This is a genomic window from Ensifer sp. ENS06 (assembly GCF_014852205.1).
Taxonomy (GTDB): domain Bacteria; phylum Pseudomonadota; class Alphaproteobacteria; order Rhizobiales; family Rhizobiaceae; genus Ensifer; species Ensifer adhaerens.
In genome coordinates this window covers 56,059-113,729 of the sequence record NZ_JACVBC010000007.1, presented here as the reverse complement: position 1 = coordinate 113,729, position 57,671 = coordinate 56,059, and the positions used below count along the sequence as shown (strand labels likewise).

Below are 57,671 nucleotides of genomic sequence, written 5' to 3'. Positions count from 1 at the left end.
CCGAAGGCGTTTGCCGCCATCATCCAGTTCCATCGCGCCTTGCGGCTGTTGCGGGATCACCATCTCAGTCCTGCGGATGCCGCGTTCGAAGCCGGTTTCGCCGACCAATCCCACATGACCCGGGTCTTCCGGCGGCTGGGCGGGTTCTCGCCGGCGCGCTTGCCCGAAGTCACACTGGTGACGATCTCGGACTGATGTCCGAATTGTTCAAGATCAGAGCCTGGCAATGAATGATGATCGCCCGTAACCGTTCGCGCTGCTTCGGGTAGCGCGCTTAGCGCGTTGCCGACTTCGGCGGCGAGCAACCCTTGGAGACGAACCATGGCCGTCCGTTTCGGATACACAATCCTCTATGTTCCCGATGTGCCGGCAACGGTCTCGTTTTATGAGGCTGCCTTTGGTCTGAAGCGCAGGTTCGTACACGAAAGCAGCCTCTATGCGGAGATGGAGACGGGTGAGACGGCTCTGGCCTTTGCCAGCGAAACCATGGCGGAGCTGAATGGTTTTGCTGTTCGCGCGAACCGCAGGAGCGATCTTGCCGCCGGGTTCGAAATCGCGCTGGTCTGCTCGGCGCCGCACCAGGCCTATGAAAAGGCTGTTTCGGCCGGAGCATCGCCGGTGAAGCCGCCGGAAGAAAAGCCGTGGGGGCAAGTGGTGGGCTATGTTCGCGATCTCAACGGCTGCCTTGTCGAACTCTGTTCCGCCACGCCCGCTTAGCCGCCCGGCCCGACCACGCAACCCACGAACGCCATGACTCAGGAGGAGCCCGCCTGTGCGCCCGACCACTGCCTCGCCCTGCATCACGACCAACCAGATCGGCGCGTCGCGAGACTTCTATCAGACATATTTCGCCGCACGGCTGACGTTTGACTGCAGCTGGTACATCAGCCTGGAACTCGGCCAAGGCCTGTCCCTCCAGTTCATGGAACCGCAACAGGGGCAGCCTGTGTGCAACACCGAAGGCCTCACCTACAATTTCTGCGTCGCAGACGTCGACGGCGAGTATAGCCGGATCAGGGCAGCAGGCCTTGCCCCGGCGTTGCCGATCGAGGATCACCCATGGGGAGATCGTGGCTTCGCCGTAAAGGATCCGAACGGTGTCCTGCTCTATATTTACTCGAATCGCGAACCCGCGCCGGAGTTCAAGCCGTTTGTCATCGCTTCGGGTGCGGCATGATGGATGACCGGATCCAGACCCTTCTGCGGGAGATCGAGCTTCATCGCGGCGATCAGTTCGTGATCGTCACCCGACTACGGGAGATCGCGCTCGCCTCGGGCCCCGCAGTCACCGAAGAGGTGAAGTATGGCGGCATCCTGTTTTCGTCCAAGGACAGCTTCTGCGGCGTCTTTTCCTACGCCCAACACGTGACGCTGGAGTTTAGCCGGGGCGCCGCTTTGCCCGATCCACATGCCGTCCTGGAGGGTTCAGGCAAGCTTCGCCGCCACATCAAGCTCCTGGGCCCGGCGGATATAGATGAGAAACAAGTCGCGCTATACATCAAGATGGCTCGCGAGGCTGCCGATCGCTGAAGGGTCGGTTGCGCCCGGCGACGGTGCCGCAAACCTCAGGCCGCGCCCTTCTCGGTTCCGTGCGGGTTGTCGACCTTCGGCCAGATGTTCTTCGGCGCGCGCTTGTAGTCGGTCTTGGCGGGATTGTTCGGGTAAGGCGTGCCGGCCGAACAATAGAGGATTTCGGACGCGATCTTGGAGAACGAGGCGTAGAAGTGGTTGGTCGACTTGATGACCAGGATCTTCTTGCTTGTCGGGTCGATGCCCATCACCGAAAACAGGCTTGGATCGAAGCTCTGCGCGCGGGTCGAGTTGAGGATGATGTCGATGCCTTTGAAGCGAATGTGGGCCGCATCGCCGAAGGGGGCGAAGCTCTCGCCGAAGCGCATCTCGGCGTCGCGCACCAGCTTGACCACCTTGACCGTGCCATCGACCGGATTGCCGGTTCCCGGTGCCGACTTGGCGCCGAAGCGCAAGGGGATGTCGGCGCCTTCGCCGGCCGCCATGCAGATCTGCACCGCCATCGGGTCCCAGATCGTGCCGACCGCAACGTCGGTTGCGCCGCGAGCCAGCAGTTCTTCGAGCAGAACTGTCGCGTCGCCGGCCGTACCACCGCCCGGGTTGTCCCAGACATCGGCGATGACGACGGGACCTTTGGTTGCTGCGAGTGCCTCATCCACCGCCTGCCTCTCGTCGATCTGCGGCATGATGAAGGTGCCGCGGTGGGAGAAGAGTTCCAGACCCAATTCCCGTGCGAGGCTCGCGCCTTTCTCCGGCTTGCCGTCGGTGACGGCGAGCAGCTTCGTTCCCATTTCCGGGACGTCGCCGGCCATGAAGCCGTGGATCACGGAGAGCGAAAGCACGTCTGCGTCTTCCTTCTCGATCCGCATCAGCTTGTCGACGAAGGAGCGCATCGGATCGCGAGATGTCGGGTAGACGTCGATCATCCGACAGTCGAAGATCGACATGACGGGCGTGATGCGGCCTTCGAGCGTGTCGACAGCGATCTTCCAGAGGTCCTCCGCGCGGTCGACGAAGTCGGTGTGCGGGAATTCCTTGAAGTAGACGAAGAAGTTCGATGCGGCGGCGCGGTTGGCCGTCAGGTGGCTGTGGGGATCAAGCTCGGCGCAGACGAGGATATCGGGACCGACGATCGCACGGACGCGCGTCAGCAGGTCGCCTTCGGGGTCTTCGTAGCCGTCGGCGACCATGGCGCCGTGCAGGCCGAGCACCACGGCATCGACGGGCATGGCGGCGCGCAACTGGCCGAGGATCTCGTCGCGCAGGCCCTCATAGGTCTCGCGGTTGACGAGGCCAGCCGGGTCCGCCCAGGTCGCGGTTCCCTCAATCAGTTCCCAGCCCTTCTCAACGCAGACGCGCCGGCCGACGGTGATCGGCGCCGTGCAAAGCGTCGGTGTTTCCGGGTGTTCTCCCGGCGGGGCGTAGAGCGAGGCTTCGAAGGCCCGGCGGTCGATGCAGATCGGGGAGAAGGTATTGGTCTCGGTCGCAAGCGCCGCTGTGAAGATCCGCAATGCCGTTGCCTTTTCTATTGCGTCACGCCTGCAGCGCCGCTCATCCGGCCGGATGTGCTAAGGTCGCTGCGGGCTCTAAGTCTGGCGCATGATTTTTCCCGGATGCATGGCGATCCAGGAAACTACGCGGAAGCCGCGCCCATCGGGTTCGGCAGGTAGCCGGTAAAGCCGGCAATCTTCCAGCGTCCTTCGTGCAGACGGCAGTAATAGACCGTCTGCCATTTCAGGATGTCGACGCTGCCGTCCCTCTTCTTCAGGCTGCCATCGAACTTCTTGCGCGCCAACGCCTGGTCACCGTTGATCTCGATGTCCTCGAGCGTCGTCGTGGTGAAGATCGCCGTGCGCGGGTCTTCGGCGAAGCTCTGTGTCGCGAAATCCTGCGCCTGGCGCAGCCACTCTTCGCGATAGGCGGCCAGCGACGGGAAGGTCAGCCGCCAATTGTCCGGATTGGTTTCGCGGCGGCCGTCGATGCCGATGAAGCTCTCCCCGACGAAATCGTCTGCAACCATCGACCAGTCGGCTGCCAGAAAGGCAGTGATGTCGCGGGAGACCAGCATCTCCCAGATCGAGTGGCGTGCAGCATCGGAAGAGGGGAATGGATTGAGAAAAGGATCCCGCATATTCGCGCCCTGGATTGAAATTCTTTTCATGAATGGCGTTTTTCGCTAGCCAAATTCGGCTTTCTATGGTCACTTGTCAACGATCAAAGAAAATAATTTGCAAGAAGGCTCATGATGACGATCAAGCGCTATGGTGCGGAACAGGTCGGCGCTGGCGGCAAACCTTTGCCCTTCGCGCGCGCTGTCGAGGCGGACGGCTGGCTCTATGTCTCTGGTCAGGTTGCCATGGAAAACGGCGAGATCATCGAGGGCGGGATCATCCCCCAGACCCACAAGACGATCGCCAATGTGATGGCCATCCTGACGGAAGCCGGCTACGGTCCGGAGCATGTGGTTCGTTGCGGCGTCTGGCTCGACGATCCCAGGGATTTCTGGACATTCAACAAGATCTACCAGGAGTATTTCGGTGCTCATCCGCCGGCGCGGGCCTGCGTCCAGTCGTCGATGATGGTCGATTGCAAGGTCGAGATCGACTGCGTCGCCTATAAGCCGAAAGAAGGCTGATCCTGGAGCGGGAGCGGTTTTCTGCCCGCATCCCGCTCTCACTCGTGATCCGAAGCAAGGCATAAGCGGGCGATGGACATCTTCGCGACATTGCAGGAAGAAAAGGGGCGGCTTTCCCAGTCGGAAAACCGCATCGCCGATATTCTCCTGAACGATTTCGAGTTCGCGGTAAACGCCTCCATCATCGAGCTCGCGAGCAAGGCGGACGTTTCGCCGCCGACCGTCACCCGCTTCTGTCGGCGGTTGGGTTGTGACAGCTTCTCCGACTTCAAGGTGCAGCTCGCGCGGACCGCCTATATCGGCATGCGCTACCTGAAGCCCGAGCCGAAGAGCCGGGAGACCGGCGATGTCGCCCAGGACATCATCACCAAGTCGCAGAACGCGCTGTTTCTTCTGCATCGCTCGCTCGATCTCGCCGCGATCGAGCAGGCGGTCGAGCGGATTGCCTCAGCGGAAATGATCTACGCCTTTGGTTCCGGCGGCAATTCGTCGATGATCGCCGGCGAGCTTCAAAACCGGCTCTTTCGTTTCGGCCTGCGCATCACATCGAGCTCGGATCACAGCATGCAGTTGATGATGACGGCGGCGGCCCGGCCGACGGACGTGCTGATCGGCTCCTCCTTTTCCGGCCGCAACGCCGAACTCGTGCGCGCCTTCACGCTTGCGCGCGAACTGAAAGTGCCGACCATCGCGCTGACGCAGAGCGGCAGCCCGGTGGCCACCGCTGCCAGCATCACCGTTCCGGTCGATCTGCCGGAGGGCAACAATATCTACCGCCCCACCTCCACCCGCATCGCCTATCTGGCGCTGCTCGACATCCTCTCCAGTCTCGTCGCTTATCGGGTTCAGCCGCAGGCGACAGCCACACTTCGGCGCATCAAACAGCAGCTGGTGACCCACCGCGACGGTGACGACCGCCAGTTGCTCGGAGACTGACGTGCCGCGAAAGGTCAACGCATGACGCAATCTCTCGCGATCGTCACCGGCGCCGCCGGCGATATCGGCCGTGCTATCGCCCGCAAGCTTGCCGACGACCATGACGTGGTTCTGCTCGTCGACATCGATGCGGAGGCCGCCGAAAAGGCAGCGCGGGCGCTTGGCGACGGCAAGCGCTTCGTCGCAGTCGCCTGTGACGTCACCAATGCCGAAAGCGTGGCGGCGATGGCAGCGAAGGCCGCAGAGAAGGGCGCTGTCCGCACCCTCGTCAACAATGCTGGTGCTGCCCGTGCCGTCAGCCTGCACGACACGACGCCGGAGATCTGGCGCATGGACAATGCGCTGAACCTCGAGGCGGCCTTCCTCACTTTTCGCGCCGTCGAGGACATGCTGAAAGAGACCCACGGCTCGGTCGTCAACATCGCCTCGGTCAACGGCATGAACGTCTTCGGCCATCCGGCCTATAGCGCCGCCAAGGCCGGGCTCCTGCACCTGACCCGGCTGATTGCGGTCGAATACGGCAAGTTCGGCATCCGCTCGAATGCGGTGGCACCCGGCACGGTTCGCACCCAGGCCTGGGAGGCGAGGGCGGCATCGAACCCGGATGTCTTCGAAGAGGCGCGCCGCTGGTATCCGCTGCAGCGCATCGTCAATCCGGATGACGTCGCCAATGCCGTGCATTTTCTCGCAGGCCCGCTCGCGGCCGCCATTTCGGGCGTCTGCCTGCCTGTCGATTGCGGCCTGACCGCCGGACAGGCTGAGTTGGCCCGCACGTTCTCGCAATCAAACCACTACTGACATAGAGCATTCTGGAGGAAGAGCATGCACCCGGTTTCCTACCGTCTCGAGGCGTCCTGGCAGCCGGATGGCGGGCCGTTCGGGCGGTTTACCTTCACGCTGTTCAATTTCTCCGGCGCGCCACTTTCCGGCTTCAGGATCGTCTACACCTCGCTCACCCGGGTGATCGATCCCAAGGCCTGCGACAATGCCGTGTTCCTGCGCCGTAACGCCAATTTTCACGAATTCGCGCCGCCTGCGGGGCTGACGATCGAAAACGGCGGGAGCTGGACCTTCACCGTCAGCGGCCTGCACCGCAACGCGCGCCACTGCACCGACGGTGCCAAGTCCGCCTATCTGACGCTTGCCGATGGTGGTCACGTGCCGGTCGCTGTCTCCGATCTGTTGCTTGAAAATGCCGTCAGTGAACCGCCGCCGGTGCGGCTACCGGACGGCAAGCTCGATCAGCCCTATGCGTTGCAGCCCTGGCCAGCGAAGCTTGAGCTTCGTCCTGGAGACGGTTTTCCAGTGGTGCTCTATCCGGCGGTCGGCTCGACGGGCGAGGATGTCGCTGCCATCGATACGGTTCTGGCGATGTACCATCGGCTGTTCCCTGCGGGCCACGCCCCCTTCAGCCTGGCAGCCTCGAAGCAGGGGCGGGCGATTGTCTTTACCGCCGACGCTGGTCTTAAGGCTGAGGCCTATCGGCTCGACCTCTCTGAGACCGAAATCCGGCTTAGCTTTGGCGGCAGCGCCGGCCGGCAATATGGTTTGACCAGTCTGGCCCAGCTTCTGGATGGGGCACGCAACCATCCGGAAAAGTTCCGCTTTCCGGCGAGCGGCAAAATTTCGGATGCGCCGCGTTACAGCTGGCGCGGTTGCCATCTCGACGTCTCCCGCCAGTTCTACCCGACGGCGGATGTGGCGCGGCTGATTGACATTCTCGCCTGGTTCAAGCTCAACGTTTTCCACTGGCACCTGACCGACGACGAGGCCTGGCGCCTGGAGATCAAGGCCTACCCGCAGCTGACGACGCTTGGCGTCCTGCGCGGGCCGGATGAGCCGCTTCTGCCGCAGCTTGGTAATGGCGCTGAGCCTGTCGGCGGCTTCTACAGCCAAGCGGACGTGAGGGCGATCGTCGCGCAGGCGACGGCGCTGCATGTCGATGTCGTGCCGGAGATCGATATCCCTGGCCATAGCACGGCGACCTTGGTGGCGCTGCCGGATCTGACAGACGGTCAGGAGGCCCCGGAGAGCTACCATTCGGTTCAGGGCTATCCCAATAACGCGCTCAACCCGGCCGTTGCCTTTACCTACGAGTTTCTGGAGAAGGTCCTCGACGAAATGGTCGAGCTTTTCCCGAGCGCCTACATCCATATCGGCGGCGACGAAGTGGCGAACGGTTCTTGGCTCGCTTCGCCGCTGGCCAAGAAGCTGATGGAGCAGGAGGGCATCTCCGGCACCTTCGCGCTGCAGTCCTATTTCCTGAAGCGGGTGAAGCAGATGTTGACGGCGCGTGGCCGCAAGCTCGCCGGCTGGAACGAAGTGGCGCATGGCGGCGGTGTCTCGACCGAAGATACGCTGCTGATGGCCTGGGAGCGGCCGGAGGTCGGCATCGAGCTCGCCCGCGAAGGCTATGACGTGGTGATGACCCCCGGCCAGGCCTATTACCTCGACATGGCGCAGGCCGATGCCTGGCAGGAGCCAGGTGCAAGCTGGGCCGGCACGGCGACACCCGCCCACACCTACGGCTACGAGGCCGAGGGCGAATTCCCGGACGAGCTGAAGGCCCGCCTCAGAGGCGTGCAGGCGTGCATCTGGTCCGAGCATTATCTTTCGCGCGGCTACTTCAACCGGCTCGTCTTCCCGCGGCTTCCGGCGATCGCCGAGGCGGCATGGACACCGAAGTCGGCGAAGGACTGGCTGCGCTTTGCGGCCATCGCGCCGCTCAGCCCGAACCTCTGAGAGGAACGCTCATGCGCATCGCCGTTGGTGGCATCCATACCGAATGCAGCACCTATTCGCCTGTTCTGATGACAGAGGAAGATTTTCGCGTTCTGCGCGGCCAAACGCTGCTGGACGCCGAGTACTTCAGTTTCATGAAGGCCGAGGGTGTCGAGCATCTGCCGCTTTTGCATGCCCGCGCCGTGCCCGGCGGCCCCGTGTCGCGCCCAACCTACGACGCCTTCAAGGCCGAGTTCCTCGAAATGCTGCGTGACGCGCTGCCGATCGACGGGCTTTATCTCGCCATGCATGGCGCCATCAAGGTCGACGGGATGGACGACGCCGAAGGCGACTGGATCTCCGCCGCCCGCGCTGTCGTCGGTCCCAATTGCCCGGTGGCGGCGAGCTACGACCTGCATGGCAATGTCAGCCAGGAGATCATCGACCAGCTCGATATTTTTGCCGCCTACCGCACCGCGCCGCATATCGATACGCCGGAGACCATGACCCGTGCCTGGTCGATGCTGGTATCTGCGCTGAGAGACGGGACGCGCCCGGGCATCGCCTGGGCACCGGTCCCGGTCCTGCTTCCCGGCGAATGCACCTCGACCGAGGACGAGCCGGCAAAGTCGCTCTACGTGCAACTGCCCGAGATCGATAAGCGGCCGGGCGTTCTCGATGCCAACCTGATGGTGGGCTACGTCTGGGCCGACGAGCCGCGGGCGACCGCCTGTGCGGTCGTAACGGCCACCGACAGGGCGGCGGCCAAACGGGCAGCGGAAGAGATTGCCGCGGGCTACTGGTCGGAACGTCGAAACTTCCGCTTCGGTCCGGTCACCGGACCGCTCAACGAAATGCTGGATATCGCCGAGCGGGCGACGACGACGCCGATCATTCTTGCGGACTCCGGCGACAACCCGACCGGCGGCGGCGTTGGTGATCGCGCAGACGTGCTGAAGGCGCTGCTCGCCCGCGGCTGGCGGGGCGCGTTGATCGCCGGCATCACGGACCTGCCGGCGGTCGAAGCCTGCTTTGCCGCTGGGGTCGGCGAAACGTTGATGCTCAAGATCGGCGGCAGCCTCGATCCGGCAAGCCCCCGTGCGGAGATGCTGGCCGAGGTCGTCACGCTGGATGATCCCGGGCCTGCGAAAGAGCGGCAGGCGGTGGTGCGGGTCGGCGCGATCGATGTCGTTATCGCGGCACGGCGCAGGCCCTACCACAACATCGAGGACTTCCGGCGGCTGGGCCTCGACCCTGAGGCGGTGCGGCTGCTCGTCGTCAAATCGGGCTACCTGTCGCCCGAACTGGCGCCGATCGCCAACCCCAACCTGATGGCCCTGACTGAAGGGGTCGTCAATCAGGACATCCAAGGGCTCGCGAGCCTCCGCCGTCAGCGGCCGGCCTACCCCTTCGATCAGGACTTTTCCTTTGAACCCGTCGCCCGCTTTTCGGCGCGTTGGTCGAGCGGCGCCTGAGACATGCTTCGCACATTTCCTACCCGAGTTTCGGGTAGGGGCTTCCCTCAAAGCACCGCGCGTCGTTCGACGCGCATGGGCGCTGAAACGCCTTAGCCTTCCGCATAACACCGTCCTTAAATCGATCACAATTTAAGCGATTGTGCGATATCCTCCACCCGCTTCGCGGACACATTCTAGCATGACCTCCACCATTCTCAGCGCCATGCGCAACCCGGCCATGCGGATCAGCATGCTGGCAATCTTCCTGTTCGGGTTTGCCGGTGCGGCCACCTCGCCCTACCAGTCCGTCGTCGGCATCAACGAGCTGGGGCTCAGCGATGCCGTCTATTCGCTGCTGATCCTGCTTGCCTCGACGGTGAACGTCATCGTCAGTGTTTCGATCGGCATTCTGGCCGATCGCGTCGGCAACTACCGGCTGCTGATGTCGACGGCGATCTTTTTCGGCGTTGTCGGCTACGGCATCGTCTATGTGCTCCCGCATCAGATGAGCTTCGTCGTTAGCGTCTTGTTGCTGTTGCCGATCTACGGCGCGGTCTACACGCTGCTCTTTGCCAATGTGCGCAGCATCGCCCGGCGGATGAGCGGCCATGACGCCGCCTCGCTCACGACGGGCGCCCGCGCGGCCATATCAGTGTCCTGGGTTCTGGTGCCAGGACTGGTCGGCTTTGCACTCGCCGGCGGCGACAGCATGCTGCCGGCCTATCTGCTCGCCTGTCTCGGCTGCCTCGCCAATCTGCTGATCGTCTATTTTAAACTGCCCAACGAAAGCGGGGCCGACGCATCGCTCGGCAAGCGGCTTTCTTACTGGACGTCTTTTCGGGAGATCCTGGCGCCAGGGATTTTCCTGCGCGTCATCGCCGTTGCGATCATCACCTCGTCGCTGCACGTCAACGCCGCCGTGCTGCCCCTGATCATGACTGACGAGATCGGCGGCAGCGTCACCGATATCGGCATCATCGTTGGGATCGTCGCTTTCCTCGAAGTCGTGTTCATCTTCGTCTGGGCGCGCATCCAGCTGAGCCTTGTTCCATTCAAGGCGCTGGCGCTCGGAACCGCGATCTACATCGGCTACATGGTGCTGCTCGGCTTCTCGACGGCGACCTGGCAGATCTACGCGCTCACCTTGATCAGTGCCTTTGGTGCCGCCGCGTTGATCACGATCCCGATCAGCTACCTCCAGGACCTGATTGCCGACCGCCCGGGCCTCGGAAGCTCATTGCTCGCCGTGAACCTCTTCCTGAGCGGCGGCCTTTGCGCCGGGCTTTTTGCGCTCGGCACGCGGATCAGCGACTATTCGGGCACGGCGCTGCTTGGCGGCGCCGCAGGCCTTGCCGGGCTGGTGCTGCTGCTCGCGCTCGACGGCGATAAAACAGGGAAGAAAACATTCCGCCGCTCGTGAATTAGTCCCAGGGCTCATCGACAAAACTGCAGGTGAACTTTGTCTGGTTGTCCTGGAGACATCTCTTCTTTTGATCGGCGAGGATCATGATCCTCGCGAAGAAGCGCGAAAAGTCGGCCTTGCTGGAGGTAAACGTGGCTATCCCCAAAGCGTGCGCCTGGGCCTGCGCCACGCAGGTCGCCAATTCCTGATCGGGGACATCGCTGTTTGCAACGATGACAGCGCGGTCAAATCGCCCTTCCGCGGAATAGTTCACGGCGGAAGCGCAATTTGGTACGCCAGTTGCTGCAGTATCGTTCAGCAGCCGCTCGTAGTAGGGGTCGAAGCCGAAATCTTCAATTTTGCTGACGTCGACCCGGCCATTCTTGACGACATCCTTTCTGAAGATCACGCCGATGGTGTTTCTTCCGAGGCCCGGTTGGGCCTTGGTCTCAATTCCGGCGGCCATGGCGATCATTTGAATTGTCGAGAAGACCACGTCCCTCTTCTTGGTCTCCCCTTGGCTCATTCCGACGCCAATAAATTCCGGGAAGGCGGTAAAGTGCCGTTCTCCGTTGCGAACAGGGCCGAAGAAACTCACGTTTTGAGCGACCGCAGACGAGGCAACAAAGACGCTCGCAAGAAGCCCGGTGGCAAACATAAGATGTCTAATGGTTCTTCTCCCGTACCCGCCCCAGCGCATGAAGCCTTCTCATAAAAAACCAGCGCTCGCGTGAGCGAACAGAGATGTTCTGCAACGCGTCGCCAGCAATGCGATGGCATCTCGATTTTTCTAGCATTGCTATCAACAGCTGCAAGGCGCCGGAGCGAGGAAGACGCAGTCCTGACGCTAGTCTCATCAAAAAGTGATTGGGGCGCCTTTCGGCGCCCCAATCAGTATGTCCGTGAGTATGTCGGTCGAGAGCGGATCAGTTGCCGAGAATGCCCGGCAGGCGCAGGCCCTTTTCCTTGGCGCAATCGAGCGCAATGTCGTAGCCCGCATCGGCATGGCGCATGACGCCGGTTGCCGGGTCGTTCCAGAGCACGCGTTCGAGGCGCTTGGCCGCATCGTCGGTACCATCGGCGCAGATGACGACGCCCGAATGCTGCGAGAAGCCCATGCCGACGCCGCCGCCGTGGTGCAGCGACACCCAGGTGGCGCCCGATGCGGTGTTGAGCAGGGCGTTGAGCAGCGGCCAGTCCGAAACAGCGTCCGAGCCGTCCTTCATCGCTTCGGTCTCGCGGTTCGGCGAGGCGACCGAGCCGGAATCGAGGTGGTCGCGGCCGATGACGACCGGCGCCTTCAGTTCGCCGTTCTTGACCATTTCGTTGAAGGCGAGGCCGAGGCGGTGGCGATCGCCGAGGCCGACCCAGCAGATGCGCGCCGGCAGGCCCTGGAAGGCGATGCGCTCACGTGCCATGTCCAGCCAGTTGTGCAGGTGCTTGTTGTCGGGAAGCAGTTCCTTGACCTTGGCGTCGGTCTTATAGATGTCTTCGGGATCGCCGGACAGGGCCGCCCAGCGGAACGGGCCGACGCCGCGGCAAAAGAGCGGGCGGATATAGGCCGGAACGAAGCCCGGGAAGGCAAAGGCGTTTTCGAGGCCTTCTTCCTTGGCCATCTGGCGGATGTTGTTGCCGTAGTCGAAGGTCGGGATGCCCATGTCCTGAAAGGCGATCATCGCTTCGACGTGGTCGCGCATCGAGGCGCGCGCGGCCTTTTCGACGGCCTTCGGATCGCTGACGCGCTTCTCCTTCCACTGGCCCATGGTCCAGCCCTTCGGCAGGTAACCGTTGACCGGGTCGTGCGCCGAGGTCTGGTCGGTGACCATGTCGGGACGGATGCCGCGGCGGACCATCTCCGGCAGGATTTCAGCGGTGTTGCCGAGCAGGCCGACGGACTTGGCTTCGCCGTTCTTCGTCCAGCGGGCGATCATCTCCATCGCTTCGTCCAGCGTCTCGGCCTTTTCGTCGAGGTAGCGGGTGCGCAGGCGGAAATCGATCGAGTCCGGGTTGCATTCGACGGCCAGGCACGAAGCGCCTGCCATGACGGCGGCGAGCGGCTGGGCGCCACCCATGCCGCCGAGGCCGCCGGTCAGCACCCACTTGCCCTTAAGGTTGTCGCCATAGTGCTGACGGCCGGCTTCAACGAAGGTTTCGTAAGTGCCCTGAACGATGCCTTGCGTGCCGATATAGATCCACGAGCCGGCCGTCATCTGGCCGTACATGGCGAGACCCTTCTTATCCAGCTCGTTGAAGTGATCCCAGGTCGCCCAGTGCGGCACGAGGTTGGAGTTGGCGATGAGAACGCGGGGCGCATCCTTGTGGGTGCGGAACACGCCGACCGGCTTGCCCGACTGCACCATCAAGGTTTCGTCGTCGTTGAGGTCCTTTAGCGTCTCTACGATCTTGTCGAAATCGGCCCACGTGCGGGCGGCACGACCGATGCCGCCGTAGACGACCAGCTCGTGCGGGTTTTCCGCGACGTTCGGGTCCAGATTGTTCATCAGCATGCGAAGCGGCGCTTCGGTCAGCCAGCTCTTGGCATTGAGCGTGGTGCCCTGAGGGGCGCGCACGTCGCGAATATTGTGGCGCGGATTGTTGATGGTCATGCCTCGCTCCCTGTCAGTGTCTTGAGGTCAAATGCGATGGTTTCGATGCGGTTCAGGATCGCACCCAGCGGCTTTCGCAACAGGGCGGATCGTGTGGCGTCGAGCGCGAAAGGCGGCTCTTCAGCGGCGAGATGGGTCGATTGCGCGAGCTCCATCTGGATGGCATGCACGCCGGTTTCCGGGCGGCCATAGTGGCGGGTGGTCCAGCCGCCCTTGAAGCGGCCGTTGAGAATGCTGCTGTAACCTTCCGCAGCGGCAGCGATTGCGGCCGTCGCCTTCTCGATGTCAGGCGCGCAGGTCTTGCCCATGTCGGTGCCGATGTTGAGATCCGGCAGCTTGCCTTCGAACAGGAACGGAATGCGCGAGCGGATCGAGTGGCAGTCATAAAGCACGACCACGCCATGGATCGCCTTGACCCGCTCGATCTCGGCGGCAAGGGCCGCGTGATAGGGCGCATGGAATGACCGGAGCCGTTCGGCGATATCCGCTTCAGTCGGTGCCTCTCCGTCCTTCCAGATCGGCTTGCCGTCGAAGTCCGTTTCCGGGATCAATCCGGTCGTGTTCTGGCCGGGATAGAGGCTGACGCCCTCGGGATCGCGGTTGGCGTCGATCACGTAGCGGTGGAAGGTGGCGCGAACGACGGTCACCTCCGGCAGCAGGCCATCATAAAGTTGATGGATATGCCAGTCGGTATCGGCGAGGATCCGACCGTTATCGTTCAGCCGATCCCAGATCGCAGCCGGCACGTCGGTGCCGGTATGCGGAAAGCCGAGAATGACCGGCGAGTTGCCTTGTCTGACTTCGACGACCGCCATTTCAGGCCTCCAGGCTTGGCAGGATGCCGGCGGAGACGGCGGCGTTCAGACGGCCCGAGGCGATGAGGTCGCCGGCGGCCTTGAGGTCGTTGGCCATGTAGCGGTCCTCTTCGATCGTCGGCGAGACGGCGCGAAGGGCGGCAGCGGCCTTCTGTAATTCAGGGCTCGTGGCGAGCGGCGCGCGGAATTCGACGCCTTGGACGGCGGTCAGTGCTTCGATGCCGACGATTGAGAACAGGTTCTCGGTCATCTGCAGCAGGCGGCGCGCGCCGTGGCAGGCCATGGAAACGTGGTCTTCCTGGTTCGCCGACGTCGGCGTCGAGTCGACAGACGCCGGATGCGAGAGCTGCTTGTTCTCCGACATCAGCGCCGCCGAGGTGACTTCCGCGATCATCAGACCAGAGTTCAGGCCCGGCTTCTTGGCGAGGAAGGCCGGCAGGCCGTAGGAGAGAGCCGGGTCTACGAGCAGCGCGATGCGGCGCTGCGAGATCGCGCCGATCTCGCAGACGGCAAGGGCGATCTGGTCGGCGGCAAAGGCAACCGGCTCGGCGTGGAAGTTGCCGCCGGAGACGACCGAGTTGTCTGAAAGAACGAGCGGGTTGTCGGTGACGGCGTTGGCTTCGGTTTCAAGCACGCGGGCGACCGAGCGCAGCAGATCGAGGCAGGCGCCGTCGACCTGCGGCTGGCAGCGGATGCAATAGGGATCCTGCACGCGCTCATCGCCTTCGATGTGGCTTTCGCGGATTGCCGAGCCGGCAAGCAGCGCGCGGAGAGCCGCGGCCGTATCGATCTGGCCGCGATGACCGCGCAACGTATGGATATCCGGATGGAAGGGCGCTGACGAGCCCATGGCCGCATCGGTCGACATGGCGCCGGTGATGAGTGCCGCCTGTGCGGCACGATGGGCGCGGAAGAGACCGGCGAGTGCCAGCGCCGTCGACGTCTGGGTGCCGTTGATCAGCGCAAGGCCTTCCTTGGCGGCCAGCACCACCGGTTTGAGGCCGGCGGCGGACAGCGCTTCGCCGCCGGACATGCGACGGCCTTCGAAATAAGCTTCGCCGTGGCCCATCATGACTGCGGCCATATGGGCGAGCGGGGCGAGGTCGCCGGAGGCGCCGACCGAGCCCTTTTCGGGAATGACAGGGATGACGCCCTTTTCGAGCATGGCTTCGATCAGCCGCACGAGTTCGAGGCGGACGCCGGAGGCGCCGCGACCGAGGGAGACGAGCTTCAGCGACAGGATGAGGCGAACGACGTTCTCGGCGAGCGGCTCGCCGACTCCGCAGCAATGTGACAGGATTAGGTTGCGCTGCAGCGTTGCAACGTCGGCGCTGTCGATCTTGATCGAGGCGAGTTTGCCGAAGCCGGTGTTGATGCCGTAGACCGGCGCGTTACCGGCGACGATCTCGGCAATGCGGGCGGCAGCCTTGTTGATGCCGGCGTCAAAGGACGTATCGAGGCGGGCCGGCTCGCCGGACCAGTAAATGGTTTCGAGATCGCGGAGGGGCACGGAGCCCGGGTGTAGAGTGATGGTCATTGACCGATCCTTTGCCCTCTAAAGATGCGTTCATGAAGCGGATTGAAGCCGATGCGGTAGACGAGCTCGGCCGGATCCTCGATGTTCCAGATTGCCAGATCGGCGGATTTTCCGACTTCGATCGTGCCGGTTTCGGCCAGTAGGCCAAGCGCGCGGGCGGCTTCGCGCGTCGCACCGGCAAGGCATTCGGCAACCGTCAGCCGGAAGAACGTCGCCGACATGTTCATGGTGAGAAGCAGCGAGGTCAGCGGCGAGGTGCCGGGATTGCAGTCGGTGGCGATCGCGATACGCGCGCCGGCATCACGCAAAGCCTGGACCGGCGGCAGGCGCTCTTCGCGCAGCGCATAGAAGGCGCCGGGCAAAAGCACGGCGACCGTACCTGATTTGGCCAGGGCCGCAGCCCCTTCGGCGTCGAGATATTCGAGGTGGTCGGCCGAAAGCGCGCCGTAGGAGGCCGCGAGCTTTGCGCCGCCAAGGTTGGAGAGCTGTTCTGCGTGCAGCTTGACCGGCAGGCCGAGTGCCTTGGCGCGGTCAAAGACGCGGGCGATCTCGGCAGTCGAAAACGCGATGCCCTCGCAGAAACCGTCGACCGCATCGACCAGGCCTTCGGCATGGGCGGCGTCGAGGCCGGGCAGCACGACATCGGTGACGTAGTCATCGTTGCGGCCCTTGTAGTCCACAGGCGTTGCGTGTGCGGCGAGATAGCTCGTCATAACGCGCACCGGCCGCAGCGTTTCGAGTTTGCGGGCGGCACGCAGCATGTTGAGCTCGGCCGTGACGTTCAGTCCGTAGCCGGATTTGATTTCGACGGTCGAGACGCCTTCGGCAAGAAGCGTGTCGAGCCGCGGCAGGGTGCTTTCGACAAGCTGGTCGACGGTCAGCGCATTGGTCGCCTTGACCGAGGAAACGATGCCGCCACCGGCACGCGCAATCTCTTCATAGGTGGCGCCTTCGAGGCGCATCTGGAATTCGCGGGCGCGGTTGCCGCCATGAACGAGATGGGTGTGGCAGTCGATGAGAGCGGGCGTCACTACGCGGCCCTCGTAGTCCGTCGCTTCAAGGCTGCGTGCGAGGTCGGCGGGCAGTCCGCTCTCCGGCCCGGCATAGGCGATACGCCCATCGACGACCGCAACGGCCGCATTCTCGACGAGGCCAAGACCGTCAACGGTTTCGCCAAGCGTCACGAGACGCACATTGCGCCAGATGCCGGATGTCTGCCTGCGGGTCGAGAGTTCGTTCATCAGGTCGCCTCCACTGAATATAATGTATATACATATTAATTCGCTCCACAAGGGGAAATTTATGGAGCCTGCGGAAAAGGAAAGGGTGATCGGCCGAGTGAAACAGAACGGGGGCTTTGAGGAGATGACCGTAGAACTCTGATTTCTCGGGAATTTCTCACCCCGGGTTCGTCATCACCGCAGGCAAAAAGAAAAGGCCCCGAGCCATGAGGTTCGGAACCTTTGTCTGTGTCCTTGGAATGGGGATCGCGACGCGTGCCCGCGAGCCGAAATCCTGCCGGGCCGCGAAAACAGATCACGCTAAACCGCGTGATCCGCCTTAGTGCGCAGCCGTTCAACCACCTCGACGAAGCGATTTCCGGCAATGTCGAGGCGACCGCTGTTGTCGATCACGCTGACATCCGGGCCTGAGGTCACGTCTGGAGCCTGGCGGCTGAGGCGTCGCAAAACTTCCTCTTCACTTTCGCGGCCGCGTTCGGCAAGCCGCTTTGCAAGCACAGGCGTCTCGGCTGTAACAACGACGACGGCGATCTCGCCGAAGGCTTCGCGGAACGCCGGCAGGGCACCACGGCTGCCATTGACGATCGCCGTCATGCCGTCCCTGACATTCCTGAGCACGACGACGGGGATGCCGTATTTCAGCCCATGCGCATCCCAGAAAACGGCGAAGGCGCCGTCCTTCTGCATCTCGACGAACTCGTCTTCCGAGACGCTTTCATGTACCTCACTGCCGGCATCCGACGGACGGGTAATGACGCGGCGGACGAAATGCACGTCGTGACAATCCGCGAAATGCCGGGCGGCAAAGCCCATGACGCTGTCCTTGCCGGCGCCGCTCGGTCCAACAACGACGACAAGCGCGCCGCCCTGGTTGTTCGCGCTCATGCGACACGCCGTCCTTCGCGCCAGACGGAGCGCACGACCGGGATGCCTTCCTTGCGATGGACGCGAGCGATATCGGCGCGAAGGCCGACGCCGATGCGGCCGCGGTCATCGAGACCGACGGTACGCGCCGGCGTCGACGTCACCATGGCGATTGCCTTTGGCAGGTCGACGGCGTCGAGTTCGTCGGAGAGCACGAAGGGGGCGTGGATCAGACTGAAGGGCACATAGTCCGACGACAGCACGTCGAGCACGCCGCGCTCGGCGAGATCGCGGGCGGCGATGTTGCCGGAGTGCGACTTGCCGCGCACGATGTTCGGCGCGCCCATCAGAACGCTGAGGCCCGCGCGGTGCGACGCCTCGGCGGCCTCGAAGCTCGTCGGGAACTCCGCAAGCTTGATGCCGAAGCCGATCGATTCCTCGACGTGGTCGATGGTCGCGTCGTCATGGCTGGCGATCGTGATGCCACGGGCCGCACAGGCCTCGGCGAGCGCGGTGCGGTGCGGACCGGCATACTTGGCCGACAACGCCTGCTGCCGCTCGACGAAGCGCGCGAATTCTTCGTCCGAGAAGCCGCGCTTGGCTTTATAGTAGAGCGTGTACTGGTCCATCGTCTGGAACTGGCGCTGGCCCGGCGCATGGTCCATCAGCGAGACGAGCTTGACCTGCGGATCGTTCTGGAAGTCCTCGTAGTGTTCGAGCACGTCGGACGTTGAAACTTCGCAGCGCAGGTGGATCAGGTGATCGGCGCGAAGGCGACCCTCTTCCTTGGCCTGGGCCAGCGCGTCGGCCATGCTGCGCATCTCGCCCTTCTGGAAGCCGCCATCCTCGTCGGAGCCGAGACGCAGGCAGTCGAAGACCGTGGTGATGCCGGAGGTGACCACCTGTGCGTCATGGGCCTGGATTGCCGCGATCTTCAGCCAGCGCACGCCCGGGCGCGGCGAGTAGTGGGCTTCGAGGTGGTCGGTGTGCAGCTCGATGAGGCCGGGGATCAGATAGTCGCCTTCAAAGTCCTCGCCGCTGGCAACCGTGCCCTCGGAAATGTCGGCAATCTTGCCGTCGCGGATCAGCACCGAACCGTCGAGGATACTATCCTCGAGGACGATGCGGGCGTTGGTCAAAACCTGTTCTTTGCTCATCTCATGCGATCTTTCGTTGGGTGTCGCTGCCGAGCGGCAGCAGGGAGCGGACAGTAAAGGGTGCGCCGCGCTCCGGTTCGACGAAGAGCGCGACTGACGTGACGTGAAGTGGCTTGCCGATATGCTCGGCAAAGGTGGTTTCGAGCGCGGTACGCATCACGCCGCTGGTTTCCGTGGGCACCGGGCCAGTCAAGGTCAGGTGGAACTGGAACTCTTCGAAAACATAGGGATAGCCCCATTCTTTGAGGTAGCGCCTCTGGCGCTCAGGCAGGCTGTTTGGCTTGCGGCGGGCAAAGTCGGCGTCCGACAGCGGCGCGCGGAACGGGTCGAAGCGGTGAACGGCGTCTTCGGCCAAATCCAGCAGGTCGACGCAAGGCGCGGACGGCACGAGTCCGAAGAACGGGCCCAACTGGTGCAGCACGATTTCGGGGATCTCGAACGGGTCGAGGTCGGCGGCAAAGCACTCGAAAATACTTAGGAGCTCGTCTTCGTCCCGGCCTTCGGCAAGCTCGAAGGGAGCCTTCAGCGTACCGTGGAAACCGTAGCGCCGCGGGTCAGCCGTCAATGTGCGTTGCGTCTCTTCGTCAATCCCGGCGATCGTCGGAAGCGTGAGGTCCTCACCGGTAAAGGCGTCGCGCCCCAGCCAACGGGACGCGACCTGCGACAGCCGGTCGTCCGCCGGCGGCGCGAAATAGATGGCATAACGCACGGTCTTCACTTTCTTGTAGCGACCGGCCCGCCAGGGCGGCGGGTCGATTGTTTGCGGGATGCGATGCGCAGCTAGCCGATTTCCATGACAACATCATGATGGCGGACACGCAAATGCTTGGCTGTCGTCAATGTGCCTTGCTGCCCATCAGGCGCGAACGGCACGCGTTCGAGATGCTGTCGAAAATAAAGACAACCAGCAAGATCAGAAGCACCATATAGGCGACATTTTCCCAATCGGAATTGGTACGCATCGCTTCCCAGAGTTTGAGGCCGATACCGCCGGCGCCGACGGCGCCGATGATCGTCGCCGAGCGAGTGTTCGATTCCCAGAAGTAGAGCGCCTGGCTGGCAAAAACCGGCAGCACCTGCGGAAGCACGCCGAAGCGCTGCACGGCAAGCGGCGTCGCTCCGACCGACTTCACGCCCTCGCGCTGCTTGTCATCGATGTTTTCCAGCGCCTCGGAATAGAGTTTGCCGAGCGTACCGGTGTCGGTGAAGAAGATCGCGGAGATGCCGGCAAGCGGTCCGGGGCCGAAGGCGCGGGTGAAGAACAGTGCCCAGATGAACATGTCCACCGACCGCAGGAAGTCGAAGAAGCGCTTGACCACCTGGTTGGTCAGGAAGCTCGGCGTGATGTTTCTGGCGGCAAGGAAGCAGAGCGGGAAGGCGATCAGCGACGCAAAGAGCGTGCCGACGAAAGCCATGACAACCGTCTGCAACAGCTTCGTCCAGACGTCCAGATGCTGCCATTCGGCGTTATAGAGGATGTTGTTCCAGGCGAGCGAAAGGTTCGAACGCGTCGGGTCGATCTGTTCGCCGGATGTGATGAGCGCGACGACCTCGCCATAGCTTTTGCCGAAGAAGGGCGAGTTGGTGTCGAACAGGAAGTTCGCCCAACCGAAGAAGCGGTTGCGGACGGAAACCTCGTCGCCTTCCACTTCGGCCCACCCGGTGGCGCCAAAGGCAAGCACGATCTTTTCGCCTGGCCGCTTCTGTGTCGCCCAGGCGGGCAGTTGGCCCTGCGGCCTCACCGTGTCGGCGCCGTCGACGGTCATCACAAACGTGTCGCCGCCGTGGGTAGCCTTCACCAGACCATCGGCGATCTCGATCCTGGTCGAGCGGTCGTAGGTTACGACGACGCGCGTCAGCACGTCTTCCGTCCGGGTTTCGACACGGTTCTGCGTTTCGGCAGCGGCTGTGCCACCGAGCGCGGAGCCGGGCGCCATGAAGCTGAACGACGAGCTTGCCTTCGGCTTGACCGCCTGCGCGGTGGAGGCCGGTATCTCGACCTGGCGCGTCACCGTCTGCCTGTCGAGCTCCACCCAATCCGGATTGGGATTGGGCCCGAGCGGCGAATTGCGCTGATAGTTGAGACGCATCGTCCGGTCGGGGGCGACGTGGATTTCCGGGCGTACCTCATAGGAAACCCAGTCGGCGAGGTAGGTGCCAGCGATGCCCCAGTTGGCATTGCCGAGCACGTGGCCGATCGAGAAGAACCACCAGCTGAAGATGAGGTAGGCGACGACGCCGCCGGCGATGGCTGCGGTGCGCACGCGGCTGGAGGTCGAGGATTTGAGGAGGTCGGGATGGCGGCTCGCGATCGCGTCCATTTCCATCGGGTTCAATCGTGTGGTCGTGGTCATGGTACGCACCTACTGGGCAAGCTGGAAGGCCTGCTCGCCAACGAGGCGGCGGCGAAGCCAGGCGGAAAACTGGTCGACGGCAAAAATGGTCGCAAACAGCAGGAGGACGATTGCAAGGGTCTTGGCTTGGTGTCCCTGGCCGATCGAAAGGCGCAGCAATTCGCCGATGCCGCCGCCACCGACGGCGCCGATGATCGTCGAGGCGCGCACGTTGATCTCGAGGCGCAGCAGGAAATAGCTGGTGAAATTGGGCAGCACCTGCGGCACCATGCCAAACCAGACGCGCTCGATCCAGTTGCCGCCGGCAGCCCGCAGGCCCTCGTCCGGCTTCATGTCGGCGTTTTCGACCACTTCATAAAAGAGCTTGCCGAGCGCGCCGATCGTGTGGATCGAGACAGCGGCGATCGCCGGAATGGGGCCGAGCGAGAGGATCGCGAGGAAGAAGCCGGCTATCACCACCTCCGGAAAGGCCCGGAGAACTTCCATGATGCGGCGAACGATGCCGCGGATCCACGGATTGGGCATCAGGTTGCGCGCGGCAAGGAAGCAGAGCACGAAGCCGAAGGCCGTACCGATCACCGTCGAAAAGATCGCGATGTTCACGGTCTCCAGCATCTTGTGCACGTATTCGGGGATGTAGATGCTTTCGGTCAGGTACAGCCGGCCCTCGGGGTAGTTGTACTTGAAGCTGCCATCGTCATAGGGCGAGGGCAGGTCGAACATGGCGCGGAAAATTTCTAGCCCGTCGCGCGGCGCGAGATCGCCGACGAAATCGAAGAAATGCGGCAAACGGTCGAAGAACTTGCCGGCATTGGAATCGTTGGCGAACCAGAGCGAGCCCGATAGCGCCAGGAGGAGAACGCCGGAGCCAAGCCAGGAATAGAGCCGGCGGCGGGAACTGAGTTCCTGCCAGTGACGCTCGATGACGGCGCCGTTGTCGCTCAGATGTCGCGGGAGCAGGGAAGTTGCCATGACCGTTCCGGCTTTCGCCGGCCTCTTGAGCATTTCCAGGTAAAGTGCGAAGCGGTTTTCCGCCCCGGAAATGCGTGAAAACAATGCGGCGAAGGATGCGAAAGCACCCCTTCAAACAGTGAAACGCTGGCCGTTTGGGCGGCCAGCGTTCCCGAGTGGTGCGGGTCTATCAGCCGCCGATCGTCGCCTTGCGGGCGTCGATGATCGGCTTGTAGAAGTCGGCGTTGACTTCAGTGTAGCCGGTGAAGTCGCCGCCCTGGATGGCCGAGAAGCAGGCCGCGTCGGTCTTCGGCAGGTCCAGCATGAACTGCTTGAACTTCGCCTTCATGTCGTCGTTCATCGTGTTGCGCACGACGATCGGGCCGTTCGGGATCAGCGGCGACTTCCAGAGCTCGACCAGGTCGTTCATGTCGAGGATGCCCTTGTCGACCATCTTCTTCAGGTTGCCCGAGGTGTAGCCGTCCTTGAATTCGCCGACGCCCGAGCCGAAGGTCGTGCCGGCATCGAAGGTGCCCTTGACGACTTCGAGAACGAGGTTTTCGTGACCGCCGCCGAAGCCGGTTTCACCGAAGAATTCCTTGACCGGGGCGCCGATCGCTTCCGGGAGCGTGACGAGCGGGACGAGGTAGCCCGAGGTCGAGTCCGGGTCGGCAAAGCCGAGCTTCTTGCCCTTCAGGTCTTCGATCTTGGTGATGCCGGAATCCTTGCGGGCAACCATGATCGAGTGGTAGCCGGTCGAACCGTCGGTCTGAACGGTCGTCAGGATCGGCTCGACGGCGTCAGCCTTGGCGAGGTAGATCTTGGCGTAGCCGGAAGCGCCGAGTTCGGCGTAGTCGAGCGTGCCGCCGAGCAGGCCCTGGATGACGCCGTCATAGTCGGCGGCCGGGAACAGCGAGACCTTCTCGACGCCAATGGCGGCCGGCAGCTTGTCGACCAGGCACTGGAAGTTGCGCAGGCGGTCGGCTTCGTTTTCGCCGCCGAGGATGCCGATGCGGAATTCCTTCAGGTCTTCAGCCTGGGCGTGGCCGACGAGGGCGAGGAGCGCTACGGCGCCCAGAAGAGCTTTCTTCAGCATAAGGTTCTCCCGTGTCCGGCTTGGCCGGATCCTATTGGGTTTCAAAGAGGTGCCCTTGACGCGGGCTTTCGATCATGGCGGGCGTCAGATGCCGGCCAGTGCCAGCGGCTTGAGGCCGGCCGATGCCGTTTCTTCCTGCGGTACTGCCGCCGGAATGTTGATGCTGGTGGAGGTCATCGATTCCTCGATGCCTGTGTCGGCGCCGTAGATCTCGGCAACCGCTGCCGCGGTCAGATCCTTGGGTTGGCCGTCGAAGACGACGCGGCCATGCGCCATGCCGATGATGCGTTCGCAATAGTTGCGGGCGGTATCGAGCGTGTGGAGGTTGGTGATCACCGTGATGCCATCGCGCTCGTTGATATCGCGCAGCGCATCCATGACGATCTTGGCGTTCAGCGGGTCGAGCGAGGCGATCGGCTCGTCGGCAAGCAGAACCTTCGGCTGCTGCATCAGCGCGCGGGCGATCGCGACGCGCTGTTGCTGGCCACCGGAAAGCGTGCCGGCCGGCTGGAGCGCGGTCTGCTCGATGCCGAGGCGCTCAAGTGCGCCGATCGCCATGATGCGTTCTTCGCGGGTAAACATGTTGAGGATGCTCAAGACGGTCGAGCGGTGGTTGAGACGCCCGAGAAGCACGTTGGTGAGCACGTCGAGGCGCGGCACCAGGTTGAACTGCTGGAAGATCATCGCGCAGTCGCGCTGCCAGGTGCGAAGGGCAGCACCGCGCAGCGACGAAACTTCCGTGCCATCGAAGACGATCGAGCCGGACGACAGATCGACGAGGCGGTTGATCATACGCAGAAGCGTCGACTTGCCGGCGCCCGAGCGGCCGATCACGCCGACCATCTGCCCTTGCGGTATGTCGAAGGTAACCGAACTCACGGCTGTCTTCTTGCCGAACTGGCGGGTTACATTCTTCAACTGAAACATGTCTAGCAGGTCCTCTTCCGGGGAGACCGGTCATCGGTATGACCCTGCCATATCGGCGCTTCATGAAGCCGGAATGTCAGTTTGTTGTAAGTTCTGTTACAGTTCACAGCCCCGCATGTTTGGTTAACAAAATTTGAATGGCTGCGCGCAGGCGCCTGCGCTCCCCGTCAACTTCAAGGGGCGCGCATCAACATCGAGCGGATATCTGTGGTCGGAGCCGCCGTCGCGGCGCAGGACCGGCGCAGTTGCTAGCTCTGTGGACCGGGGTCCAGCGTCGCGCCGGGAATATAGAGCGCAATCGGCCGGATCTCGTAGATCGCGGTCGGATTGGAGCGGCGCAATTCGCGCGCGGCGTCAACTGCCGCGTCGATGGCCGGGAAGTCGACGACGTAGAGGCCGAGCAATTGCTCCTTGGTTTCGGCGAAGGGGCCATCGGTGACAATGCCTTCGCCCTTGCCCCTCAGCGTCACAGCACCTTCGGTAGGCCCGAGCCGTGCGGCCGGGCCAAAGGCCTTCTGCTGGACGAACCGGTCATGAACTTCAAGCAGGTCGGACATCAGCGCTGCGTCCTCCTCCTCGGTCCAGGATTCGACGACGCCTGCTGTATGGTAGGCCAAGATTGCGTAATACATGAACCGTCCTCCCGCGCGTATTCGTGTCAGGTTTTGCCGGCCGCATCAACGCCTCGTCGTGCGGACGGCGTCACCGAGCGTGCCACCGGAGTGGGGCGCGTGTTCAGCGGATCAGCCCCAGGCCGCCGCAGCCCAGCGACAGGCCTGCCTGGCAATCCGAGAACGGCGCTTGATCTCGCCGCGGGCTGCTGCGTCGCGGGCCCTCCAGACGGGGCCGCGCGCGAGCGAGCGGGCAACTTCGCGCCCGGGTAGATATCTTCGGCTGAGCGCGCGAAGGCCTTCATCGATCGCGGCATTGCCGAAGACCTCGTCACAGTCGTATTTCGACCCCGGCGCGGCCCGCAGTATCGTGCTGGGCGTGGCCTTCCTCGCCTGCGGCCAACTCTGCTCGGGCTAGCGTTCCAATCGAGCCGGGCTGAACTTTACGGCATCGAGGCCGATCGCTTCGAAGGCCTCGGGCGCTGGTGCACCGACGAGGAGGCTTGCGGCGAATGCGCCGAGCGCCGGTGAGGTGAGGATGCCGTAGCCGCCCTGGCCGGCGAGCCAGAAGAAATCCGGTCGCTCGCGGGCAAAGCCGATCACTGGAAGCTTGTCCGGCGAGAAGCTGCGCATGCCGGCCCAACTCTTGAAGATACGGCGCACCGGCACGGTCGTTGCCTCCTCGACGTAGTGCGCAGCCCAGGCGACGTCGATCTCCTCCGGCTGGACGTCGGTCGGATCGCACGGCGTTGCGTCGGCGGGCGAGGAAAGCAGCCGCCCGCCTTCGGGCTTCATGTAGAAGTCTTCATCGATCTCGTTGATTTCGGGCAGCGTCAGCGCGTCGATGCCTTCGGGCAGGTCGACGGTGATTGCGGTGCGGCGATGCGGCACGATGCCGATGGGGGCGACGCCGAACGATTGTGCGACGGGATCGGCCCAGCCGCCGGCAGCATTGACGATCGTCTTTGCACTGACTTCGCCGGCACTCGTCGCCAGCACCCAGCGGTCGCCGTTCCGGCGCGGCGCCAGCACGTCCGAGCGCTCGATAATTACCGCGCCATGGCGACGCGCGCCCCGGACGTAACCCTGCAGCAGGTTCTCGACTTCGATGTCCCAGAATTGCGGATCGTAATAGGCCGCAGCCACATAGTCGCGGCGCAGGATCGGCACACGCGCGATCGCCTCGTCGACGGTCAGCCGTTCAATTTCGGCGTTGGCACGGCTCTCCGCGGCAAACACCTCTTCGAACCGGGCAACTTTCTCGGCATTGGCGATCATGACGCCACCGCGCTGCTTGAGCAGCGCCACTTCGGAGAAGCCCTCAGGTGGATTATCGAAAAAGCCCTTGGATATCGCCGCCAGCGCACAGACCTCCGGCGCGTTATAGCGCAGCACGAACTCTGCCGCCGAGCGGCCGGTGCTGTGATAGCCGAGCCCTTCTTCCCGCTCGATCACCACGACGGAGCGATGCGGTGCCAGGAAATAGGCAAGCGACAGGCCGGCGATTCCACCGCCAATGATCGCCACGTCGTAGTCTTGCATGTCCGCCTCCGTTAGTTGTCGGCCGGACCATAGGCAAGGCGTCATCTGTGTTCAAATTTATAACTGGAAAGGTGGCTATCAATCCTGATGATGGTCGGCCCGATCGTCGAGGCAGTGGTCCAGCGGCTCCGTATCGGCCACATGGGCAAGAAATGCGGCCTCTGCCGGATTGAGGATCGCATTCGGATTGGAGATGCGGAAGACATCGGTGCTGGGCAGATCGCTATAGGGCGGCAGCTGCCACAGTTGGCCCGCCGCGACGGCTGGCGATGCCAAGTGATCCGGCAGCATGCCGATGCCGACATTGGAGGCGATCAGCCGCATCACCTCCTCGACATTGCAGGAGACGGCGCGGACCTGCTGGCCAAAAGACCCGATCGCGCGCACGGCGGTTACCGAGTTCATGTGCTGGCCGCCCAAAACGTCGGCGATGAAAGCGATATAGGGATTGCCCCTGAGGTCGTTGAAGTCGACACCTTCGACCCCGAAAAGCGGATGGCTTCTGCCGCAATAGAGCGCATAGCGCTCGCGCACGTGAAACCGCCTGTTCAGCCAGTCGGGAATGTTGCCGTCGCATAGGCCCATGGTCGCAACATTGCGCTCGACGGCGCTCAACACATCCACGGTAGTTGCGACCGTGACCGACAGCGTGACCTTGGGGTGCAGGCGAAAGAAGCTTTCGAGCTTGCGGTCCCAGGCGGGATTATGCGCGTGGCTGACCGAGTGGATGTTGAGATGGCCGGTGATCTCCTCGCCGGCGGTTTCAAGAACATTCGGCAGGCGGATGACGGCTGCGAAGATATCGCGGCACTGTGCATGCAGGCGCGCACCGGCGTCGGTCAGGTTGAAACGCCCGGGACGCCGGTCGATGAGTTTCTGGCCGACGGTTTGCTCCAACCGCTTCAACGCCATGCTGACGGCCGGCTGTTGCAGGAGCAACCGGTTGGCGGCGGCCGTGATGCTGCCTTCCTCGACGAGCACGACGAAGGTGCGCAGCAGATTCCAGTCGAGATTGTGGGCAAAGCGTTCGAGGCGGTCATTGGCCATGGTCGTGGCTTGCTTCTGATCTCTGGCGTTGAACTGGCCCTTTGTTCTGCAAGGAGGGAAGCGGAGCGAAGGACGTCCGTTCTTGTCGTCATATTCCAGCGAATTTGCAACATGGGCTGCTCGATGGCGAGGGAGGGGCCATTCCCCGGACGCATGAGGCGGTGCCTCAATTTCGTTTGAAACGGCATGCACCCCTTGCGATAACGTGAGCCGAATAATCCGATGGGAGAGAAACATGGCCGGCAAGACGCAATTTCAATGGGATGATCCGTTCCTCCTCGACGATCAGTTGACCGAGGACGAGCGTATGATCCGCGACACCGCGCGGGCCTATGCGCAGGACCGGCTGCAGCCGCGCGTCATCGACGCCTACCGCGAAGAATCGACCGATCCGGAGATCTTCCGCGAGATGGGCGAGCTCGGTCTGCTCGGCGTCACCGTTTCCGAAACCTATGGCGGCGTCGGCGCTTCCTACGTTGCCTACGGCCTCGTTGCCCGCGAAGTCGAGCGCGTCGATTCGGGCTACCGCTCGATGATGAGCGTGCAGTCGTCGCTGGTGATCTATCCGATCTATGCCTATGGTTCTGAGGAGCAGAAGCAGAAGTACCTGCCGAAGCTCATCAGCGGCGAGTGGATCGGCTGCTTCGGCCTGACCGAGCCGGACGCCGGTTCTGACCCGGCCGGCATGAAGACGCGCGCCATCAAGACCGAGAGCGGCTACCGCCTCGTCGGCTCGAAGATGTGGATCTCTAACGCACCGATCGCCGATGTCTTCGTTGTCTGGGCAAAGTCGGAAGCGCATGGAGGCGCCATCCGCGGTTTCGTGCTCGAAAAGGGCATGAAGGGTCTGTCCGCCCCGAAGATCGCCGGCAAGCTGTCGCTGCGGGCGTCGATCACCGGCGAAATCGTCATGGACAATGTCGAGGTCGGCGAAGAAGCGCTGCTGCCGAACGTCGAGGGTCTCAAGGGCCCGTTCGGCTGCCTCAACCGTGCCCGCTACGGTATCTCCTGGGGTGCGCTCGGCGCTGCCGAGTTCTGCTGGCATTCGGCGCGTCAGTACGGTCTCGATCGCAAGCAGTTCAACCGGCCGCTGGCGCAGACGCAGCTCTTCCAGAAGAAGCTTGCCGATATGCAGACGGAGATCACGCTCGGCCTGCAGGGGTCGCTGCGCGTCGGCCGCCTGATGGACGAAGGCCGCATGGCCCCGGAAATGATCTCGATCGTCAAGCGCAACAATTGCGGCAAGGCGCTCGACATCGCCCGCATGGCCCGCGACATGCACGGCGGCAACGGCATCTCGGAGGAATACCAGGTCATGCGCCACATGGTGAACCTCGAGACCGTCAACACCTACGAGGGCACGCATGACGTCCATGCGCTGATCCTCGGTCGCGCCCAGACCGGCCTTCAGGCCTTCTTCTGAGCGGTGCCGTCATGGAAACGCCGCTGAAGGGCATTCGTGTCCTGGAATTGGCCCGCATTCTGGCGGGCCCATGGATCGGCCAGACGCTGGCCGATCTCGGTGCCGACGTCATCAAGGTGGAAAGCCCGGCCGGCGACGACACCCGCACCTGGGGCCCGCCCTTCGTTGCGGGCGAGGAAGGCGAGAAGCTCGATGCCGCCTATTTCCACGCCTGCAACCGCGGCAAGCGCTCGGTGGTGCTCGACTTCACGACCGAGGAGGGGCAGGAGGCCGTGCGCCGCCTTGCCGCCCAGTCGGACGTGCTGCTTGAGAACTTCAAGGTTGGCGGGCTTACGAAATACGGGCTCGACTACGAGAGTCTGAAGAAGATCAATCCGCGGCTGATCTACTGCTCGGTCACTGGCTTTGGCCAGGATGGTCCCTATGCGCACCGCGCCGGCTACGACTACATCGTCCAGGGCATGAGCGGCATCATGGACCTGACCGGTGAGCCCGATCGCGAGCCACAGAAAATCGGCGTCGCCTTCGCCGATATCTTCACCGGTCTTTACGGCGTGATTGCCGTGCAGGCAGCCCTTGCCCAGCGCGAGCGTACCGGCGAGGGGCAGCAGATCGACATGGCGCTGCTTGACTGCATGACGGGCGTGCTTGCCAACCAGGCGCTCAATTTCCTCGTCTCGGGCAAGGCGCCGCGCCGGCTCGGCAATGCGCACCCGAACATCGCGCCCTATCAGGTCTTCCCGACCTCGGACGGTCACCTGATCGTCGCTGTTGGTAACGACCGGCAGTTCGTGAAGTTCTGCACCCTGCTCGGGCGTTCGGATCTTGCGACCGACGAGCATTATCTGACCAACGCGCTTCGCGTGCAGAACCGGGACACGTTGACGCCGGAACTCGCCGCCGAAACCGCGAAGATCGAGCGCGATACGCTGTTGAAGTTGCTGGAAGATGCAGGCGTGCCCGGCGGACCGATCAACACCGTTGCCGACGTCTTTGCCGATCCGCAGATCGAGCATCGGCAAATGCGTGTGGATACGCCGCATTCGGGGGCCGCTGCCGGTACGTCGCCCGGGGTCCGGACGCCGATCCGGTTTTCGGCCGCCGAGCTTGCGCTCGAGCGTGGCGTGCCGCGGCTTGGAGAGCATACGGCCGAGGTGTTGGCCGAAATCGGGATGGACGCGTCGAAGAGCGATTAACGCAACGTGAGACGCTGAGTGTCTCGTTGAGGCGTGACCTGAAGAAAATAGCGAAAGCCCTGGAAATCGGCGAGATTTCCAGGGCTTCCTTGTTAAGCCTTGAGGGCGCGATCAAAGACGCGCGACAGCCGTTCGGCGAAGCCGCGTGGGTCCTGCGGCTTGTCGCCATCGAGCACGCGCGCCTGGTCGAGCAGGAGCTGGACGGCGTCCGTGCGGAACGCCGTATCGCCGGCGGGGCTCGCGGCCATGGCGGTGATCAGAGCGTGGCTCGGGTTGATCTCAAGGATCGGCTTGGGGGCGTCGTCGAGACGGCCAGCACCTTGCAGCATCTTTTCGAGCTGGCGGTCGGGGCCGTGTTCGGGTGCCACCAGGCAAACGGCGCTTTCCGTCAGGCGGTCGGAGGTGCGCACGTCCGAGACGGACGCACCGAGCGTCTCCTTGGCGAACGCGACGAAGTCGATGACCAGCTGGCTGGCCTGCGGCGCTTCTTCCTTGGCCCCCTCGGCCTTGGCGATGGCGCTGAGATCGGCCGCACCCTGCGTGATCGACTTCCACGGTTTTCCGTCGAAATCGGGCGCGGATGTCACCCAGAAGCTGTCGACCGGATCGGTCAACAGCAACACCTCGATCCCGCGGGCGCGAAAACCTTCGAGCTGTGGTGAGGCCTTGAGCTGGGCGAGGTTGTCACCGGTCAAGTAATAGATCGCCGACTGGCCGTCCTTCATGTCCTTGACGTAATCGGTAAGGCTGCGCTGGCTCGCATCCGAAGTAGTGGTGCGGAAGCGCGACAGCGCCACCAGCTGCTCGCGGCGCTCGTAATCCTCATAGATGCCTTCCTTCAGCACGCTGCCGAAGTTTTCCCAGAGCTTGTCGAAGGTCTCTGTCTCGTTTTCCGCAAGCTTCTCGATCGCCGTCAGCACGCGATTGGTGACGCCCTTGCGGATGCTGGCGAGCAGCGGGCTTTCCTGGATCATCTCGCGCGAAACGTTGAGCGGTAGGTCCGACGTGTCGACGAGGCCGCGCACGAAACGCAGGTAACGCGGCAGCAATTCCGCTTCGTCGGTGATGAAAACGCGCTTGACGTAGAGCTTCATCCGGCCCTTGCGGTCCGGGTCGAACAGATCGAATGGCTTGGAGCCGGGCACGAAGGCAAGGGCCGTATATTCATGGCGGCCTTCGGCGCGGAAATGCACGGTCAGCGCTGGGTCGTCATACTGGCCGGCGACGCCGCGGTAGAAATCGGCATAGTCTTCCTTGCTGATCTCGCTCTTCTGCTTGGTCCAGAGCGCGGTGCCGTCCCCGACCTGGACAGGCTCGGCATCGGGCTTTTCGAGAATCGAGATAGGCACCGGCACGTGGCCGGACTGGTCCTTGACGATGCGCTCGACGGTCCAGCGCGACGTGTAGGTCTTGGCGTCTTCCATCAGGTGCAGCGTGATGCGTGTGCCGCGCGCCGGGGCGTCCGCAAGTTCGGCTGCGGAAACGGTGTAGCTGCCCTTGCCGTCGGACGACCACAGGAAGGCATGCTCCGAGCCGGCGCGGCGCGAGACCACATCGACCTTGTCGGCGACCATGAAGGCGGAATAGAAGCCGACGCCGAACTGGCCGATGAGCTGCGCGCCCTCCTTGCCCTGGGCGGCTTCAATGCGCTCCATGAAGGCGCGTGTGCCCGAGCGGGCGATGGTGCCGAGCGCTTCGACAAGCTCGTCGCGACCCATGCCGATGCCGTTGTCCTCGACGATGAGCCGGTTGTTTTCCTCGTCCAGCGTCAGGGTGATGCGCGGGGTCGGGTCGCCCGCCAGAAGCTCCGGCGAGACGATCGCCTCATAACGCAGCTTCTCGCAGGCATCCGCCGCGTTCGAAATCAGTTCGCGGAGGAAGACGTTCTTGTCGGAATAGACCGAATGCACCATCAAATGGAGCAGTCGCGCCACATCGGCTTCGAAGACATGTTTCTCTACGGACATTTCGGTTTCGCTCATTGCCTGGCAACTCCTTTGGGTTTCGCCCCAATTGGCAAGCTGTGTCCTGAATTTCAAGGCCCGACTTGCGCACTCCCCATTTCTGGACAATGCTGCACTGCGAAAGATCACTCAACACCAGCGAAACGATGCTTCTTCAACGGGGTCGAAGGCGAGGAATTCGCAAGGGCGACAAGTCGCCGTAACACTCCGCTGTTATGTTCCTGCGACCCGGACAGATGGTCCTGGGTCATCATGCCGAGTTCATATCGCGCTCTGCCGCCAGTCGATTTGACTAAGGTCAATGCGCGACAAATTGCGTTGCTCTATTGGCCTTGGCGACGGGGCTGACCTTCAATCGCACCGAGGAGTGGACATCATGCCCAAGCATTCCACGAGCCCGAAAATCCCGACTTTCGCAGATGCCTATTCCTTTTCGCTCGATGCCTGGCAACGTTCGATCCTTTTTCTCGATGTCATGCGTCAGCGCGGCGCGCAATACGAGGAACATCGCACGCAGACCGCGCCGAACGTGCTGGAGTTCGAGGCCCAGCTTGTTACCGATGGGCGCACGCTCGCCCGGCCGGTGAACTATGCGCTGGTCAGCATCGTTCCGCCCGAGGGCGTCACGGTCGATCCGACCAAGCGTCCCTTCGTCGTCGTCGACCCCCGGGCCGGCCACGGCCCCGGCATTGGCGGCTTCAAGGCCGACAGTGAAATCGGTGTCGCGCTGAAAGCGGGCCATCCCTGCTACTTCATCGGCTTCTTGCCGGATCCGGTTCCTGGACAAACGATCGAGGACATCGCACTGGCCGAAGCCGGCTTTCTCGAAACCGTCATCGCCCGCCATCCGCAAGCGGACGGAAAGCCCTGTGTGATCGGAAACTGCCAGGCGGGTTGGGCGGTCACGATCGTCGCCGCGCTGCGTCCCGAACTCTTCGGCCCGATCATCATTGCCGGCGCGCCGCTGTCCTATTGGGCAGGCGTGCACGGGCAGAACCCGATGCGCTATTCCGGCGGGCTTCTCGGTGGCAGCTGGCTGACGGCGCTGACCGGCGACCTCGGCGGCGGCATATTCGACGGTGCCTGGCTGGTACAGAATTTCGAGAACCAGAATCCGGCCAACACCCTCTGGACCAAGCAATACAATCTCTATTCGAAGATCGACACCGAAGCCGCGCGCTACCTCGGGTTCGAACGCTGGTGGGGTGGCCACGTCACGCTCAATGCCGAGGAGATGCAGTTCATCGTCGACGAACTCTTCGTGGGCAACAAGCTTGCCGCGGGCGAAATCCGAACATCGGACGGCACGGCGATCGACCTTCGCAACATCCGCTCGCCGATCGTGGTCTTCTGCTCCAAGGGCGATAACATCACCCCGCCGCAGCAGGCGCTCGACTGGATCCTCGACCTCTATGACAGCGTCGACGAAATCCGGGCCTACGGCCAGACGATCGTCTACACCGTCCACGAGACGGTGGGACATCTCGGCATTTTCGTCTCCGCCGGCGTCGCGCGGAAGGAACATGACGAATTCGCCTCCAACATCGAGTTGATCGACGTGCTGCCGCCTGGGCTTTACGAGGCGGTGCTGACGCCGGCGAACGAGGCGGCCGAGGGCAGGGCGCTCGTCTCCGGAGAATGGCTGATGCGCTGCGAGCCGCGCACCCTCGAGGACATCCGCGCTCTTGGCGGCAACGACATCGAGGATGACAGGCGTTTCGCCACCGCGGCGAAGCTTTCGGAGATCAATCTGGCGCTCTATCGCACCTATCTGCAGCCGATGGTCAAGGCAGCGGCAACGCCGCCCGTGGCGGAGGCGATGCGCAACATGCACCCGCTGCGTCTGCAATACGCGCTTTTCGGGCCCGACAACCCCTTCATGGCCTGGACGTCGGCGCTCGCGGACTATGTCCGTGAAAACCGCGAACCTGCTGCCGCCGGCAACCCGTTCATCGCCTGGCAGGAGGCGCTGTCGCAGCAGATCGTGGACGGGTTAGAGACCTGGCGACGGACGGCTGAATATCTTTCGGAGCAAAGCTTCCACGCCATCTACGGCGCTCCGACCCTGCAAGCGGCGCTCGGCATCGACACCAACTCGGACCAGCCGCCGCGCAAAGCGGAGAAGAGCCTCTTGCACCGCGAGCTCGTCAAGGCGCGGATCGCCGAACTCAAGGCCAGAATGGCCGTGGGCGGAACCTGTGAAGGTCTTGCCAGAGCCCTGACCTTCGTCGGCATGGCGCGCGGAGGCGCGGACGAACGCGGCTTCGAGGCTGTGCGCCGGCTCCGGCTTTCCCATCCGGAAGCAAAGCAACTGAGCCTGGCCGACTTCAAGACCGTTATGCGGGAGCAGTATTTCATGCTGCTGATCGACGAGGCTGCGGCGCTCGCCGCTCTTCCGAAGCTGCTACCGGAGGCGGTCGAGGAGCGTCGCAGTGCCTTTACGGCCCTTCGTGAGGTACTGGAGGCATCCGGAGCCGTGACGGGCGTGGCTGCCGAGCGGTTGCAGCAGGTTGCCGCGCTCTTCCGCCTGGACAGCGAGCCGCCGGTTCCGATCGCGGCGGGCAAGATCATTCGCAATCGCACCGCTACCTGATGGGGGAGTATCGACGTGTCCGAGGTAACCGAACTGCCGATTGAGCAGTCCAAATACGATCTCCTGATTGCCACCGCGCGAGACGAAACGCCGGCGGTCACCATTGTCGCGCATCCCTGCGACGAGACCTCTCTGCGCGGTGCGTTGGAGGCCGCGCAAATGGGGCTGATCGCGCCCGTTCTCGTCGGGCCAGAGGCAAAGATCCGCAGCGTGGCCGCCGAACACGGCCTCGACCTCGGTCGGTGCGAGATCGTCGACGCGCCGCATAGCCATGCGGCCGCGGCGAAAGCGGTGGCGATGATCCGCGAGGGTAGCGGCGAGCTGCTGATGAAAGGCAGCCTGCATACCGACGAACTGATGAAGGAGGTCGCGGCGTCAGCGACCGGGCTCAGGACCGATCGAAGGATCAGCCACGTCTTCATCATGGACGTGCCGGGGCATTCAGAGACGCTCTTCATCACAGACGCCGCCATCAACATCTTTCCCGACCTCGAAGCCAAGCGCGACATCGTGCAGAATGCCATCGATCTCTGGGTGACGATCGGTCTCGGCGAGCCGCGCGTCGCCATTCTTTCTGCGGTCGAAACGGTAACGACGAAGATCCCGTCAACGATCGAGGCGGCAGCACTCTGCAAGATGGCCGAACGCGGCCAGATCACCGGCGGCCTGCTCGATGGTCCGCTTGCCTTCGACAACGCGATCGACCCGGAGGCAGCAAGGATCAAGGGCATCACGTCGCCCGTGGCCGGCCGCGCCCAGATTCTGGTGGTGCCGGACCTTGAGGCGGGCAACATGCTCGCCAAGAACCTGACGTTCCTGTCCCATGCCGATGCTGCCGGCATCGTGCTTGGAGCGCGCGTGCCCATCGTGCTGACGTCGCGGGCGGACTCCGTGCGCACGCGCCTCGCCTCCTGCGCGGTCGCCGCGCTCTATGCGGCGCGCCGGCGGACCTCGCAAGTTGCGGCGGTATGACCATGGATGCGCTTCTCGTCGTCAACGCCGGCTCATCGAGCTTGAAGTTCCAGGTTTTCGGGATCACGGATCAAGGGCTCGAACGCCAGATCAAGGGCCAGATCGGTGGCATCGGCACGCGTCCCCGCCTGCAGGCGAAAGCGGCCGACGGCACCATTCTGATCGACAAGAGCTATGATGCCGACGTCGTTGGCGATCTGCCGGCGGCGATCGCGGCGGCACGCGACTGGTTGATGACGCTCGAAGGCTTCACCTTACGGGCGGTCGGCCATCGCGTAGTACATGGTGGCCCCGATTATGCGGCGCCGGTGCTGATCGATGCGAACGTCCTTGATCGCCTCGCGAGCTACCAGGATCTGGCACCGCTGCACCAGCCCAACAATCTTGCTCCGATCCGTCAGGCGATGGCGATCAATCCGGATGTACCGCAGGTCGCCTGTTTCGATACCGCCTTCCATCATGGACACCCGGAAGAGGTGAGCTGCTACGCCATGCCGCGCAGCTTCTATGAGGATGGTGTGCGGCGCTACGGCTTCCACGGCCTTTCCTATGAGTACATTTCAGAGCGTCTGCGGGATGTGGCGCCTGCGGTCGCAGGTGGTCGCGTCATCGTCGCCCATCTCGGCAGCGGCGCCTCTATGTGCGCCTTGCGCGATGGTCACAGCATCGAGAGCACCATGGGCTTCACCGCGCTCGACGGCCTGCCGATGGGAACGCGGCCCGGTCAGCTCGATCCAGGCGTCGTGCTCTATCTGATCCTGCAGCGCGGCATGAGCGCCCAGGCCGTTTCCGACCTGCTCTACCACGAGGCCGGCCTCAAGGGGCTCTCCGGCGTGTCGAACGACATGCGCGACCTGCTTGCAAGCGCAGACCCCCATGCCAAGCTCGCCATCGACCACTTCGTCTATCGCTCAGGGCTCAATGTCGGGATGCTTGCAGCCGCGCTCCGTGGCATAGACGCCTTGGTTTTCACGGCGGGCGTCGGGGAGAACTCCGCACAGATCCGCGCCCGCATCGCCGAGAACATCGCCTGGCTCGGGGCCGAACTCGACCCAGCCGCCAACGAGGCCGGCGCGACGCTGATTTCGACGCCTTCGAGCCGCGTTGCGCTTTACGTCATCCCGACCGACGAGGAACTGATGATCGCCCGCCACACGCTTGCACTGCTTAAAACCCGCGCAGCCTGATCCATCGGAGACAATTGATGTCCATTCCTGTCGCAAAGGCCAAACTTCTGGACGGCCGCAAGGGCCTGATCGTCGGCATTGCCAATGATCGATCGATCGCCTGGGGCTGCGCCCGTGCCTTCCGCGCCTTCGGGGCGGAGGTGGCGGTCACCTATCTGAACGACAAGGCGAAACCTCACGTCGAACCCCTGGCGCGTGAAATCGAAGCGCCGATCTTCCTGCCGCTCGACGTGGCCGTGCCAGGGCAAATGGAAGCGGTGTTCGAGGAGATCGAGAAGACCTGGGGTGAACTCGACTTTGTCGTCCATTCGATCGCCTTTTCGCCGAAGGATACGCTCGGCGGCCGCGTCGTCGATGTCCCGCGCGAGGGCTTCCTGAAGACTATGGACATTTCCTGCTGGTCCTTCATCCGCATGGCGCATCTCGCCGAGCCGCTGATGAAGAACGGCGGCACGCTCTTCACCATGACCTATCATGGCTCACAGGTGGTGGTGGAAAACTACAACATCATGGGTGTCGCCAAGGCCGCACTCGAAAGTGCCGTCCGATACCTCGCCTCCGAACTCGGCCCGAAGGGGATCCGCGTGCACGCCATTTCGCCTGGCGCGCTGGCGACGCGCGCCGCTTCCGGCATTCCGGAATTCGACGCGCTGCTCGAAAAGACCAAGGTCAAATCGCCGAGCCGCGAGCTGATTGACATCGACGACGTCGGCGCGGCCACCGCCTTCCTTGCGCATGACGCCGCCCGCCTGATCACGGGCCAGGTGCTTTATGTCGACGGCGGCTACCACATCATCGACTAACCGCCGGGTCTCCGCATGGGTCAGATATTGCCCATGCAGAGATACTTCATCTCGAGATAGTCTTCGAGCCCGTGGCGGGAGCCTTCGCGGCCGATGCCCGATTGCTTGATGCCGCCGAAGGGCGCGGCTTCGGAGGACATGCGGCCGGTGTTGATGCCGACCATCCCGTATTCGAGCGCCTCGGCCACATGCCAGACGCGCTTCAGATTTTCGGCGTAGAAATAGGCGGCAAGACCGTAGATCGTGTCGTTGGCTTCGGCGATCACCTGCTCGGCGGTCTCGAAGCGGATGATCGGGGCGATCGGACCGAAGGTCTCTTCCTGGGCGACGCGCATGTCTGTCGAAATGCCTGTTAGCACCGTCGGCTCGAAGAAGGTGCCGGACGTGCCGATCCGGTGGCCGCCGGCGCGCACCTTGGCACCCTTCGAAACGGCGTCGGCGACATGGGCCTCGATCTTTTCGATCGCGTGTTTGTCGATCATCGGGCCGATGGTGATATCAGGCGTGAAACCGTCGCCGACAGTCAGCTCGGCGACGCGCCTGACGAACTTTTCGGCAAAGGCGTCGTGCACGCCCGCTTGCACATAGATGCGGTTGGCCGAGACGCAGGTCTGGCCGGCATTGCGGAACTTCGCCTGGATGGCGCCATCGACCGCCTCGTCGATGTCGGCGTCGTCGAACACGATGAAGGGGGCGTTGCCGCCAAGCTCCAGGCTGACCTTCTTGATCTGGTCGGAGCATTGTCGCATCAACAGCCGCCCGACCTCGGTCGAACCGGTGAAGCTGATCTTGCGCACCTTCGGGTTGCTGCAAAGTTCGCGGCCAATTGCAGCGCCTTCCGCGGCATAGAGCAGGTTGACGACACCGGTCGGGAAGCCTGCCTTTTCGGCGAGCACGAACATCGCGCCGGCAACGAGCGGTGTCTGTTCGGCGGGTTTCAGCACGATGGTGCAGCCGGCGGCTAGCGCCGGCGAGATCTTGCGGGCGACCATCGAGGCCGGGAAATTCCATGGCGTGATCGTGCCGACGACGCCGACGGGCTGCTTAATCACAAGCATGCGGCGGTCGTTGGCCGGGGCGGGGAAGGTTTCGCCATAGATGCGTTTCGCCTCTTCCGCATACCACTCGACATAGGCCGCGGCATGCAGCACTTCACCCTTCGATTCGCCAATCGGTTTCCCCATCTCGGCCGTCAGGATGGCTGCAAGGTCGTCGGCATGCGCGACGATCAGGTCGTACCAGCGGCGAAGCACGGCACTGCGGTCTTTGGCAGGCTTTGCCGCCCAGAGAACTTGCGCCTTGGCCGCAGCTTCGATTGCCGCATGGGCTTCGTCGATGCCCATATCCGGCAGCGTCGCCAGCTTTTCGCCGGTCGATGGATTGAAGACGTCGAAGGTTGCGCCAGCCCAATTCTTGCCGGCCGTGGGGATGGAATGAAGCGAAGCGAACAGGTCGGCGTCGCGCAAGTGCTTGGTCAAGGCGGGGGTCAAGGTCATGGCGGGCATCCTCCGGCGATGGCCTGCCGCGAGACGGCAGGCCCGCTTTTGCTTGTTCTTGCGGGTGCCGATCAATCCCGGCACCCGAGCATTGCGCGTCTGAATTGGCGCGCAGCACCTACAGCGCCGCGCATCCCTCAGGATGCGCTAAGGCCGCCATAGCACTTTGAATTGCTGCATAATTTTGCCCTCAAGTCGATCCTGAATTGAGGAATTATGCACCGGGCAACCCGCGTTGCTGGTCGCCCGGTCGAGGGTCAAGCACGCGCTGCGAGGATCGACGCTTCGAGAATGTCGAGCGCTTCGGCGAAGACTTCGTCCTGGATGGTGATCGGCGCCAGGAAGCGGATGACGTTGCCGTGTACACCGCAGGTAAGCAGGATCAGGCCCTTTTCCAGAGCGATCAGGCGCACCTTGTTGGCAAAGTCAGCGCTCGGCAGGTTGGTCTTCACGTCGTTGAACTCGACGGCGTTCATGAAGCCGGGGCCGCGGATGTCGGCGATTTCGGGCGCCTGCTCGCGGATTGCGGCAAGCCGCTGCTTCAGCCGGCCGCCAAGCTGCTCGGCGCGCTCGCAGAGCTTCTCCTCAGCGATAACGTCAAGGACGGCGTGCGCTGCGGCGATGCCGAGTGGGTTGCCGCCATAGGTGCCGCCAAGGCCGCCCGGCGCTGGAGCATCCATGACTTCGGCGCGGCCGGTAACGGCGGCAAGCGGGAAGCCGCCGGCAAGGCTTTTCGCCATGGTGATGAGATCGGGCGCGACATCATGGTGGTCCATGGCAAACATCTTGCCGGTACGGGCAAAGCCGGTCTGAACTTCGTCGGCGATCAAGAGAATGCCGTGCTGGTCGCAAATTTCGCGCAGCGCCTTCATGAAGGCGGCAGGCGCCGGATAGAAGCCGCCTTCGCCCTGCACGGGCTCGAGAATGATCGCGGCGACGCGACCCGGATCGACGTCGGCGGCAAAGAGCTTCTTCAGCGCAGCGAGCGACTGTTCGGTGGTGACGCCGTGCAATTCGATCGGGAAGGGGGCGTGGAAGACGTCGCCCGGCATCGCGCCGAAGCCGACCTTATAGGGAACGACCTTGCCGGTGAGCGCCATGCCCATGAAGGTCCGGCCGTGGAAGCCGCCACTGAAGGCGATAACCGCCTGACGGCCTGTCGAGGCGCGGGCGATCTTGACGGCGTTTTCGACGGCTTCGGCGCCGGTGGTCACGAAGATGGTCTTCTTGGCGAAGTCGCCGGGCGTCAGTGCATTGAGGCGCTCGGCGAGATGCACGTAGGATTCGTAGGGAACGACCTGGTGGCAGGTGTGGGTGAAGCGATCGATCTGCGCCTTGACCGCCTCGATCACCTTCGGGTGGCGATGGCCGGTATTGACGACCGCGATGCCGGAGGCGAAGTCGATGTAGCGATTGCCTTCCTTGTCCCAGATTTCCGAATTTTCCGCGCGGTCGGCGTAGATCTGGGTGGTCATGCCGACGCCGCGCGAGATGGCGGCGTTCTTGCGGTCGGGGAGGCTGGTCATGGCGCGTTCCTGTCGTCTGGAGTTAATATATTGCATTTTTTCTGCAAGTTTATTGTGGAAGTGGTACACCTTTCACTGTCGATTGCAAATCAAATTTGGTGATCGAGACACCACGGTTGCTGATGCGCCGTTCTTGTCAGATCTCGATCACGGCGGCTAAGGTTGCGGACACGCCGGAATTGCAAGGATTCGGGCAGCGCCGCTGGGCGGTAAAGGGAAATTGGAATGGGCGCAGTGCGCTACAAGGTCGCTGAAGCGGCGCGACTGGCGGGGGTTTCCGCCTCGACGCTGAGGCTATGGGAGACGCAAGGTCTCGTCGTGCCCGAGCGCTCGCCGACGGGGCATCGGCAGTATACCGAGAACGATCTTGCCCGGTTGAAGCGCATCTCCTGGTTCCGGGCCGAGCGTGGTCTCAATCCGGCTGCGATCCGTGAAGCGCTGGACGCCGAAGGGGCTGCGGACGACCAGCCCCCATCGGCGACGAGCGACGGGCCTGAAAACCAGATCGGGCGCAAGCTACGCAGCCTCAGGCACGCCGCCGGCAAGACGCTGGAGCAGGTCGCCGGCGAGATCGGCATCGCCGCCTCGGTGCTCTCGACGCTGGAGCGCACGTCGCAGGGCGTCTCGGTCGCTGTGCTGCACAACATCGCGGAATTCTTCGGAACCACCGTTTCCAGCCTTGCTGGTGAAGAGGAGGCGGATACGCGCGCCGTCGTTCGGGCCGGCGAATGGCGGACATGGCCGCGCACGACCCCCGGCGTCACGGTGCAACTGCTTGCCGATGGCCGCAACCAGATGGATTGCCACCGCTTCGTGCTGGAGCCGGGCGCGTCCAGCGAAGGCGCCTACGGGCACGAGGGCGAGGAGTTCGTCTATGTGCTTTCCGGCCGCGTCGAGTTCATTCTCGACAGCGACCAGTTCTACGATCTCGGTGTCGGCGACTCGCTCTATTTCGAGAGCAAGAGGCGACACGCCTGGACGAACCGGCATGACGGCGAAACCGTGCTGCTCTGGGTCAACACGCCGCCGACGTTCTAATCGTCGGCCGATCACGCGGCATTCCCAATTGAAACGAAATCGGCGCGCGGTGCGAATAGAACCGCGCGCCGATCGGTGTTGTGAGCCTAGGCAAGCCGTCTGCTCCCCGATCCGGTGGCCCGGAGCGGGGAGGGATTGTCGGATCAGCCGGCCGCGTAGCGCTTTGCCATTTCCGGCAGGCGCAGCGTGCGGATCTTCGAGGCCTTGCCAGCGGTGCGGAAGGCTTCGAAGCGCTCCTTGCAGACTTCGGTCATCAGCGCGGTTGCCGGCTTCAGGTAGGTGCGCGGGTCGAAGTTTTCCGGGTTCTCGGCGAAGTTCTTGCGGATCGTGCCGGTCATGGCGAGGCGCAGGTCAGTGTCGATGTTGACCTTGCGAACGCCGAGCGGGATCGCCTTCTGGATTTCCGAGACCGGAACGCCCCAGGTCGGCTTCATCTTGCCGCCATAGGTGTTGAAGAGATCCTGCAGATCCTTCGGCACCGACGACGAGCCGTGCATGACGAGGTGGGTGTTCGGCAGCTTCTTATTGATCTTGGCGATCGTTTCGATCGACAGGATGTCGCCATCGGGCTCGCGGGTGAACTTGTAGGCGCCGTGGCTGGTGCCGATCGCGACGGCCAGTGCGTCGACGCCGGTCTTGGTGACGAAGTCGAGCGCCTGCTCCGGATCGGTCAGCAGTTCTTCACGCGACAGCTTGCCTTCGAAGCCGTGGCCGTCTTCCTTGTCGCCGGCGCCAGTTTCGAGGTTGCCGAGGCAGCCGAGTTCGCCTTCAACCGAAACGCCGGCCGCATGCGCGATCTTCACGACTTCTGCGGTGACGGCGACATTGTATTCATAGCTGGCAACGGTCTTGCCGTCCTTCTCCAGCGAGCCGTCCATCATGACGGAGGTGAAGCCGTTGGTGATGGCCGAAATGCAGGTCGACGGCTGGTCGCCGTGGTCGAGGTGCAAACAGACCGGGATATGCGGGTATTCTTCCGCCGCGCCAAGGATGAGGTGGCGCAGGAACGCGTCACCGGCGTAGGAGCGGGCGCCACGGCTTGCCTGAAGGATGACCGGACTGTCGGTCGCATCGGCGGCGCGCATGACGGCCTGAATGTATTCCAGATTGTTCACATTGAACGCCGGCAGCGCGTAGTCGTTCTCCGCCGCATGGTCGAGCAGTTGCCGCAATGTGATCAATGCCATTCGCTATCTCCCTTTGGATACTCGGTGCAACCTATGCGGCGCACTACAAAAACAATCCGGCCGTTGAACCGCACGAAATGCATCGATGGCAAAGTCGATGGCCGGCTTTTTCGTGAGGCGTGACGGCGCGCGCGAATTGGTCGCGCCCACCGAAGTCAGGCGCACAATAGTTCATCGAAGTGGTTTGACAACCGGGCAAAAGGCAGGTTGCCAGAGGTCGAAACTCGCTTCAATCGATTTTACTGTGGACTGGATGCAACACCTTCAGTGTGAAGTGTTTTCACTTTCTGGTGGTGCCTGAGAGGAGGGGGAGTCGAGGGCAGTGAATGCAACCATTGGGCGCTGGTTTTGTCTGCTACACCACCGCGGTGGATGCCCTCTCGGAAACAGTCTGTCGACAGGAGGTGAACGTCTCGCAAGAAGATTGCGGCAACGCCCCTCTTTCTTTGCGCAGATTACGTAAACTGCCGCTAAAATTCACAAACTTTGCATCGCGGATGATTCGAGGCCCAATCCGGCCGACAAAAAGCGCGGACCTAAAACGTTGCAGTAGATTTCGCAAAAATGCCCTGTTCACGTCATATGCCCGTCGCAAAGGCGACGAAAAGAATCGCAAACAAAATACAACCTATGGGATAGGTCGATTCCCCTCCTATAGATAAAGATGCAGACAGCCGCAGAATCCGCCTTGCGTTCGCGAACGATTTGCACTTCTCTCCTGCGATCACAAACCCAAAACAAGGGGAAGGAGAGAAACAAAATGGCATCACTGAAACTCAACCTCCGCGCTGCCGCGCTGATTGGCTCGCTGCTCATCGGAGCAAGCCCGGCACTTGCCGAAGCTGTCCTGCATCGCGGCAACGCAGGTGAGCCGCAGACGCTCGACCAGCACCACACCTCGATCAACATTGAAGCGTTCATCCTCAAGGACCTCTACGAAGGTCTGACGATCTATGACGCCTCTGCCAAGATCGTCCCCGGTGTTGCTGAGACGTGGGAGCTTTCGGACGATGGCACGGTCTACACCTTCAAGCTGCGCGCCGATGCAAAGTGGTCGGACGGTTCGCCGGTAACGGCTGAAGACTTCGTCTTCTCCTTCCGCCGCGTCGAAGATCCGAAGACGGCTGCCGGCTACGCCAACATTCTCTTCCCGATCAAGAACGCCGAAAAGGTCAACAAGGGCGACCTGCCGACCGATCAGCTCGGCATCAAGGCGATCGACGAAAAGACCGTCGAAATCACGCTCGAGCGTCCGACCCCGTTCTTCCTGGAGCTGCTCGCACACCAGACGGCACTTCCGGTCAGCAAGGCCAGCGTCGAAAAGAACGGCGCGGACTTCGTCAAGCCGGGCGTCATGGTATCGAACGGCGCCTTCACGCTGCAGGCCCACGTTCCGAACGACAGCCTGACCGTCGTCAAGAACGCCAACTACTGGGATGCGGCCAACGTCAAGCTCGACAAGGTCATCTTCTACCCGATCGACGACCAGGCTGCTTCGGTTCGTCGTTTCGAAGCCAAGGAAATGGACCTCGTCTACAACTTCTCGGCTGACCAGATCGACCGTCTGCGCACGTCCTATGGCGAGCAGGTCCATGTCTCGCCGTCGCTTGCGACCTATTACTACGCCTTCGACACCCGCCAGGAGCCCTATAGCGACGTTCGCGTCCGCCAGGCTCTCTCCATGGCCGTCGACCGCGACTTCCTCGCCAAGGAAATCTACGCCGGTTCGCAGCTCCCCGCCTATTCGATGGTTCCTCCGGGCATCGAGAGCTACGGTGAGCCGTCCAAGGCCGAGTTCGGCACGCTGTCGCAGCTCGACCGCGAAGACAAGGCCATCGCCCTGATGAAGGAAGCCGGCTACGGCGAAGGTGGCAAGCCGCTCGACATCGAGCTGCGCTACAACACCAACCCGAACCACGAGCGCGTCGCAACGGCTGTCGCCGACATGTGGAAGAACACCTTCGGCGCCAAGGTGTCGCTGGTGAACCTCGACGTGTCCTCGCACTACGCCTACCTGCAGGAAGGCGGCAAGTTCAACGTTGCCCGCGCCGGCTGGCAGGCTGACTACGCGGATGCCGAGAACTTCCTGGCGCTCAGCGTCGGCTCCAACAAGACCTTCAACTACGGCCATTTCGAAAACGCCGAGTTCGACGGCCTGATGAAGAAGTCCTACGACGAGCAGGATCCGGCCGCTCGCTCGAAGCTGATGCATGAAGCCGAAGCGCTGCTGATGAAGGAACAGCCGATCGCTCCGCTTCTGACCCAGGCCGACCTGTGGCTGGTTGCCAGCCGCGTCAAGGGCTGGGCGGACAATGCTCCGAACGAGCACCTCAGCAAGTTCCTGAGCATCGCCGAATAACGAACAGAGACGACGCGCGGTCATAAGGTCGCGCGTCGCCTCCGGAGCACGTCCATGATTTCCTTCATCCTTCGCCGATTGGCGAGTGCGGTGCCGACCTTGTTTATCGTCGTCACCATTTCGTTTTTCTTGATGCGGTTCGCCCCTGGTGGCCCCTTCAACCTCGAGCGTCCTCTTCCGCCACAAACGATGGCGAACCTGATGAAGACGTACCAGCTCGACCAGCCTCTTTGGCGCCAATACACGCACTATCTCAGCAATGCGGTGACCGGCGACTTCGGCCCGAGCTACGTCTACAAGGACAACAACGTCGCTGAATTGATCGGCAAGGGTCTGCCCTATTCGATGGAACTCGGCTTCTACGCGTTGCTTATTGCGCTGATCGGCGGCGTCACCGCCGGAACGATTGCCGCGCTTCGGCAAAACAGCGTCCTCGATTTCACCATCATGTCGTTTTCGACGATAGGGGTCACCGTGCCCAACTTCGTCGTCGGCCCGGTGCTGACACTGGTCTTTGCGATCGTGCTCGCATGGCTGCCGGCCGGTGGTTGGGGGGATGGATCGCTGCGCTTCCTGATCCTGCCGATGATCGCGCTGGCATTGCCGCAGCTTGCAGTTTTTGCGCGGCTCACGCGCGGCTCGATGATCGAGGCGCTGCATACCGACCATATCCGAACGGCCAAGGCCTATGGCCTGCCATCACGAACGGTCGTCGTTACCCATGCGATGCGTGGTGCGATGCTGCCGGTCGTGTCCTATCTCGCGCCCTGTGCTGCGGCCCTTCTGACCGGCTCGGCCGTCGTTGAGACGATCTTCACCATCCCGGGCGTCGGTCGCTACTTCGTCCTTGGCGCCATCAACCGTGACTACACGCTGGTGATGGGCACAGTTATCCTCGTTGCCATCTTCGTCATCGTTTTCAATCTCCTGGTCGACATTCTCTACGGCCTGCTCGATCCGAGGGTTCGCCATGACTGATATCGCCCAGACCCCGGCGGCGACGCCGGAAACAAAGGGGCGCAGCCTCTTCCAGCTCGCCGCCATGCGTTTCAAGCGCAACCGCGCCGCCATGGCCGGCTGCTTCATGCTGGCGCTTATCGCGCTGTTCTCGTTCCTCGGCCCGTTCTTCGTCCCGCACACCTATGATCAGGTGTTTCCGTCCTACGTCTCGATCAGCCCGAGCCTGGAGCCGCGTCCAGATACGTCGACGCTTCAGGACGTGATGGAAGGCGTCGCCACACGGGCACGCGTCACGCTCAAGGAGTTCAATCTCGAGGGGGAAACCTTCACCGCGACGATTACTTCCGAACAGCCGATCGATTCCCGCGCCACGCGCTACTTCGACCGCGCCAACGAATTCCGCGACACCCAGGTGGTGGCAACGGAAAACGACGGGAAGACGCTGAAGGTGACCGGTCAGGTCGACCGGGAATACTTCCCCTTCGGCACGGATTCCAACGGCCGCGACCTCCTGGTTCGCGTCATGCTCGGCGGCCAGATCTCGATCGCCGTCGGCCTGCTTGCGAGCCTCGTGTCTCTCGGGATCGGCGTGGTCTACGGCGCGACATCGGGCTACATCGGCGGTCGCGTCGACAACGTCATGATGCGTCTGGTTGAGATCATGTATTCTCTGCCCTTCGTGTTTCTGGTCGTCGTTCTCGTCGTGTTCTTCGGCCGCTCGTTCATCCTGATCTTCCTGGTGATCGGGGCGGTGGAATGGCTTGACATGGCCCGTATCGTGCGCGGCCAGACATTGGCGTTGAAACGTCGAGAATTCGTCGGCGCCGCTCAGGCGCTCGGCCTCACAGATTGGCAGATCATCCGCCGGCACATTATCCCCAACACGATTGGCCCGGTCATCGTTTTCGTGACAGTCGTCGTGCCCAAGGTGATCCTGCTCGAGAGCTTCCTCTCCTTCCTCGGCCTCGGCGTTCAGGCGCCGCTGACGAGCTGGGGCGCGCTGATCTCGGAAGGCGCAAACAACATCCAGTCGGCGCCATGGCTTCTGATCTTCCCGGCCATCTTCTTCGTCCTGACGCTGTTCTCGCTGAACTTCGTCGGCGACGGCCTGCGCGACGCGCTCGACCCGAAGGATCGCTGACATGGCAGATACCAAGGAAACCATCCTGGCCGTTCGCGGTCTCAAGGTGAACTTCTCGACGCCTGACGGCACGGTCGAAGCGGTCAAGGGCATCGATCTCGATGTGCGCACCGGCGAAACGCTCGCGGTCGTCGGCGAGTCCGGCTCCGGCAAGAGTCAGACGATGATGGGCATCATGGGTCTGCTTGCCAAGAACGGCACCGTGACCGGCTCGGCAACCTATCGCGGGCAGGAGCTCGTCGGACTGCCGGCTAAGGCCTTGAACCAGGTCCGCGGCGCGAAGGTCACCATGATCTTCCAGGAGCCAATGACCTCGCTCGATCCGCTCTATCCGGTCGGTCGCCAGATCGCCGAGCCGATCGTTCACCACCGCGGCGGCACGTTCAAGCAGGCGCGGGCGCGCGTGCTCGAACTGCTGGAGCTCGTCGGCATTCCGGAACCGGCGCGCCGCATCGACAGCTATCCGCACGAGCTATCGGGCGGCCAGCGCCAGCGCGTGATGATCGCGATGGCACTTGCGAACGACCCGGATCTGCTGATTGCGGACGAGCCGACGACGGCGCTCGACGTGACGATCCAGGCACAGATCCTCGATCTCCTGAAATCGCTGCAGAAGCGATTCGGCATGGCGATCGTGCTGATCACCCACGACCTCGGCATCGTCAAACACTTCGCCGACCGTGTCGCCGTGATGCGTCGCGGCGAAGTGGTTGAAAAGGGCACGACGACCGACATCTTCGAACGGCCGCAGGCCGACTATACGAAGATGCTGCTCGCCGCCGAACCGAGCGGCCGCAAGGCGTCTCCGCCCGACAGTGCGCCGATCATTCTTGAAGGTCGCGACGTCTGCGTCGACTACCAGATCGGTGGCGGTCTCTTCCGCGGCGGCAAGTCCGTCTTCCGTGCGGTCGACAGCGTCAATCTGCGCCTGAAGGAAGGGCAGACGATCGGTGTCGTCGGCGAGTCCGGTTCGGGCAAGTCGACGCTCGGCCGCGCGCTTCTTCGGCTCCTGCCGAGCAGCGGCCACTACCGCTTCGGCACGACGGATATCTCCGGCTTCGACCGCGGGCAGATGCGGCCGTTGCGGCGCACCCTGCAGCTCGTCTTCCAGGATCCCTACGGCTCGCTTTCGCCACGGCGCACCGTCGGCGAAATCATCACCGAAGGCCTGCACGTGCACGAGCCCGAGCTCACCCGCGCCGACCGCGACCGCCGGGCGTCGGAAGCGTTGAAGGAAGTGGGCCTCGATCCCGCCTCCCGCAACCGCTACCCGCACGAGTTCTCGGGCGGCCAGCGCCAGCGCATCGCCATTGCTCGTGCCATGATCCTGAAGCCCAAGGTCGTCATCCTCGATGAGCCGACGTCGGCGCTCGACCGTTCGGTCCAGGGGCAGGTGATCGAGCTGTTGCGCGACCTGCAGCGCTCACACGGGCTCTCCTACATCTTCATCAGCCACGACCTTTCGGTGGTGAAGGCGATGTCGGACTATGTGATCGTCATGAAGAACGGCAAGATTGTTGAGGAAGGCGAGACCGATGCGATCTTCGAGGCGCCGAAGCAGCCCTATACCAAGACGCTGATCGGCGCTGCCTTCAACGTTTGAGCAGGCACAGGCCTTCAAAATTTGGCGGGGACGCGAGCGATCGCGTCCCCGTTTCCGTTCTCGGGCTCGGAAACGTCAGGTCTCGTTCTCTGCGGAGAAATCGGAAGCGACGAGTTTCTTGTCGAGCCCGAACTTCTGCATCTTTTCGTAGAGCGTCTTGCGCGAGATGCCGAGGGTCTCGTAGACCGGCTTCAGCGCGCCGCCATGGGCGGCGATTGCGCTGGCGATGAGGCTTTTTTCATAGGCCGCCACCTTGTCGGCGAGGCGGTTGCCGTTTTCCGATCGCGCGCTGTCGTCGGGAGCCGCATCGAGCCCGAGCACCAGCCGCTCGGCGGCATTGCGCAACTCGCGCACATTGCCCGGCCAGTCGCGCTCGGCGATTTCGGCCAGCATCGATTGGGAGATCTCCACCTCATCCCGGCCGTAGCGAGCGGCCGACTCCCTGACCAGTTGCAGAAAGAGCAGCGGAATGTCGGCGCGCCGCTGGGCAAGCGAGGGGACGCGGAGCGTCGCGACGTTGAGGCGATAGAGGAGGTCCGCCCGGAAGCGCCCGGCGGCGACTTCCTTTTCGAGATCGACCTTGCTGGTGGCGATGAAACGGACGTCGAGCGGGACCTGCTCGTTCGATCCGAGCCGGGTGATGACGCGTTCCTGCAGCACCCGCAGAAACTTTGCCTGGAGGTCGAAGGGCATCGAGCCAATCTCGTCGAGCAGGATCGTACCGCCGCGACCATGTTCGAACTTGCCGTAGCGTGGACGGATGGCGCCGGGAAAGGCGCCGGGCTCGTGGCCGAAGAGCTCGCTTTCGATCAGGTTTTCGGGCAGTGCGGCGCAGTTGATAGCGATGAACGGGCTGTTGGCGCGGGTGCTCAGATCATGCAGCGTGCGGGCCAGCACCTCCTTGCCGACGCCGGTATCGCCGATGATCAAGGTATCGGCATCGGCCGCACCGAGCGCGCGGATGCGGTAGCGCAGGTCGACCATGACCTGGCTTCGACCGGGCAGCCGCTGTTCGATGTCGTCGCGCTTGCCGGCAACCGCCTTCAGCCGGCGGTTTTCAAGAACGAGCGCGCGCCAGTCCAGTGCCCGGCGGATCGTGCCGGCGAGCATCTGTGCTGCGAAGGGTTTCTCGACGAAGTCATAGGCGCCTTCGCGCATGGCCCGGACCGCGAGTTGCACATCGCCATGGCCGGTGACGAGGATGACCGGTACCTCCGCATCGATTTCGCGGATGCGCTGCAGGAGGGTCATGCCGTCCATGCCCGGCATGCGGATATCGCTGATCACCACGCCAGGAAAACTGTAGCTGATGAATTCGAGCGCGTGTTCGGCGGCCGAGAAGGCATCGACGCGGAAACCGGCCAACTCCAGCGCCTGGGCGCTCGAATGGCGCACATCCTCTTCGTCATCGACGAGCAGGATCCGGCTCTCGATCATTCGGCGGCCTCCCGGGCATTGCTGTTTTCGGCAGCGAGTTCGATGCGGAACTCGGCGCCGCCTTCCGCGAGGTTAGTGGCGACAAGGCTTCCGCCGAAATCCTTGATAATGTTATAGGAAATCGAAAGGCCAAGGCCCAGCCCCTTGCCGACGCCCTTTGTGGAAAAGAATGGGTCGAAGATACGTTCGGCAATCGCCGGCGCAATGCCGGGGCCGCGGTCGCTGACGGTCAGCACGACTTTGCCGTCTTCCTGCTTCGCATGCAGGCGGATGGTGCGGTCGTCAAGGCCCTCGACGGCATCGGCGGCATTGGAAATGATGTTGACGAGCACCTGCTGCAGGCGGACCGAGCCGGCCCGGACGACGAGCGGTTCGTTGCCGAGATCGATGTCGATGGTCGCCGCCGCCGCCTTCAGCCGAACCGACACGATCTCCATCGTGTCGCGCACCACTTCCTCGACCGGGACCCGCCCGAGTTTCTCGTTCGGTTTGCGGGCGAAATTGCGCAGGTGCTTGCTGATCGCCGCCATCCGGTCGACAAGCCCGGAGATGCGGCGGATATTGTCCGTCGCCTCGTCGGACCGACCCCGCTCGATCAGCAGTGCGGCGCTGTCAGCATAGGTCTTGGCGGCGGCGAGCGGCTGGTTGAATTCGTGCGAGAGGGCGGCGGACATCTGCCCGAGCCCTGCCAGTTTTCCGGCCTGGATCAGATCGGCCTGCGTCCGTCGCAGTTGCTTCTCCGTCAGCCGCCGTTCGGCGATCTCTTCCTCGATCTGGCCGTTGACGCGGGCAAGATCGGCGGTGCGTTCGTCTACGCGGCGTTCCAGCTCGGCCTGTGCTTCCGCCTGCATCGACAGGCGCTCGTTGAGCCGCGCGCGCCGCTGGAGAATGATGGCGACGCCGAGACCGGCAAGGCAGAGCAGAAGCAGAGCGGCGATAACAGTCGTCAGCGCCTGTGTTCGCACCGACGCGGTGTCGACCAGCACATTCACCGTCCAGTCGGCGTCGGGCATCCGCTGCGAAAGCATAAGGTATTCGCGGCTTGAGTTTTCGGCCGAGACGGTGAGGAAATGACGGTCGGACGAAACGCGCTCCGACACGGGAAGGGCATGTACGGTCGCATCGGCGTAGCGCCTGGAGGCCTCGGTTCGTGCAAGCCGGTCCGACGTCAGCGGCAGGATCGACGCGTAGCGCCATTCCGGATCGCCGGACATGAAGACGATGCCTTCCGGGTCGGAGACGAAGATCTTGTACTCGCCGCCCTGCCAGGACGCTTCGATGCGCTCGACATCGACCTTGAACACCATGACGCCGCGGATCTCGTTGCCGACCCGGATCGGGGATCCGAAAAAGTAGCCGCGTTTCAACGACGTGGTTCCGAGTGCATAGAACCGCGATTGCTCGCCGCGAAGCGCTTCCTGGAAGTAGGGCCGGTAGCTGAAATTCTGCCCAACGAAGCTCGTCGGCCCGTCATAGTTGCTGGCGGCGATGGTGTTGCCATCCGGCGTGATCACGTAGATGTCCGAGGACTGCAACAGGCCGTTGATGTCCTTGAGGTAGCTGTCGACGGCCTCCCGCAGTCGCCGGTCCCGTGGGCGGGTGACGAGCTCGCGGACATCGTCATGATCCGCGATCAGTGCCGGCAACGCCTGGTAGCGGTTGAGGTGGCCGTCGAGCGCGGTGACGGCGAGGCGCAGCGCCGTGGTCGCCTGAGCACCTGCCTCGCGCAAATAGCTGTCGGTCGTGACCGCATAGCCTTTCCATGCCAGCATGGCTGCAAGCAGCGGCAACAGCAGGAACGCAAGGACCAAGCGATGTTTCACAGATATGCGCGCCCCTCCTCGCGTCGTTGCAGCAAATGCCGCCCGCCGATCTTAAGCATCGGGGCGAGGGCTCACAAGTCGCCGCTGGAACTCGCTTCTGTTGACGAGTTTTAGGTGTCGTCAACGATCTGTTGACAATGCGTTTGGTTGCGGCCGTCTTTCGCCGAGGAGCGGATAGGCGCATCTAAGACCCAACGGAGCGCCCGGTGGCGCCGGAGAGAAAGGATCACGGCAATGCTCAATCAGATCAAGGGTCTGCATCACGTCACTTCGATGGCGGACGATGCACGCGAGAACAACCTGTTCTTCACCAAGTCGCTCGGCCTGCGCCGTGTCAAGAAGACGGTCAACTTCGACTCGCCGGATGTCTACCACCTCTATTACGGCGACGAAGCCGGCACGCCTGGTACCGTCATGACCTATTTCCCGTTCCCGCAGATGCCGCGTGGCCGCGCCGGTACTGGCGAAGTCGGAACCACCGTCTTCTCCGTGCCCGAAGGTTCGCTCGGTTTCTGGAAAGAGCGGCTGGCGACGCTCGGCGCCACCGGTCTCAAGGATGAAGAAACCTTCGGTGAAAACCGCCTGAACTTTGCCGGCCCTGATGGTGACGGCTTTGCGCTTGTCGAGGTCAGGGACGATGGGCGCACGCCCTGGACGGAAGGCGGCATTTCCGCTGATCATGCGATCCGCGGGTTCCATTCGGCAGCACTGCGCCTACGTGACGAAGGTGCGACGGCGGAACTTCTGAAGTTCATGGGCTACGAAGAACTTGACCGCAAGGATGGTGTAACTCGTCTAATCGTGCCCGGCGGCAACGATGCCCGCGTCATCGACCTCGAAACGATGCCGAATATCGGCCGCGCCTCGCAAGGGGCCGGCTCGGTGCACCACATCGCCTTCGCGGTCGATAACCGCGAAAAGCAACTCGAGGTGCGCAAGGCACTGATGGACACGGGCTATCAGGTGACGCCGGTCATCGACCGCGATTACTTCTGGGCGATCTATTTCCGCACGCCGGGCGGCGTCCTGTTCGAGATCGCGACAAACGAGCCTGGCTTCGACCGGGACGAGGACCTCGCCCATCTCGGCGAGGCGCTGAAGCTGCCGCAGCAGCACAAGCACCTGCGCCCGATCCTCGAAAATCACCTGCAGAAGATCGACTAAGACGCCAAGAAGGCTCGCCGCCGCGGCGAGCCTTCGCTACCCGATCTTGCACAGGTCGGTTCACAGTTTCGTCGAAACCGTGAAGCCAACGCTTTGAAATCAGGCAGGTTCGCACGAGGCTTCGACCCGTCGGAGGCCTGCCCCAGGAGACAAAAATGGTAGATCATGGCTATGTTCACAAGCTGAAGGCCGGAAAGCCCGGCCAGCCGATTTTCTTCGTGTTCCACGGGACCGGCGGTGACGAGAACCAGTTCTTCACTTTCGCATCCGAGTTGCTGCCCGACGCGACGATCGTTTCGCCACGAGGCGACGTTTCGGAATTTGGCGCCGCACGCTTCTTCAAGCGCACCGGCGAGGGTGTCTACGATATGGCCGACCTTGCTCGCGCCACCGAAAAGATGACGGGCTTCGTCAAGGCGCTGGCTACGGAGCATCAGGCTTCTCAGGTGATCGGCCTTGGTTATTCCAACGGCGCGAACATCCTTGCCAATGTGCTGATCGAAGGTGGTGTTTTCGACAAGGCGGTGCTGATGCATCCCTTGATCCCGTTCCGCCCGAAGGACAGTGCGGGGCTGAAGGGGCGTGGCGTCCTGATCACCGCCGGCGAGCGTGACCCCATCTGCCCGGCACCGCTGACCCAGGCGCTCGCGGACTTTTTCCAGGGGCAGGGCGCGGCAAGCGAGATCGAGTGGCATTCGGGCGGGCACGACATCCGCCAGAATGAAATCGCGGCGATCGCGCGCTTCCTGAAGGATTGATCACTCCAGCCGGCGACGGAAGAGCCAGGAGGCGGCCGAGAGGGTGACGATGGCGATCAGAAACAATGGGATCGTCTGTCGCGCCACCTCGACCGCCGGAATGTCCTTGAGGAACACGCCCTTCACGATCACGAGGAAGTAGCGCAGCGGATTGACATAGGTGATCGGCTGCAGCCAGGAGGGCATGTTCTCGATCGGCGTGGCGAAACCCGAAAGCAGCATCGCCGGCACCATGAACAGGAACGCGCCGAGGATCGCCTGCTGCTGCGTCATCGACAGGGCAGAAATGAACAGGCCGAGGCCGACGACGGAGGCGAGGTAGAACACCGCGCTGCCGTAGAGCAAAAGCAGCGAGCCGCGCAGCGGCACGCCGAAGATGAATACGGCCGCCAGGATGTAAATGGTGATGTGGAAGAGGCCGATCATCATCGGCGGGATCAGCTTGCCGATCAGGATCTCGTGGGTTCGAAGCGGCGAGACCATCAGTTGATCGAAAGTGCCGAGCTCCCGTTCGCGCGCGATCGATAGCGCCGTGACAATAAGACCGATCAACAATGCGATGCTGGCGACGAGGTTCGGAACCATGAACCACTGGTAGGTAAGGTTTGGATTGAACCAGTTGCGGGCAACGACGGTGACCGCCCCCGATGCCATGCGCTTGCCGGCGGGCGTCTCGGCGGCAAGCGTGCCGACGATACGGCCGAGATAACCGGAGACGATCTGCGACGCATTGGAGCGGCGGCCGTCGAGGATGACCTGCACCTCCGCCGGCCGGCCGGCCTCGATATCGCGCGAGAAGGTGGGGCCGATTTCGATCGCCGCAATGACCTGCTGGGTGTCGATCGCCAGGCGCACCTTCTGCTGACTGTCGGTGAAGCGGATGCTTCGGAAGGTTGGCGAGCCGTCGATCCCCTCGATCAGATCCTGGCTCCAGTGGCCGTTGTCGCGGTTCAGCACCAGCACGTCGACATTCGTGACCTCCAGCGTCGCAGCGTAGGAGAACACCAGAAGCTGCAGGATCGGCGGTACGATCAGCACGGTGCGCCCCTTGGGGTCGCGCAGCACCGCCAGCAACTCCTTGACGATCAGGGCCTTCAGTCTCGTCCACCACATGTCAGCCGATCCTCTTGCGGGTACTGCGGGCGGCGAGCGCGAAGAACACGCTGCCGATCAGGAGCATGGCGGCAATGGACTTGCCGAACATCGGCCAGATGTCGCCAGCCAGAAACACCGTCTGCAGGCTCGGGATCAGATAGCGCGCCGGCACGATAAAGGTGATACACTGGATGACCGTCGGCATCGAATTGATCTCGAAGAGAAATCCCGAAAGCAGAAAGGCCGGAAGAAACGCCGAAATCAGCGCGAGCTGCGAGGCGAGGAATTGGTTCTTGGTCGCCGCCGAAATCAACAGGCCCTGACCGAGCGCCGGCATCAGGAAAGTCGCTGACAGCGCGTAGAGCGCTGCGACCGAGCCGCGAAAAGGAACGCCGAAGAGGAAGACGGCAAGGAGGACGCAGAGCGTCATCGAGGTGAGCCCGAGAATAAAATAGGGCAGCAGCTTGCCGGCAAGGAGTTCGGCTGCCGAAACCGGCGTCGCCATCATCGCCTCCATCGTGCCGCGCTCCCATTCACGTGCAACGACGAGCGAGGTGAGCAGCGTCCCGACCAGCGTCATGACGATGGCGATCGAGCCCGGCACCAGGAAGTTCCGGCTGGTCAGCTCCGGGTTGAACCAGAAGCGCTGCTCGGCCGAGATCGCCGGCGGCCGGCCGGCGCTGTCGCTCAACCGCTGGCGCTCCCAATTGGCTACGGTCGCCTGCGCATAGTTCTGGACGAAGTTCGCGGTGTTGGGATCGGAGCCGTCGACGAGCACCTGCAAGGCGGGGTGCCGACCGGCCGAGTAGTCGGCCACGAAGCTCTTGGGGATTACAACGATGCCGCGGACCCGGCCAAGCACTAGGTCTTCCTCGAACTCGCGGCGGTCCCGACCGACCGCCACCGTGAAATAACGCGAGGCCTGAAATCCCGCAGCAAGATCGCGCGTCAGCGGGGCCTCTTCTTCGACGACGAGGCCGATGCGGGTCTGCGTCGTGTCGAGCGAAACACCATAGCCGAAGAGAAACAGGAGGATCATCGGCAGCACGAAGGCGATCAGGATGCTGCTCGGGTCGCGAACGATCTGATAGCTTTCCTTGCGCACCAACGCGGCAAAGCGTCTGGCTCTCGTGGCCCGGCCCTCGGTCGTTGCGGCGCGCGCGCTCATGCGGCCTCCTTCTCCTCCGAGCCTTGAACCAGAGCGATGAAGGCATCCTCCATCGTCGGGTCCGGAAGCTCGGGGCTAGCGACCTGCGCCTTCAATTCGTCCGGTGAGCCGAGCGCGATCGACCGGCCGCGATAAATCAGCGAAATGCGGTCGCAATATTCGGCTTCGTCCATGAAGTGGGTGGTGACGAGTACGGTGACGCCCTTTTCGACAAGGCCGTTGATGTGGGTCCAGAATTCGCGCCGGGTGATGGGGTCGACGCCGGAGGTCGGTTCGTCGAGAAACAGCGCTTCCGGTTCGTGCAATACGGCGCAGGCGAGTGCCAGACGCTGCTTGAGGCCGAGCGGCAGATCTTTCGCCGACATGTCGAGCAGGCGGGCGAAGCCGAAGATTTCCGTCATCAACTGGATGCGTTCGCGTTTGCGCGCGCCGGCAAGACCGTAGACGCCGGCAAAGAAGCTGAGGTTCTGGCCGACGCTCAAATCGCCGTAGAGCGAGAATTTTTGCGCCATGTAGCCCAGCCGGTTGCGTGCTTCCGCTGCGTCTCGCCGTAGATCGAAACCGGCGACGCGGCCTTCGCCGGCTGTGGGCTTCAACAGCCCGCACAGCATCTTGAAGGTCGTGGATTTGCCGGCGCCGTTCGGGCCTAAGAGCCCGAAGATCTGGCCGCGTGGTATGTCGAAGGCGATCGCATCCGCGGCGGTGAAATCGCCGAAGCGTTTCGTCAGTCCGCGCGCTTCGATGACCGGCCGTTCGTCGTCGGTCGGGAAGGGGGTCTGGGTTTCCGCGAGCTTGGAGCGGCCGCCGGGGCCGCCGCCGAGCATGTCGATGAACGCATCCTCGAAACGTGGCGTGGTGGTCGCCACGCCCGATGCGGACGAATGTCCGCCCGGGGATGGCGGTTTGGTCCCTGGCTTCATGACCAGGCGGATCGCTTCGCCCTGGATGACCCCGTCGACGACATCGTCGTCGTCGAGATAGCTTGCGAGCTTCTGGCGCCGCCCATGGGTAATGCCGGAAACCTTGAAGACGCGATCGGCAACCCTGGCGGTCAATTCGGCGGGACTGCCCGTGAACAGGAGCTTGCCTTCGTTCAAGAGCAGAACGCTGTCGCAGGCCTCCGCCTCGTCCAGATAGGCCGTAGACCAGACGACGCCGATGCCTTCCTTCGTCAGGTTTTCGACCATCTTCCAGAGATCTCGGCGCGAGATCGGGTCGACGCCGACGCCCGGTTCGTCGAGGAGAAGCAGCCTCGGCTTGCGCAGCAGGGCGCAGGCAAGGCCAAGCTTCTGCTTCATGCCGCCGGAGAGCTTGCCGGCAAGGCGGGTGGTGAAACGCTTGAGGTCGGT

The 57,671-nt window shown here is 63.0% G+C and carries 49 protein-coding genes (2 of these 49 only partly in view); 23 read left to right on the top strand and 26 right to left on the bottom strand.

Annotated elements, in window-relative coordinates; all coding sequences use genetic code 11:
• From IB279_RS23185 to IB279_RS23170, 4 genes are all read left to right on the top strand, one after another.
• Nucleotides 1-195: the 3' end of a helix-turn-helix transcriptional regulator gene (locus IB279_RS23185; RefSeq protein WP_113188847.1), read on the top strand. It extends 582 nt beyond the left edge of the window; the window shows 195 of its 777 coding nt (coding positions 583-777); its start codon lies off the left edge, out of view; its stop codon occupies nucleotides 193-195.
• Between the two features lie 126 nt (nucleotides 196-321).
• Complete coding sequence (locus IB279_RS23180; protein ID WP_060518244.1) at nucleotides 322-717, top strand: VOC family protein; 396 nt, start codon at nucleotides 322-324, stop codon at nucleotides 715-717.
• Between the two features lie 55 nt (nucleotides 718-772).
• Entirely contained in the window at nucleotides 773-1,177 is a 405-nt protein-coding gene (locus IB279_RS37980) for a VOC family protein (RefSeq protein ID WP_060518242.1), read from the top strand.
• Nucleotides 1,177-1,530, top strand: coding sequence for a DUF1801 domain-containing protein (locus IB279_RS23170; protein ID WP_200949900.1), 354 nt, complete (start codon nucleotides 1,177-1,179; stop codon nucleotides 1,528-1,530). Before IB279_RS37980 ends, IB279_RS23170 begins: the two co-directional genes overlap by 1 nt.
• 35 nt (nucleotides 1,531-1,565) lie before the next feature.
• Here the strand turns inward: IB279_RS23170 and IB279_RS23165 are convergent, their stop codons facing one another.
• Complete coding sequence (locus tag IB279_RS23165; RefSeq protein WP_034799551.1) at nucleotides 1,566-3,041, bottom strand: M81 family metallopeptidase; 1,476 nt, start codon at nucleotides 3,039-3,041, stop codon at nucleotides 1,566-1,568.
• Nucleotides 3,042-3,163: 122 nt separating this feature from the next.
• Entirely contained in the window at nucleotides 3,164-3,661 is a 498-nt protein-coding gene (locus tag IB279_RS23160; protein ID WP_192339850.1) for a hypothetical protein, read from the bottom strand.
• A 114-nt stretch (nucleotides 3,662-3,775) separates the two neighbouring features.
• Between IB279_RS23160 and IB279_RS23155 the strand changes: the two genes are divergently transcribed.
• The 6 genes from IB279_RS23155 (at nucleotide 3,776) to IB279_RS23130 (ending at nucleotide 10,699) form a co-directional block, all read left to right on the top strand.
• Nucleotides 3,776-4,165 carry a RidA family protein gene (locus IB279_RS23155; RefSeq protein ID WP_034799761.1) on the top strand — a complete coding sequence of 130 codons (390 nt, stop codon included), beginning with the start codon at nucleotides 3,776-3,778 and terminating at the stop codon, nucleotides 4,163-4,165.
• A 72-nt stretch (nucleotides 4,166-4,237) separates the two neighbouring features.
• Nucleotides 4,238-5,101, top strand: a complete 864-nt coding sequence (locus IB279_RS23150) for a MurR/RpiR family transcriptional regulator (protein ID WP_034799558.1) — start codon at nucleotides 4,238-4,240, stop codon at nucleotides 5,099-5,101.
• Nucleotides 5,102-5,122: 21 nt separating this feature from the next.
• A complete protein-coding gene (locus tag IB279_RS23145; protein WP_034799561.1) occupies nucleotides 5,123-5,899 on the top strand; it encodes an SDR family oxidoreductase in 777 nt (258 codons plus the stop codon).
• A gap of 24 nt (nucleotides 5,900-5,923) precedes the next feature.
• Nucleotides 5,924-7,843, top strand: coding sequence for a beta-N-acetylhexosaminidase (locus IB279_RS23140; RefSeq protein WP_034799563.1), 1,920 nt, complete (start codon nucleotides 5,924-5,926; stop codon nucleotides 7,841-7,843).
• A gap of 11 nt (nucleotides 7,844-7,854) precedes the next feature.
• A complete protein-coding gene (locus IB279_RS23135; protein WP_034799565.1) occupies nucleotides 7,855-9,297 on the top strand; it encodes a M81 family metallopeptidase in 1,443 nt (480 codons plus the stop codon).
• Nucleotides 9,298-9,478: 181 nt separating this feature from the next.
• Complete coding sequence (locus tag IB279_RS23130) at nucleotides 9,479-10,699, top strand: MFS transporter (protein WP_060530310.1); 1,221 nt, start codon at nucleotides 9,479-9,481, stop codon at nucleotides 10,697-10,699.
• A gap of 1 nt (nucleotide 10,700) precedes the next feature.
• Here IB279_RS23130 and IB279_RS23125 read toward each other — a convergent pair whose 3' ends face one another.
• The 15 genes from IB279_RS23125 to IB279_RS23055 form a co-directional block, all read right to left on the bottom strand.
• On the bottom strand, nucleotides 10,701-11,339 hold the full coding sequence (locus IB279_RS23125; protein WP_034799569.1) for a hypothetical protein: 639 nt from the start codon (nucleotides 11,337-11,339) through the stop codon (nucleotides 10,701-10,703).
• Between the two features lie 268 nt (nucleotides 11,340-11,607).
• Nucleotides 11,608-13,281, bottom strand: a complete 1,674-nt coding sequence (hutU, locus tag IB279_RS23120; protein WP_034799763.1) for a urocanate hydratase — start codon at nucleotides 13,279-13,281, stop codon at nucleotides 11,608-11,610.
• A 2-nt stretch (nucleotides 13,282-13,283) separates the two neighbouring features.
• Nucleotides 13,284-14,102 (bottom strand): N-formylglutamate deformylase, encoded by an 819-nt coding sequence (gene hutG / locus IB279_RS23115; protein WP_034799571.1) that lies wholly within the window; start codon nucleotides 14,100-14,102, stop codon nucleotides 13,284-13,286.
• Nucleotide 14,103: 1 nt separating this feature from the next.
• Complete coding sequence (hutH, locus tag IB279_RS23110) at nucleotides 14,104-15,639, bottom strand: histidine ammonia-lyase (protein ID WP_192339848.1); 1,536 nt, start codon at nucleotides 15,637-15,639, stop codon at nucleotides 14,104-14,106.
• Complete coding sequence (gene hutI, locus IB279_RS23105) at nucleotides 15,636-16,880, bottom strand: imidazolonepropionase (protein ID WP_034799575.1); 1,245 nt, start codon at nucleotides 16,878-16,880, stop codon at nucleotides 15,636-15,638. The genes hutH and hutI overlap by 4 nt, the downstream gene beginning before the upstream one ends.
• 300 nt (nucleotides 16,881-17,180) lie before the next feature.
• The gene (gene phnN / locus IB279_RS23100; RefSeq protein ID WP_034799577.1) at nucleotides 17,181-17,765 is read right to left on the bottom strand and encodes a phosphonate metabolism protein/1,5-bisphosphokinase (PRPP-forming) PhnN; all 585 of its coding nucleotides are present in this window, start codon (nucleotides 17,763-17,765) and stop codon (nucleotides 17,181-17,183) included.
• Entirely contained in the window at nucleotides 17,762-18,901 is a 1,140-nt protein-coding gene (locus IB279_RS23095; protein ID WP_034799579.1) for an alpha-D-ribose 1-methylphosphonate 5-triphosphate diphosphatase, read from the bottom strand. The genes phnN and IB279_RS23095 overlap by 4 nt, the downstream gene beginning before the upstream one ends.
• A 1-nt stretch (nucleotide 18,902) precedes the next feature.
• Complete coding sequence (locus IB279_RS23090) at nucleotides 18,903-19,610, bottom strand: DUF1045 domain-containing protein (protein WP_034799581.1); 708 nt, start codon at nucleotides 19,608-19,610, stop codon at nucleotides 18,903-18,905.
• 127 nt (nucleotides 19,611-19,737) lie between these two features.
• Nucleotides 19,738-21,255, bottom strand: coding sequence for a phosphonate ABC transporter, permease protein PhnE (gene phnE / locus IB279_RS23085; RefSeq protein ID WP_060586219.1), 1,518 nt, complete (start codon nucleotides 21,253-21,255; stop codon nucleotides 19,738-19,740).
• Nucleotides 21,256-21,264: 9 nt separating this feature from the next.
• Complete coding sequence (gene phnE, locus IB279_RS23080) at nucleotides 21,265-22,227, bottom strand: phosphonate ABC transporter, permease protein PhnE (RefSeq protein ID WP_034799765.1); 963 nt, start codon at nucleotides 22,225-22,227, stop codon at nucleotides 21,265-21,267.
• A 169-nt stretch (nucleotides 22,228-22,396) separates the two neighbouring features.
• Nucleotides 22,397-23,302 (bottom strand): phosphonate ABC transporter substrate-binding protein, encoded by a 906-nt coding sequence (phnD, locus tag IB279_RS23075; RefSeq protein ID WP_034799586.1) that lies wholly within the window; start codon nucleotides 23,300-23,302, stop codon nucleotides 22,397-22,399.
• An 84-nt stretch (nucleotides 23,303-23,386) separates the two neighbouring features.
• The gene (phnC, locus tag IB279_RS23070) at nucleotides 23,387-24,229 is read right to left on the bottom strand and encodes a phosphonate ABC transporter ATP-binding protein (RefSeq protein ID WP_034799588.1); all 843 of its coding nucleotides are present in this window, start codon (nucleotides 24,227-24,229) and stop codon (nucleotides 23,387-23,389) included.
• Between the two features lie 248 nt (nucleotides 24,230-24,477).
• Complete coding sequence (locus IB279_RS23065) at nucleotides 24,478-24,861, bottom strand: YciI family protein (RefSeq protein WP_034799590.1); 384 nt, start codon at nucleotides 24,859-24,861, stop codon at nucleotides 24,478-24,480.
• 393 nt (nucleotides 24,862-25,254) lie between these two features.
• Nucleotides 25,255-26,382, bottom strand: coding sequence for an FAD-binding oxidoreductase (locus IB279_RS23060; protein WP_034799591.1), 1,128 nt, complete (start codon nucleotides 26,380-26,382; stop codon nucleotides 25,255-25,257).
• Between the two features lie 78 nt (nucleotides 26,383-26,460).
• Nucleotides 26,461-27,429 carry a LysR family transcriptional regulator gene (locus tag IB279_RS23055; RefSeq protein WP_060530317.1) on the bottom strand — a complete coding sequence of 323 codons (969 nt, stop codon included), beginning with the start codon at nucleotides 27,427-27,429 and terminating at the stop codon, nucleotides 26,461-26,463.
• A gap of 235 nt (nucleotides 27,430-27,664) precedes the next feature.
• Between IB279_RS23055 and IB279_RS23050 the strand changes: the two genes are divergently transcribed.
• Together IB279_RS23050 and IB279_RS23045 are read left to right on the top strand one after the other, a co-directional pair.
• Nucleotides 27,665-28,852, top strand: coding sequence for an acyl-CoA dehydrogenase (locus IB279_RS23050; protein ID WP_090295861.1), 1,188 nt, complete (start codon nucleotides 27,665-27,667; stop codon nucleotides 28,850-28,852).
• Between the two features lie 11 nt (nucleotides 28,853-28,863).
• Entirely contained in the window at nucleotides 28,864-30,048 is a 1,185-nt protein-coding gene (locus tag IB279_RS23045) for a CaiB/BaiF CoA-transferase family protein (RefSeq protein ID WP_060601419.1), read from the top strand.
• Between the two features lie 92 nt (nucleotides 30,049-30,140).
• Here the strand turns inward: IB279_RS23045 and htpG are convergent, their stop codons facing one another.
• Nucleotides 30,141-32,030: a molecular chaperone HtpG gene (gene htpG / locus IB279_RS23040; protein ID WP_060586224.1), complete on the bottom strand. Its 1,890-nt coding sequence runs from the start codon at nucleotides 32,028-32,030 to the stop codon at nucleotides 30,141-30,143.
• A 358-nt stretch (nucleotides 32,031-32,388) separates the two neighbouring features.
• Here htpG and IB279_RS23035 point away from each other — a divergent pair, with 358 nt between their 5' ends.
• The 4 genes from IB279_RS23035 to fabI are packed head-to-tail and all read left to right on the top strand — an operon-like array spanning nucleotide 32,389 to nucleotide 37,567.
• Nucleotides 32,389-34,605 (top strand): DUF3141 domain-containing protein, encoded by a 2,217-nt coding sequence (locus tag IB279_RS23035; protein ID WP_090295859.1) that lies wholly within the window; start codon nucleotides 32,389-32,391, stop codon nucleotides 34,603-34,605.
• Nucleotides 34,606-34,620: 15 nt separating this feature from the next.
• Nucleotides 34,621-35,577, top strand: a complete 957-nt coding sequence (locus IB279_RS23030) for a phosphate acetyltransferase (RefSeq protein ID WP_060518203.1) — start codon at nucleotides 34,621-34,623, stop codon at nucleotides 35,575-35,577.
• Between the two features lie 2 nt (nucleotides 35,578-35,579).
• Nucleotides 35,580-36,764 carry an acetate/propionate family kinase gene (locus IB279_RS23025; protein ID WP_192339846.1) on the top strand — a complete coding sequence of 395 codons (1,185 nt, stop codon included), beginning with the start codon at nucleotides 35,580-35,582 and terminating at the stop codon, nucleotides 36,762-36,764.
• 17 nt (nucleotides 36,765-36,781) lie between these two features.
• Entirely contained in the window at nucleotides 36,782-37,567 is a 786-nt protein-coding gene (gene fabI / locus IB279_RS23020) for an enoyl-ACP reductase FabI (RefSeq protein ID WP_034799607.1), read from the top strand.
• Nucleotides 37,568-37,587: 20 nt separating this feature from the next.
• Here fabI and IB279_RS23015 read toward each other — a convergent pair whose 3' ends face one another.
• The gene (locus IB279_RS23015) at nucleotides 37,588-39,063 is read right to left on the bottom strand and encodes an NAD-dependent succinate-semialdehyde dehydrogenase (RefSeq protein WP_192339844.1); all 1,476 of its coding nucleotides are present in this window, start codon (nucleotides 39,061-39,063) and stop codon (nucleotides 37,588-37,590) included.
• 257 nt (nucleotides 39,064-39,320) lie between these two features.
• Nucleotides 39,321-40,589, bottom strand: a complete 1,269-nt coding sequence (locus tag IB279_RS23010; protein WP_034799611.1) for a 4-aminobutyrate--2-oxoglutarate transaminase — start codon at nucleotides 40,587-40,589, stop codon at nucleotides 39,321-39,323.
• Between the two features lie 225 nt (nucleotides 40,590-40,814).
• Between IB279_RS23010 and IB279_RS23005 the strand changes: the two genes are divergently transcribed.
• On the top strand, nucleotides 40,815-41,627 hold the full coding sequence (locus tag IB279_RS23005; protein WP_060601409.1) for a MerR family transcriptional regulator: 813 nt from the start codon (nucleotides 40,815-40,817) through the stop codon (nucleotides 41,625-41,627).
• A 143-nt stretch (nucleotides 41,628-41,770) separates the two neighbouring features.
• On the opposite strand, the gene fba is transcribed toward IB279_RS23005, so the two are convergent.
• Complete coding sequence (gene fba / locus IB279_RS23000; protein WP_034799614.1) at nucleotides 41,771-42,814, bottom strand: class II fructose-bisphosphate aldolase; 1,044 nt, start codon at nucleotides 42,812-42,814, stop codon at nucleotides 41,771-41,773.
• A 760-nt stretch (nucleotides 42,815-43,574) separates the two neighbouring features.
• On the opposite strand from fba, the gene IB279_RS22995 reads away from it, so the two are divergent.
• Genes IB279_RS22995 through IB279_RS22980 form a run of 4 tightly spaced genes read left to right on the top strand, consistent with a single transcriptional unit; the run spans nucleotide 43,575 to nucleotide 48,877 of the window.
• Nucleotides 43,575-45,173: a peptide ABC transporter substrate-binding protein gene (locus IB279_RS22995; RefSeq protein WP_034799615.1), complete on the top strand. Its 1,599-nt coding sequence runs from the start codon at nucleotides 43,575-43,577 to the stop codon at nucleotides 45,171-45,173.
• A gap of 54 nt (nucleotides 45,174-45,227) precedes the next feature.
• On the top strand, nucleotides 45,228-46,151 hold the full coding sequence (oppB, locus tag IB279_RS22990) for an oligopeptide ABC transporter permease OppB (protein ID WP_034799616.1): 924 nt from the start codon (nucleotides 45,228-45,230) through the stop codon (nucleotides 46,149-46,151).
• Entirely contained in the window at nucleotides 46,144-47,274 is a 1,131-nt protein-coding gene (locus IB279_RS22985; RefSeq protein ID WP_034799617.1) for an ABC transporter permease, read from the top strand. The genes oppB and IB279_RS22985 overlap by 8 nt, the downstream gene beginning before the upstream one ends.
• Before the next feature lies 1 nt (nucleotide 47,275).
• Complete coding sequence (locus tag IB279_RS22980; RefSeq protein WP_060518193.1) at nucleotides 47,276-48,877, top strand: ABC transporter ATP-binding protein; 1,602 nt, start codon at nucleotides 47,276-47,278, stop codon at nucleotides 48,875-48,877.
• Nucleotides 48,878-48,952: 75 nt separating this feature from the next.
• On the opposite strand, the gene IB279_RS22975 is transcribed toward IB279_RS22980, so the two are convergent.
• Nucleotides 48,953-50,314, bottom strand: coding sequence for a sigma-54 dependent transcriptional regulator (locus IB279_RS22975; RefSeq protein ID WP_192339842.1), 1,362 nt, complete (start codon nucleotides 50,312-50,314; stop codon nucleotides 48,953-48,955).
• Complete coding sequence (locus IB279_RS22970) at nucleotides 50,311-52,137, bottom strand: sensor histidine kinase (RefSeq protein ID WP_113188774.1); 1,827 nt, start codon at nucleotides 52,135-52,137, stop codon at nucleotides 50,311-50,313. Before IB279_RS22970 ends, IB279_RS22975 begins: the two co-directional genes overlap by 4 nt.
• A 234-nt stretch (nucleotides 52,138-52,371) precedes the next feature.
• Here IB279_RS22970 and IB279_RS22965 point away from each other — a divergent pair, with 234 nt between their 5' ends.
• Complete coding sequence (locus IB279_RS22965; RefSeq protein WP_060586235.1) at nucleotides 52,372-53,301, top strand: VOC family protein; 930 nt, start codon at nucleotides 52,372-52,374, stop codon at nucleotides 53,299-53,301.
• A gap of 155 nt (nucleotides 53,302-53,456) precedes the next feature.
• A complete protein-coding gene (locus tag IB279_RS22960; protein ID WP_060586237.1) occupies nucleotides 53,457-54,059 on the top strand; it encodes an alpha/beta hydrolase in 603 nt (200 codons plus the stop codon).
• Here the strand turns inward: IB279_RS22960 and IB279_RS22955 are convergent, their stop codons facing one another.
• The 3 genes in view from IB279_RS22955 to IB279_RS22945 are tightly spaced (at most 1 nt apart) and all read right to left on the bottom strand, a layout consistent with a single transcriptional unit that may run on beyond the window.
• Nucleotides 54,060-55,172 carry an ABC transporter permease gene (locus IB279_RS22955; protein ID WP_089043786.1) on the bottom strand — a complete coding sequence of 371 codons (1,113 nt, stop codon included), beginning with the start codon at nucleotides 55,170-55,172 and terminating at the stop codon, nucleotides 54,060-54,062.
• Between the two features lies 1 nt (nucleotide 55,173).
• The gene (locus tag IB279_RS22950) at nucleotides 55,174-56,322 is read right to left on the bottom strand and encodes an ABC transporter permease (RefSeq protein ID WP_060518183.1); all 1,149 of its coding nucleotides are present in this window, start codon (nucleotides 56,320-56,322) and stop codon (nucleotides 55,174-55,176) included.
• Nucleotides 56,319-57,671, bottom strand: the 3' portion of a protein-coding gene (locus IB279_RS22945; RefSeq protein WP_089043787.1) for an ATP-binding cassette domain-containing protein. It continues 378 nt past the right edge of the window; only the last 1,353 of its 1,731 coding nucleotides appear in the window; its start codon lies beyond the right edge, outside the window — the gene reads right to left on this strand; the stop codon is at nucleotides 56,319-56,321. Before IB279_RS22945 ends, IB279_RS22950 begins: the two co-directional genes overlap by 4 nt.

Excerpts from the sequence above, each read along its gene's own strand:
- IB279_RS22975 (WP_192339842.1), bottom strand. The coding sequence starts at position 50,314 with ATGATCGAGAGCCGGATCCTGCTCGTCGATGACGAAGAGGATGTGCGC.
- IB279_RS23135 (WP_034799565.1), top strand. The coding sequence starts at position 7,855 with ATGCGCATCGCCGTTGGTGGCATCCATACCGAATGCAGCACCTATTCG.
- IB279_RS22980 (WP_060518193.1), top strand. The coding sequence starts at position 47,276 with ATGGCAGATACCAAGGAAACCATCCTGGCCGTTCGCGGTCTCAAGGTG.
- IB279_RS23150 (WP_034799558.1), top strand. The coding sequence starts at position 4,238 with ATGGACATCTTCGCGACATTGCAGGAAGAAAAGGGGCGGCTTTCCCAG.
- hutH (WP_192339848.1), bottom strand. The coding sequence starts at position 15,639 with ATGACCATCACTCTACACCCGGGCTCCGTGCCCCTCCGCGATCTCGAA.
- IB279_RS23125 (WP_034799569.1), bottom strand. The coding sequence starts at position 11,339 with ATGTTTGCCACCGGGCTTCTTGCGAGCGTCTTTGTTGCCTCGTCTGCG.
- IB279_RS23025 (WP_192339846.1), top strand. The coding sequence starts at position 35,580 with ATGGATGCGCTTCTCGTCGTCAACGCCGGCTCATCGAGCTTGAAGTTC.
- IB279_RS23140 (WP_034799563.1), top strand. The coding sequence starts at position 5,924 with ATGCACCCGGTTTCCTACCGTCTCGAGGCGTCCTGGCAGCCGGATGGC.
- IB279_RS22960 (WP_060586237.1), top strand. The coding sequence starts at position 53,457 with ATGGTAGATCATGGCTATGTTCACAAGCTGAAGGCCGGAAAGCCCGGC.
- IB279_RS22985 (WP_034799617.1), top strand. The coding sequence starts at position 46,144 with ATGACTGATATCGCCCAGACCCCGGCGGCGACGCCGGAAACAAAGGGG.
- phnD (WP_034799586.1), bottom strand. The coding sequence starts at position 23,302 with ATGCTGAAGAAAGCTCTTCTGGGCGCCGTAGCGCTCCTCGCCCTCGTC.
- phnN (WP_034799577.1), bottom strand. The coding sequence starts at position 17,765 with ATGAGCGCGAACAACCAGGGCGGCGCGCTTGTCGTCGTTGTTGGACCG.
- IB279_RS22950 (WP_060518183.1), bottom strand. The coding sequence starts at position 56,322 with ATGAGCGCGCGCGCCGCAACGACCGAGGGCCGGGCCACGAGAGCCAGA.
- IB279_RS23095 (WP_034799579.1), bottom strand. The coding sequence starts at position 18,901 with ATGAGCAAAGAACAGGTTTTGACCAACGCCCGCATCGTCCTCGAGGAT.
- phnC (WP_034799588.1), bottom strand. The coding sequence starts at position 24,229 with ATGTTTCAGTTGAAGAATGTAACCCGCCAGTTCGGCAAGAAGACAGCC.
- fabI (WP_034799607.1), top strand. The coding sequence starts at position 36,782 with ATGTCCATTCCTGTCGCAAAGGCCAAACTTCTGGACGGCCGCAAGGGC.
- IB279_RS23170 (WP_200949900.1), top strand. The coding sequence starts at position 1,177 with ATGGATGACCGGATCCAGACCCTTCTGCGGGAGATCGAGCTTCATCGC.
- IB279_RS23045 (WP_060601419.1), top strand. The coding sequence starts at position 28,864 with ATGGAAACGCCGCTGAAGGGCATTCGTGTCCTGGAATTGGCCCGCATT.
- hutI (WP_034799575.1), bottom strand. The coding sequence starts at position 16,880 with ATGAACGAACTCTCGACCCGCAGGCAGACATCCGGCATCTGGCGCAAT.
- IB279_RS23060 (WP_034799591.1), bottom strand. The coding sequence starts at position 26,382 with ATGCAAGACTACGACGTGGCGATCATTGGCGGTGGAATCGCCGGCCTG.
- IB279_RS23065 (WP_034799590.1), bottom strand. The coding sequence starts at position 24,861 with ATGTATTACGCAATCTTGGCCTACCATACAGCAGGCGTCGTCGAATCC.
- phnE (WP_034799765.1), bottom strand. The coding sequence starts at position 22,227 with ATGGCAACTTCCCTGCTCCCGCGACATCTGAGCGACAACGGCGCCGTC.
- IB279_RS23050 (WP_090295861.1), top strand. The coding sequence starts at position 27,665 with ATGGCCGGCAAGACGCAATTTCAATGGGATGATCCGTTCCTCCTCGAC.
- oppB (WP_034799616.1), top strand. The coding sequence starts at position 45,228 with ATGATTTCCTTCATCCTTCGCCGATTGGCGAGTGCGGTGCCGACCTTG.
- IB279_RS23055 (WP_060530317.1), bottom strand. The coding sequence starts at position 27,429 with ATGGCCAATGACCGCCTCGAACGCTTTGCCCACAATCTCGACTGGAAT.
- IB279_RS23160 (WP_192339850.1), bottom strand. The coding sequence starts at position 3,661 with ATGCGGGATCCTTTTCTCAATCCATTCCCCTCTTCCGATGCTGCACGC.
- IB279_RS23015 (WP_192339844.1), bottom strand. The coding sequence starts at position 39,063 with ATGACCTTGACCCCCGCCTTGACCAAGCACTTGCGCGACGCCGACCTG.
- IB279_RS23180 (WP_060518244.1), top strand. The coding sequence starts at position 322 with ATGGCCGTCCGTTTCGGATACACAATCCTCTATGTTCCCGATGTGCCG.
- IB279_RS23010 (WP_034799611.1), bottom strand. The coding sequence starts at position 40,589 with ATGACCAGCCTCCCCGACCGCAAGAACGCCGCCATCTCGCGCGGCGTC.
- IB279_RS23005 (WP_060601409.1), top strand. The coding sequence starts at position 40,815 with ATGGGCGCAGTGCGCTACAAGGTCGCTGAAGCGGCGCGACTGGCGGGG.
- hutG (WP_034799571.1), bottom strand. The coding sequence starts at position 14,102 with ATGGCGGTCGTCGAAGTCAGACAAGGCAACTCGCCGGTCATTCTCGGC.
- IB279_RS23145 (WP_034799561.1), top strand. The coding sequence starts at position 5,123 with ATGACGCAATCTCTCGCGATCGTCACCGGCGCCGCCGGCGATATCGGC.
- htpG (WP_060586224.1), bottom strand. The coding sequence starts at position 32,030 with ATGAGCGAAACCGAAATGTCCGTAGAGAAACATGTCTTCGAAGCCGAT.
- IB279_RS22965 (WP_060586235.1), top strand. The coding sequence starts at position 52,372 with ATGCTCAATCAGATCAAGGGTCTGCATCACGTCACTTCGATGGCGGAC.
- phnE (WP_060586219.1), bottom strand. The coding sequence starts at position 21,255 with ATGACCACGACCACACGATTGAACCCGATGGAAATGGACGCGATCGCG.
- IB279_RS22995 (WP_034799615.1), top strand. The coding sequence starts at position 43,575 with ATGGCATCACTGAAACTCAACCTCCGCGCTGCCGCGCTGATTGGCTCG.
- IB279_RS23130 (WP_060530310.1), top strand. The coding sequence starts at position 9,479 with ATGACCTCCACCATTCTCAGCGCCATGCGCAACCCGGCCATGCGGATC.
- IB279_RS23155 (WP_034799761.1), top strand. The coding sequence starts at position 3,776 with ATGACGATCAAGCGCTATGGTGCGGAACAGGTCGGCGCTGGCGGCAAA.
- IB279_RS22955 (WP_089043786.1), bottom strand. The coding sequence starts at position 55,172 with ATGTGGTGGACGAGACTGAAGGCCCTGATCGTCAAGGAGTTGCTGGCG.
- IB279_RS23035 (WP_090295859.1), top strand. The coding sequence starts at position 32,389 with ATGCCCAAGCATTCCACGAGCCCGAAAATCCCGACTTTCGCAGATGCC.
- fba (WP_034799614.1), bottom strand. The coding sequence starts at position 42,814 with ATGGCATTGATCACATTGCGGCAACTGCTCGACCATGCGGCGGAGAAC.